The sequence below is a fragment of the Anaerosporobacter faecicola genome (genome assembly GCF_012070565.1).
GTDB lineage: Bacteria > Bacillota > Clostridia > Lachnospirales > Lachnospiraceae > Anaerosporobacter > Anaerosporobacter faecicola.
Window position 1 is genome coordinate 1 of the sequence record NZ_JAAQRO010000002.1, and the last position, 57,671, is coordinate 57,671.

Sequence of the window (57,671 nt, forward strand, 5' to 3'; positions counted from 1 at the left end):
CGCTTACAAAAGTAGCATCTCACTTACAAAGTAGTGTAAAAGTAGCGTTTCGTTTACAAAAAATGATTCTTGATTATAAACATTGCATTTCGTCTTACAAAGTAGCATCTCATTTTACAAGTCACCATAAAGGGACGGAGAAAATGGATAATGTCAATTTGCACAATGCAAAGATCCATTATTATGGTAGTAACTTACATAAATAGTAGAAAAATATTACAAAGGAGTAAAGTATGGAATTCAAATTAAAAACAGAGCGACTGATTATTCAACCGTTTGATTATGAATATTTAGAGCAGTATTACAGAGAGTTTACAGATGAGATAACGAAATATCAATACCCAGATCGCTTTAACAATATTGAAGAGGCAAAAAATCTAGTTTCAGAATTTGTTGAAGAAATGAAACAGGGAAATATGCTTGAGTTAGTAATATTGACATCTGATGGAGAGTTTCTTGGAAGTATGGAGGCCTTTGGTATTAGAGAAGAAACACCAGAAGTAGGGTTGTGGTTAAAACAATCAATACATAAATTGGGATATGGTTATGAAGCCTTAAAGGCTTTAATAGACGACTTGAGTGCAAGAGAAACATATCGATATTTTACATATGAAGCCGATGTAAGAAATGAGCAAAGTATACATTTAGTTGAAAAGTTTGCTCACGAGAAACTAGGCTGTGAAGAGATTGTTACGGAGTCAGGTAAAAAACTTAAGTTACAAACGTATCATATTCTTCCATCTGCGATTAAATAGTCTATTTGTTCAGATGTTTGAGGAATAGTCAAATGAACGTGTTTCTAAGGACTTTTTTAGTGGTTGTGAAAAACTCAACTACCCATTGTTAGACAGAACCAATATATTCCACTATACTATTCATAGGAACAGTCGACAGTTCAATAAAGGAAAGGACTGAGTATATGAATCTTAGTATTTGTAGCAATATCTTAAAATATAGGAAGGAAAATGGGGTAACGCAAGCGGCGTTAGCAGAGTATTTGGGTGTATCACCGCAGGCTGTATCAAAATGGGAACAGGAATTATCCTTACCAGATGTTTATTTGATTCCTAAAATAGCATTGTTTTTTAATATCACAATTGATACACTTTATGGTATGACAGATTTGGACACTAGCGATTTACTTGTTTCAAAGTATTCCATGAATCCTAATGATAAAACCTATAAAGAAGCGAAAGATTCTATCGAAATGCTTCTTGAAAGAAATTCCCAAAATGTAGATGCATTATCTTTTCTTTGCCGTCTTGAATTTCAAAGAGCACAGGAATTCTTACAGAAGAGTAAAGAAGTATGTGAAAAACTGAAAGTGTTAGTTGCTGGAAAAGAAGAAAGTTGGGAAACTAGAGCTACCATACAATTAATGCGAACGAATGCAATGTTAGGAAATTATGATTTCCTCGATGTATATACACAGAAGTTTGAAGACGAAAAAACGATTGATAATTTTAAATACCTAGTAATTGCCTCATCTCTTAATAATAGGAACCAATATGAAGCTGTTCTACATATGGCTAGTAGTTATATGGATACATTTGAAGAGAATGATCAGAAAAAAATATATCCAATTTTGATGGATTTGGCATATTCGTTAGGGGATATCGATTATGTAAAAAAATGCTTTCTTGTTATAGTTGAAGGGGAAAATTCTGTATCACAAGTATTCAATGCTTGGTGGGTATTATGGAAAACGTATTGTAAAATAGGGCAGATAAAAGAAGCGGAAGAGTGCAAAGAAGAGTTACTAAGGCAATTACCAAGTCAGAATTATAACGAATATACATATGAACAAATGAAGTCACATCTCGAAGGACAAGGTGCGAAACCAAAGAATGTTCTTTGAGTGATAATTTGACGATTAATAGATGGCAATGGTAGAAAAAGGGAAACTGGAAAGAAGCAGCGGATGCTATCGTTGAATTCGATGTTACGGTTGATTCATATATACGGAAGTTACAACATACGATTACATACGACACATAAGATTGACGAGTCCCTTTGCAAGGATATATAATGATATGATACAAGGGGCAAAAAGGTCATTTCACGTTGTGCTTGCTAAAGTGAATATGACAGGTTGACCCGCCAAACATGAGCAAGTAGCACATTAGAGTGGATCGTGAGGAACTAAGCAATGGAAGAAAAGGTCTTATATCAAAATAGTTATGAATTAACAAAAAAGAAATACCTTAGTTGGGGAAGAGAGAATGCATTCACTGGAAAAAGACGTAATTTCGCAATCTTTTGGATTGGTATGGCAATAGTCTGTATGGGGTTATGGATTTTTACAAAAATACTAATTGATATTGTGTTAGCGCTGTTCTGTATATATCGAGCATGTCTGCATTGGAGAATGGTAACGAGTAGACAATATGATCTACTGGCAAATCAACATGGGAAAGTGAATTGGACAAGAGATGTATTATTCTATGAAGATCGAATTCAGATTACCGATGTGGAAGTATCCGTTCAATATAAGTATGAAGATGTGGTTGGAATAAAAGAATCAGAGAATTACATACGATTGCTTCTTCGTAACAGAATGATGATTCGGCTATATGAAGATGCTTTTGTTAATTCCAATTGGGAAGAATGTAAAGCATATATTCTTGGAAAAAGTCACATACAATAGGAACGAAGTAGCGCATGAAAGCATCTTTGGAATATTTGGCAGATTATCAACCATTTTATAGAGGTCTCGTAATTATAGTAGAAACCGTAATTACGAGACCTTTTTCTTGACGAAAAACCCTGCAAGGAATACTATGGATAAGAGGTGAAACATATATGAAAACACTAGAAACAGAACATTTAATTTTAAGGAATTTTAAAGATGAGGATGCGAAGGATTGCTTTGCATTTTTATCCGATAAAGATACGTGTTATCTTGATGGCGGTTATGAACCATTTGATTCTATGGATGAAGAATATGACTTGTTAATGAAAAAGTTCAAAGAACAAGAGGAACGATTGATGATCGTATTGAAAAATCAGAATATTGTAATTGGAACCATCCATTTAATGAAAGACACAAGGAGAATGGTTAAAACAACAGAAATCGGTTATGTGATAAGCCCAAATTATCGAAGACAAGGGTATGCAACGGAGGCAATTCGCGAAGTGATTCGTTATGAGTTTGAGGAAGATAATGTAAAAATGCTTGTAGCGGGTGTTATTGAAGATAATGCAGCTTCTCTAGGATTACTAAAGAAATTAGGATTTATTAGGGAAGGCGAGATACATAATGGATTTTATTATCCACCAGTTGGGGTGGTTTCATTAGAAAGTTTCTATCTTGAAAGATAGGGCTGAATAAGAAAAGAACGAGCAACCAGATGAGAGAAGAGCAATGAAATAATGAAGTTAGGGGGAGATGAAATGAATCAGTTAGTACAAGAGGTAGTCGAATTATTAGAAGAACAAGAATTTGAATATGCAGTATGTGGAGGGCAGGCAATCGATCTATTCCTTGGATATGAATCCAGAAAGCATGGGGATATTGATATCCTAGCATATTGGAAGGATCGTAACAACATAATCACCTATATGAATTCCAGAGGGTTTCAAGTATATGAGATGTTAGGCGGTGGATATGCACATAAGATTACGGATATTAAGGAACAGTATCTAGTGAAGCGAAATATCTTCTGCTGTACGGACGATTGCGAATTGGTACATCTTATGCCAACAGAGAAAAAGGATATCTATGGAATCGAATTCGATCATGTGGGAGAGACAAAACTGAATTTTGTAGAATTCTTATTTAACGACAAGGAGGAGGGAAATTTCCTCTATGCGCGGAATAAGGAGATAAAACGAGAGTTAGGAAAGGCAATTCTTTGGGATAAGAAAGTTCCCTATCTTGCACCAGAGATGCTCTTGCTCTATAAATCCACTGACCCAAATCGGGAAGGGTATCAACAGGATTATGATTTGGCATATGGGAAGATGGATCAGGAGCAGAAAGCATGGCTTAACAATGCACTGACAATTCTTTATCCACAAGGACATATTTGGTTATAAATTATTTATATGACTTAAAATTCATTTTATAGAGATGTAAAATGAGAGATATGAATGAATAAATAGAAAAAGTAGCCGTAGAAGATTATGCAAGTTGGAATAGGTCGTATTTACTTGTATATACATGCAGAGAATTCAGTAGCAGAACATTCATATGAGAAATTGGGTATACGACTTTGTGTACGGAATCTTATGGAGTGTTTCGTAGAATAAACAAAAGGGTAAAGGGTACATAGTCATGGATAGAATACTAGTTGCAGATGATAATACGGAAATTACGGATCTGATTGAAAATATATTAGAAAAAGAAGGATATGAGATCATCAAAACATATTCAGGGTTGGAAGCCGTAGATGCATTTGACCATACGATTTCTCTGGTTATCTTAGATGTTATGATGCCAGAGATGGATGGGTTTGAAGTGTGCCAGAAGATTCGGCAGAAGAGCCAGGTTCCTATCTTGTTTTTAAGTGCCAAGGGGACGGATATTGATAAGGTTGTGGGCTTGTCTGCTGGTGGAGATGACTATATGGTTAAGCCATTTAGTGCCATTGAATTGGTTGCTAGAGTACGTGCACTGATTCGGAGGTACCATTATGCAGCAAAGACGCCGCAGAGTGGGAATGTCATTACGGTTAATGAGGTACTTACGGTTGATCTTGATGCAAGAAAAGTTACCAAATACGGGGAAGAGATTACTCTAACAAGAACAGAGTTTGGTATCTTAGAATTGTTAGCAAAGAACAAAGGAAAAGTATTTAGCACAGAGATGATCTTTAAAAGCGTATGGCAGGAGAAATACTACGAAGGCAATAATACAGTGATGGTGCATCTGGCAAGGCTACGGGAGAAGATAGAGGACAACCCGAAAAAGGCGCAGATTATAAAGAATGTATGGGGTGTTGGCTATAAGATTGAAGAGTAAGAGGAGGCAAGAATGAAACATAAATTACAGCTGAAATTCATCTTTTTCATGTTCTTAAGTGTGTTCCTTGGAATCTTTCTTTTGTCTATAAGTGAAGCGATCTATAGCTATCATTATAATTTAACGGCAGAGAAGACACAGGAAATTTTAGAAACAGGTGGAAGCGGAGTTGCATTTGTTATCGGGTTCCTTGTTGTCGTTGTACTTATCTTTCTGTTTTTGTCGAGAAATACGATTAAGCGGATTGAACGGTTAAACAACAGCATAAAGCAGATTTCAAAAGGAAACAGGAAGAATATTGTTCAGGATACCCACAAAGATGAACTGGGCGAACTGTCAAAAAGTATCTGTGAAATGGCAAGGTTGTTAGAGCAGTCCTTGGAGGACGAACGAGCAATGGTATGTAATATCGCCCATGATCTGCGTACACCGGTAACATCCATTCAGGGATATGCCCAACTTCTTAAGCAGAGTGAGGAGTTATCCTTACAAAATCAGGAACATGTAGCAATTATTCAAAGAAAGTCCGAGCATTTATCCAGACAGATTGAGGAATTATTGGAGTATTCGATTCTACAATTTGAAGAAAAAGAATACACCTTTGAGTCTTTATCCCTTAGTAGTTTGGTTGAACAAATCTTTATTGATTTTATACCACAGCTAGATGAACGGGACATGACCTTTGAATTGGTTGGGAATGATAAGCCTCATATGTTTCTATGCAACCAAAATCTGATGATTCGGTTGTTGGAGAATCTGTTAAATAATGCGTTACGGTATGGGAAGAAAGGAAAGAAGATCGAAGCGTATTTGTCGGAGAATGAGACGTGGATTACACTGGAAATCGCAAATTATGGAAGTGTCTTATCCCCTTCCCAGGCGGAACATATCTTCCAACCCTTTTATCAAGGAGAGGATGCGAAAGAGTATGTAACCCAAAGTAAGGGATTAGGTCTTGCAATTGTGTCAAAGATTGTTACTATTCATCATGGAACGATCGAGGTGCAGTGCCAAGAGGAAAGAAAACGAACCGCCTTTGTTTTGACATTTCCTAAAATGTTATAATTACGTATTCGGCTGGGAAACGCTTTTCCTAAAATGCATGCTCCAATTTGCACCAATAGTAATGTTATGGTTGTCCTAAACAGAGGACGATACGATATAAGTAGATTTGTTATAAAGTTGTAAGTTTTTCTTACAACTTTTTTTACGTTTAGCAAGTATCATAATGGCATAAGGAGGGAGCACATTATGTTTACAAAGCAATTTAAAAAAAATAAAGTGATTCATATAACATTACTATTATTCATGATTTTATCAGCATTCTTAATGACCATTGGTTCCTTTGTTATCTTACAGACAACGAGTTCCATGGAGCAAATCTTCTCCGTTGCGAAACCACCACATTTTTTACAGATGCATACGGGAGAGATTGACCAGAATAAGATTCAGGCATTTGCAAACCGTGTTGATTATGTGAAGGCAGTGGAAACAATAGAGATGGTCAATATTGATGGGGCAAATATCTGGTATGAAAAGAAGGGGGAAGAGGCCGTTTCTTTGTCAGAGAGTATGTTAGACAATGGATTTGTAAAACAGACGGAATCCTTTGATTATCTGCTAGACCTGGACAATACGATTATTAAGCAGGAAGCAGGAGCAATCGGAGTTCCCATCTACTATATGGAAGAATACCATATGGCAATCGGAGATTCTATTACGATTACCAAAGGAGATTTTACAAGAACATTTATCATTAAAAACTTTGTACGGGATAGCCAAATGGCTTCTTCGATGGCATCTTCGGTACGTTTCCTATTAAGCGACCAGGATTTTGAAGAGATTAGAGAGAACATGGGAGAAGTGGAATATCTCATTGAATTCCGTTTAACCGATAGTAGCAAAGCAAGTGCCGTTCAAAAGTTATATGAGTCTTCGGATATGCCAGTGAATGGGCAGGGAATTACGTATGTGATGATCAAGTTAGTCAATTCATTAGCCAGTGGATTGCTTGCAGGAGCCATGATCATCATTAGTATCATCTTAATCTTGATTGCAGCATTCAACCTACGGTTTACCATATTGGCAGTACTAGAGGAGGAAATCCGTGAGATTGGTGCCATGAAGGCAATCGGAATCAGCAATAAGGATATTAACAGCATGTATCGGAAGAAATACCGTATGTTAGCTGCGATTGGTTGTGGGATTGGCTATATGATCGGTCTTTTCGCAAACAAAGGGTTTACAAAGAGTATACGAATGATGTTAGGAGAACGGGATCTGGGCGTAAATGCAATCTTGATTTCCATGGTTTCCGTTCTATTTGTCTATTGGTTTATGATGCACCTTTGTAAGAAAATCTTAAAGCGAATCAATACCATTACGGTGGTACAGGCGCTTGTTTATGGAGAAACAGGAAGTAAGAAAAAGAAAACATCGAGACGCAGATATGCAATGGAGAAACATTGCAAGAGCCATGTAAATGCATATCTTAGCATCAAGAATCTGTTAGAAAAGAGGAAAGCATGGTTGTTGATCGTTGTCGTATTCTTCTTAGCAACCAATGTAATGCTGGTACCGATGAATCTGATCCATACCGTTTCCGATGTTCGTTTTGCGAATAATATGGGAAATGCCAATTGTGATCTGTGGATGGAGTTACAGACAAAAGATCACATAGAAGAAAACTGTGAGCAACTGGTAGGAACATTAGAACAGGATGCAAACATTCAAAATTACAGTGTATTCTCCACGAACAAATATGAAACCATCGGAGAAGACGGTAAGGAAACAATTCAAGTACAGTGGGGAGAGTATTCGGATTTCCCGATTAAGTGTATGAAAGGAACCACTCCAAAGCAGGATGGTGAAATCGCGCTATCGTATCTCAATCAAGAAAAATTGGGAAAGACAGTAGGGGATGTGCTATTGATTACCATTGATGGCAAACAGGAAGAATACAAAGTTACTGGCATCTATCAGGATATGACCAGTGGAGGTTACACGGCGAAAGCATTTGGTACGTTAAAAGGGAATATGGTTCAAAACTATACCATCTATGCCAATTGCGAGAAGGGAACGACGGCGCAAGAAGTTGCAAAACAGTACAGCCAGAAGTTTTCCTTCATGAAAGTGTTGCCGATGGAGAAAATGACGACACAGACATTTGGAAGCATTCTTGCTTCTTTTGATAAAGCAGCATATGTATCCATAGTCGTGGCATTATGTATTGGTGCTTTGATCACGGTTTTATTCTTAAAGTTACAAAGTGCCAAAGAATATGCGGAAATGGCGACGTTACGAGTTTTAGGTTTTTCCTTACAGGATATTAGAAAGCAATATTTGATCAAAGGTTTACTCGCTTCTCTTATTGGAATAGGTCTTGGTATCCTATGGTGTAATACAGGATGCGAATATTTGGTCAGTGGCATATTATCCATTGCAGATGTGGGACTTGCGGAGTTTGAATTCATCGTAAATCCAATCTATAATTTTGTAATCTGTCCAGTGATCCTGCTTGTTGTTGCATTAGGGGTGACAGATTGTTGCGCAAGAGAAGGAAAGAAATACGAAGTAATCAAGATGTTACAGGAGTAAAGAGGAGGAAGAAACGTGAGCAAAATCTTAGAAGCAAAGCAAATCTATAAGGAATTCGGTCAGGAGAATAAAGTTACGGTACTAAAAGGCATTGACATGGAAGTTGAACAAGGCGAGTATGTAGTAATTATGGGGCAATCAGGGTCGGGAAAATCGACTTTACTCTATAATATTAGTGGAATGGATAAGATGACATCAGGAAAAGTGATTTTCGATGGAGAGGATATCTCTGCTCTTGATGATGAGAAGATGAGCCAGTTGCGGTTAAGAAAGATGGGATTTATATTTCAACATTCCTATCTTTTGAAGAATATGTCCTTAAAGGATAACATCATGCTTCCTGCGATGAAAGCAAAGAAATGCAACAAAGGAGAGATACGTGAGAAAGTGGATACTTTGATGAAAGATTTGCACATTGATGAGGTAGCGGATCATGAAATCAACCAGGTATCAGGAGGGCAGATGCAGCGTACAGCCATTGGTCGTGCACTGATTAATGAACCGAAGATCTTATATGGAGATGAGCCAACAGGAGCGTTGAATGCTTCCACAACAAAAGAAGTAATGGACATCCTGAATTCTATCAATCAAAAAGGAATGACGATTGTTCTAGTTACCCATGATGCCAAGGTAGCAGCGAGAGCAGATCGAATCATTTACTTACAAGATGGGGAGATTGTGTCTAGTCAACATTTGGGAAAGTATCGTAAAGAAGAGGAGAAAAACAGAGAGGATATGACCAGTGCGTGGTTACAAAAGCTTGGTTTTTAATACATCGTCCTAGTTGTACGGCATATAGAAATATGATATAATAATGCAATACTTTACGTTAGAGAAAGGAACAATAGAAGGTTCCTTTCTCTTTTTCACATTGGTTCTCTGTGTAAGGGTAAGGAAAGGGGAACATAGAATGGAAGGGGAGGTTTTTGGAATGAATTATCAAGAGGCAGTAAATGAGATACTAGAATTAAAAGAAGAAATCCGTGTTATGGAGTACAAAGCGCAGGAAGCTACGAAATCCTATGAGGAACGTGTTAAGGAATTGAATCGATATAAAGCAGAGCTCAATGAAGAAAAAATGGATGTCGAGCAATTAGAAAACGTAAGTTTCTCAAAGATCTTATATAAGATAGCTGGAAAATACGAGGAGAAATACCAGAAAGAGTATCAGGAATATCTTACAGCGAAGAGAAAGTATGATGAGTATGCCATTGATATACAACAAGTAAAAGAAGCGCTGGAACATTATAGAAGAGAAATCAATGCCAAACAGTTGGAATTACAGGAGAAACAGGCAAACTTGCGAACAATTTATAAAGAAGGACAGGAACTTGCGCAGAAAGAAGAGGAGGAAAGAAAACGTCTATATCGTCAGAAGAAAGAACTAGATGAGGCAATTCAGGCAACAAATCGTGTGCTTAATTTGGCGAAGCAAGCCATGGATGAATACAGTAGTGCGAAGTCCTGGGCAACCTATGATACCTTTTTTAACGGAGGGTTGATTGCAGATATGGTCAAATACTCGAAAGTGGACCATGCAGCAGAAATCTCCAACCAACTGAAATCCGCTAGTACGATGATGAAGAAAGAATTATCGGATGTGAAGATGGCCTTCACCTGTGAACTAGACAATATGAAAGACGGAACACGTTTTTGGGATATTGCTTTTGATAATGTATTCACAGATTGGAATGTAAGGAATCGTCTGGGAGAGAATATTGATCAGTTAGCCTCCTATATTGGGAAAGTGGGACAAATCTCTTCTGAGTTGCAAAAGGAACGTTCCACAGTTGAGCAGAAACTGAATATGTTACCTCGATATTAAAAGTAAGGACTGTTAACAGGAATGCAACGATTGTTGGGGCTCCGCTCCTATACAAGATGAAGTATAATAGAATGGAGAATAAAGACTTCATTGAATGAACAAATTTCAATAACTAGTATCAATTCTTAGATTCAATAACTAGACTTAATAACTAGACAGGAAAAAATGAGGAAAAGGAAGAAGTTATGAATATATTTACAGATGATTTGGATTATGAAGACATCGATTTTTCTTTTTTTTACAATGAAGATGGAGAACCAGAAGAAATTGATGAGATGGAAGAAGAACAACTATGCAATATCATTGCTACGTTGGAACGACAGATCCGCATGTTACCAGAACATTACAACATTGAAATCTGGGAGGAGTATCTTCGGGTTTGCAAGGATGTTTTAAATCAAATTCGGTTGGATTAAGGGGAGAAGAAACCAATGAGTAAAGAATTATTTGATGAATTTCCAAGATTAATTTCGGATGAAATTACGATTCGAAAAATGGAATTGACGGATGTAGAGGCACTGGAGGAGATTTGTAGCAACGAGGCAATATTTCAATATGCACCACAGTTCCTATATAAGAATAGTAAGAAGTTGTTAGAAACGGCAATTAAGAACCTAGGTGGTCGAGATTTTGAGAAGAAGCGTTGTATTATCGGGGGAATTTATTTGACTACGGATCCAGACCGTTTGGTGGGAATGGCGGAGATGTTTGATTATGACAAGAACCTGAATATGCTGACAATCGGGTACAAGATCAATGAAGCCTACTGGAATCAAGGAATTGCAACAAAAGCGGTATCCTTGATGGTACACTATCTGTTGAAAGAGGTGGGGGTAAATCGTCTGCAAGCATTTGTGATGCCTGAAAATGTGGCTTCCACCAAAGTACTTCTTAAGAATGGTTTCACGAAAGAAGGCGTACTTAGACAAGCGAATATATGGAAGGGACAGGGGATTGTGGATCTACAGGTATTTTCCATTTTACAATCCGATATGCAAGAGGCATAGGTATGAGGAGAAGAAAACTTTTTTATGGAGTACTTTTATTCCTAGGATTGTTGCTTGTTGTTGGTATGGTTTGGCAAAGAATCATGGTACAGACCGAGATAGAAAAATACTCGCCCGTTGGTGATTTTGTTGATGTGGGAGGGTATCAAGCACATTACGTTACGAAAGGTACAGGAGATACTACATTTGTATTCATTACAGGTTCGGGAACTCCTTGTGCATATACCGATTTTTATCTACTTCAGAATGAACTTGCACATAGCGGGCAGACGATCACGTTCGATCATGCAGGAAGTGGCTGGAGTGGAAAAGCGAAAACAGAACGAAGTATCGGGAATTTAGTAAAAGAACTTTCAATCCTAATCGATACAGTGGCGCCGGAAAAGCCTGTCGTTTTCTTATGTCATTCTCTTGGCTCTTTGGAAGCAATAGCTTATGCACAGCAGTATCCAAAACAGGTAAAGGGGATTATTTTTCTTGATTCCGGTAGTCCAGAATTCTATCATACAGATTCGGAGCGGAAAGCAAAATTAATGAATCGAGGTTTTGCTTTCCTTCGTTCCACTGGTTTGAATCGTTTTATGGGCAATTGTGGTTTGCTCCTACCTTTATATGGAGAAAACGTAAGAAATGGTCTGTTGTCAGGTCCAATCAAGAAACTAGACCAAGTGATGTATTATCGGTTTGCAGGTAATAAAGACTCCCTTCAAACAATTAATAAGATGAATGAGAATGCAGGTGAAATTCTTGAAGGACCTTCTTTAGGAAACCTTCCGATCCTTGTTCTTTCTTCTGATAGCGGGAAGGCGTGGGAAAAGGTGCAGAGGCAATTAGCAACGTGGTCAAGTAATAGCAAACAGGTTACCATAGAACAGGGACAACATTATATATACTGGTCAAATTATGAGGATGTATTGCAGTACATAAAGGAGTTTTTGGAGGAAGAGCTCTGAAGAATATAGGAGGAAACGTACCAATGAAAAATTGTGAGATTCGTTATGCTCGAAAAGAAGATTATGAAATGGTTTCTACCATTATGAGACAGGTGCAGCAGTTGCATGTTGATTGGCGACCGGATATCTATAAACCAAACGATATCGTATTGTCGCAAAACGAATATGAAGAGGCAATCGAAGCAAAAACCTTTGTGGTAGCGGTTTGTGATGGTCAGGTCGTAGGTTTGCTTTGGTATCTGTTGCGTCATATAGAAAATCCGAATCAAGTAACAAGAGATATTCTGTTTGTTGATTCTATGGCTGTAGAGGAAGAATACCGCGGACAAGGAATTGGCCGCCAGCTTTTTGACTTTATCAAACAAGTTGCAGAAAAGCAGCATTTGGATGGAATTGAATTGCAGGTTAATGCAAGGAACAAACAAGCGAAAGCCATGTATGAAAGCTATGGGTTTACGGAAAAATCCATTAACATGGAGTTGCTATAGGCACAGAAGAAACCGGGAAATCGATATTGAGGATTTGTTAGGGAGGAATACATCGGATGGATCAGAAGTGTCAGGATGAGTATGTTCGAAGAATACATACCGTACAGGATTATATGGAACAGCACCTCGGACAGCCCATGTCAATAGAAGAACTTTCTCTTGTAGCAGGGTTTTCTAAATACCATTTTAGTCGGATCTTTCAGGGAATCGTACAGGAACCGTTGGCACATTATGTGAATCGAATCAAAATGGAAAATGGATTATTTCTGTTGGCGCATCGGGAGGATAAGAATATGACAGACATTGCATATGAGTTAGGATATACCGATTCCGCTGTGTTTTCACGAGCATTTAAGAATTATTTTGGGATTAGTCCACGAGAATACCGAAAGGAATACCAGAAGAATTGTGACGGTACAATCCTGTTATCCGATTACAAGAATGGTACAAAAGGGGAAAGAAAAGGGGAGCAATTCCCTGTGAAAGGGCAGATCACCATTGAGAACATGGAGGAGAAGAATGTTGTCTACATAAGACATACGGGGACCTATGAGGAGTTAGCAAATGTATGCCAAGAACTTGCACAAAACTTGTTCTCCCATGCAGCAAAGCAAAACTTGTTGGTGGGAGAACAGAACTGGGTGCTCTCCATCTATCATGATAATCCAGAATTCACGGCTGAGAATCAGTTTCGAACGAGTCTTTGCATGACCGTACCAGACCAGATTCCGATTCAAGAGGATGGCGTGCTTGGTTGTATGAAGCTGGAAGGTGGTCTCTATGCAGTCGGTCATTTTCGAATAAAACAGGAACAGTATCGGGATGCTTGGAACTATATGTATCAGGAATGGATAACAGGGAGTGGCTATGTTCCACGGAATAGTTATCCATTCGAGGTGTATTGTAACGACCCGCAGGATAATGAAGAGCATCTACATGAAGTGGAGATTTATGTTCCGATTGAGCCATTTAAATTCTAATTTGTAGGGGGGATAAGTGATTTATATTAATTATGTTTTGCGCAATTAGTTCATAGTTTTATTCATTCAATTCCTATAACAGAAGAGAGGGAGAACAACATGCATTTAGGAAGTATCTATATAATAGCAAAGGATTTTCAGAAATCCGTAACATTTTATGAAAACTTACTAGAACAAAAAGTAACGCATCAAAATATGGATCGATTTGCAATGTTTGAATTTGAAGGACATTGCATCGCAATCATGAATGGATATTTTGATTCTAGGAATCCCGAGAAAGTAGTGCATCGAGGAAAAATGGATACCTACTTTGATGATTTGGTGCAGATTGCAGAATTACCCAATTCAAGAAAAGTGGTACTTAATTTTTGGGATGAAGATTTGAGAAAAGAGTATGAACGCGTAAAGCAATTGAAGCTAGTCGATCATATTACGCCAGTCAAATACGTATGCAATGCAAGTCCCTATTATTATTTCCAATTGACAGATCCCGATGGGAATGTGATTGAAGTAACGGGCGATTATGAGCCAGAAGAAGGAGAGTTAGAGGACTTTGTGTAATTGGTTAATGGAGAAGGGAAAAAGATGAAAATGGAATTACAAGAAAACGTACTAATTATTATTCGTGGTAATTCGGGGAGTGGAAAATCAACGGTTGCTAAAGCGTTGCAACGACGAATTGGAAGGAATACCTTGCTGATTCCACAGGATGTTGTACGTCGAGAAATGTTATGGGTAAAAGATGGAGTGGGGAATGAAGCCCTTCCCCTACTTCAGAATATGGTGCAGTATGGAATGGAGCATTGCAAAGCAGTAATACTAGAAGGAATCCTGAATGTGGAGTATTATGAGGAATTATTTTCATACATCAAACGTGAATTTGGTGAGCAAGTCTATGCGTATTACTATGATATCTCCTTTGAAGAAACCGTGAATCGACATAAAACAAAACCGAATAAGGATGAGTTTGGAGAAGAAGAGATGCATCGGTGGTGGAGAGATAAGGACTACATTGGTTTCCTGCCAGAGAGAACGCTGACAAAGGATATGAGTGTTGAAGAGGTTGTAGAATTGATATATCGGGAAGCATTTATAGAGTGATTGGAAAGAAAAATACAATCGTTTTGTACGAACGAAGAAAGTAAGAATGAAAAAGGAGGTAATGGTTGTGCCAGTAGACAACCATATAGATCATATGCAATTAGAAAAATTAAAGGAAAAACAGATAAATCGGGAACTTTTTGCAAATTTTAATCGGCATCAGGTTGTAAAGGAATGCTATAGAAAAGTTGATGGAAAATGGTGCATCAAAGAGGATCCCTTCATTGATGATTGGTCAGAAGAGGAATATGAAGTGCTTATACAGTGTCTGCGAAATACCATCGCAACAGGTGGATTTGTACTAGGTGCTTTTGAGGAGGACAAACTTAAGGGATTTGTTTCAGTAGAATCAGGATTCTTAGGAACCAATAAAGAATACATGGATCTTTCTAGCATCCATATCTCAGAGGAGCTTCGTGGACAGGGAATCGGTCGGAAACTTTTTGGGGAAGCAAAGAAATGGGCAAAAGAACAGGGAGCAAAGAAACTTTACATATCATCACATTCTGCAGTAGAGTCTCAGGCCTTCTATCATGCAATGGGTTGTGTGGAAGCATTAGAATATAACAAAGAACATGTAGAGAAAGAACCTTGTGATTGTCAGCTGGAATGCGTATTATAAAAGTAACACAAAAAAATCTTCCATTAAGCGGAAGATTTTTTGTGTTCTGGGATAATAACTAATTAGGGTATCAAAACATGTCTATATCGGAATACTAGATAAGCAAAGATACTCTTTTATCTGGTAGTAAATTCTGGTGCCAGTAACCCGAATTCTTTCACCGCTCGTTCCATGAATTGTTCAGGAATATGTGGCCAGACACATTCTCCGGTTTCTTCACGACAGAGATTCATCGCCTTTTTTAGGACTTGTGTATGGTTAACATTAGCACCGCGTAAGATAGCACTGGTGATGATTGTCCAATAGGGTGCATGTTGATCTAAGGCTGCTTCTTTCAAAGCGCGAATGGTTTGTTCATAATCATAAGGAAGACTGATGAATTCTTCTTCCCAAGTGTTCCCACAGTCATGTAGGATTAAAAATTGTGTCTTGCAATTACTAAAGAAAGGAAGCCCGACGGAACCAGGATTGAGGATTCGTTTGTCACGATAGGTAATCTTACCTTGTAAATGCGTATGTCCACATAAAATCAAGGAATCCTCTGCATTTTTAAGTAATTCAATAGTATTCAAATCTGCAGGAAGAAGTTTTTCACTTATATGATTGGGTGACCCATGACAAATTGTCATAGTTGGAAGGGTACCAAACGTTAATCGCATAACAGCTGGTAAGGACTGGTAGAATGCAAAATCTTGTTCTTTTAAAGATTGATAGGTATAGAGAAGCGATCCCGTGATGGAATCAAAATCTTTCCAGTTGTTTTCCCGGTCTTGTTGATGGTTTAGCCAATATTCTTCTTTATTTCCCTTAATAAAATAACAAGTTTCTTGTTCCTGTAAATCATAGAGAAGCTTCATGGTTTTCTGTGCATTTGCCATTTCAGCTACATAATCGCCTAAGAAGAGATACGTATGAATGTTTTTGGCACGAACATAAGCAAGACATTCTTCAAAAGCAACATAATTACCATGTAAATCGGCGAATACAGCGATGTCCATTAATCTTCCCTCCCCACTCATAAGTGCTTTTTACTCCAATAATTCCTTTCATTATAATACATAAATGATACAAGCGTCAAAAGATATTTATACTAGAATCAAAGGGAATGTTAAGTAGAAGGAATGTCTTACAGGAATGGAAGAAAGAGAAATGGGCAGGATATCTTGCAGAAATGGCTGGAGAGGAGTACAATATGTGCAGAATTGGTACAACGACCATTTGGATAAGCTATTCATCTCAGATGTGCATGTACTGATGGTAAATGATAGAAAAAGAAGAACGCAGAAAAGAAAATCATAGAGAAAGATAAAGGAGAAGAATAATGTTAGAATTTCGTTATGATACGCAACTACTTATAGAAGGAACAAATCTTGATGAGGATGCCATCAATGAATATATAACAAACAATCTTAAAGGAGATTGTCTACTTGCAGTTGGAGATGAGGAACTGATCAAGATTCATTTCCATACCAATGAACCATGGGATTTATTGAAATATGCGTCATCATTAGGTGAAATCTATGATATTGTTATAGAAGATATGGATCGCCAAGCTAGAGGTCTTCAAGGATAATTGGAGATCTACTGACTACTTTTTTATATTAAAAGGTAAAGTTTGAAATTCATGCTTGACTGCCCCCTTGGGGATGGGCTTACCATTGCTATTGAGGTGATGAATATGTTAATACATGAAACAAGTAAGGAAACCGGGTTGACGAAGAAAGCCATTGAATACTATGCAGAACAAGGGCTTGTCATTCCAACAATACTAGAAAATGGGTATCGTGATTTTGCGAAAAATGAAATTGATAAACTGAAGAGAATTGCAGTACTGCGAAAACTTCATCTTAGTACAATGGAGATTAGAGAGGTACTAGAGGAAGGAAACAACGATGCACTTAAGAGAGTTGTAATTCAAAAAGAGTTAGAAGCGCAAAGAGAGAAAAGACGATACGCAATATTGGATAAGTTAAGCTGTGGAATCTCGTATGAGGAGATCAAACTAGATCTGGAATCGCTAGATAAGAATGCTACAGTTACAGAGAAAATCTTGGAAGCATTTCCAGGATACTATGGACGATTCATCTGTTTGCATTTTGCTAGGTTCCTCAATGAACCAATCGAAACAAAGCAGCAGGAAGAAGCATATGAAACCATTATGGAATTTTTAGATAATGTGCCTGCGATGGAATTCCCGGAGGATTTGTGTGAATACTTAGTCGAGAGTACGAAAGATATTAGTACAGCTCAGATTATGGAGATGAATGAGAAGACAAAACAATCCATGGAAGAACCAGATGCATTCTTAGAGGATAATAAAGAAGTATTGGAGCAATATCTTGCATTCATGCAATCAGAGGAATATACCCAGTCTCCAATGTATCGGATTCAAACGATCATGAAGGATTTTAATAAGAATAGTGGATACTATGATATATTTATTCCAGCAATGAAGCGGTTAAGTCAACAATATTTGGTATATACCGAACAAATGAAAGTTGCGAATGATAAATTATTAGAAAAGTATCCAGAAGTCCGCAATATAGATAATGGATATATGGCTGAATAAATGTAAGAGCAATGGATTTTTCAACACATAAAATTGCCCTTGTAATTATGTTCTAGCTTTGCTAATATCTAATTAACTCAATTATGTGTTCTAGGGAGGTTTGCGTATGGCTGTAAGCTGTAATCATAACGATATAGCAAATATTTACCTATCAGGGTTGAGTGTTCAAATTAGATAGGAGTGAAGTATATGCCATTTATCAATTCAAAAGTTACAGTAAAGTTAGACAAGAGTACAGAAGATTTACTGAAAGAAAAGTTAGGGAAAGCAATTGAAGTCATTCCTGGCAAAAGCGAAGCATGGCTTATGGTAGGGTTTGAAGATGAGTACTCCTTATATTTTAAAGGAAAAAGATGTGAAAAAGCAGCATTTGTGGAAATTAAGATTTTCGGAAGTGCACCTGCAGCATCATATGATAGTATGACAGAACAGGTATGTAAGATTTACGAAGAAGTTTTGGGTATACCAGGGAATCAGATCTACGTGAAATACGAAGAAGTACTGAACTGGGGTTATGATGGCCATAATTTTTAAAGGTTTCTATGCTCGAACATCTTCATAAATAAAGCAAAACACAGTGGTCACACATTAATTAGTCATTGAAACAAATAGATTACGAAGCAAATCGCTTTCGGCAAGAATGAATAGAATCCTTATTCTGGGTTCATCTTGCTGAAAGCTTTTTTCTATAATAGGGTTTTGGTGTCAAAAGCCCTTTTTTATTTTGAGGTCCGTCAATTTGCACAATTTAAGTTTGGCTAATATGTAATACAGGATATAGTTTACTCTGGGCACGCTCTCGCCCCGCTGAAGTTCGTAGTGGTACATAAGGCTATAAATCTATTATAGTATCTGTAAAAATGTGAGAAGAACGAAGACAGTGGCTACGGTTGCAAATCCAAAGGTTTTCCAGTAGCGATAGTAACATGCTTCTATCCATGCATAGAGAGCAAATCCAAGAGCGGATAGGAAGAGGAAGCTACCACAATAGGTATGTAGATAGAAGGAGGTACATCCGGCAATAAGAAATACGAAACCACTGCACATCATACAGATTACTTTCATTCGTATATTGTGTGGAGTAGCGGTTGGGGGAAGTTCGCCATGTTGCTTCCTTGCTTTTGCTAATCCTTGTTGCGTTGTCAAATAGTATAGATTAATAAAGAATTCAAAAGCACCGAATGCAACAAAAAAACATCGTAGAATTTCTTCTGTCCAAGTCATAGACATTCACCTCCTAGATTGTGAAAGATTCGTCTTAAGTACTGATTAAGTTGTTGAAGTTCGCTCTTCGTAAAACCAGCAGTGGCTTGCTCATTGCATGATTTTGCAGCAGCTGTCATTGCTTCAATTGAATTCTGAGCGAGATCCGTTACTTGAATGTGGTAAGAACGCCGATCACCTGGTGTAGAAATCCGTTCAACAAAACCATTGCGCTCTAAACGATCGATTACGGAGCCACAGGTTGCTTTGTCACTACCAAGGCGTGAAGCAATTTCCACCTGTGTCAGAGGACCTTCTTCAGAAAGTACTTTAAGAACCGACCAGTGAGATGGTGTTACCTGATAAGGGGTTAGTTTTTCTGTGAGTTGTCTTTTTAATAATTTGGCATTTTGATTAATCAGATAGCCAAGGGAATCTTCAAGTTTCATAAGAACCTCCTTTATACTTTAGTTATCGTATGTAATTCTTTTATATTGTTTGTATACATATAGTAAGTACACTTACTATATGCAGTATAGTAGATTTTGATAAAAAAGTCAATCGTATTATGTTGAATTGCTTTTCTTTCGATGATATAGTAATATAAATTATACAGGAAATATGTACTAGAAGTATCTCGAAAGATTCATTTGGGAGATACGCATTGGAATGACAGAACAATACATAGGATAAATTGATTTAGAATACAATTGGAGGAATGAATATGAAATTTTTGATGCCAATAAAATGTCCAAAATGTAAGGCAGATTGTCGAGAGGATGATAGCCAGACATATGTATGCCCAAGTTGTGGACATGAAGAACCAACAGATTATGGAAAAGTACGTACCTTCCTAGAGGCGGAGGGGAATTCATCAGCAATGATCATCTCAAGAGCAACAGGGGTTTCTATAGGAAAAATCAATAGTTTTTTAAGAAATGGTCGGTTGGAGATACCAGAAGAATCGGACGTGTTCATTGGTTGTCGAAGATGTGGAATTAATATTCGATATGGACAATATTGCCCAGAATGTGCAAATACATTAAAAAAAGAATTACAAGGTGAATTTGATCTTAGTACAGTAGGTGCTGTTCCAAAGAAGTCATCCGGTAGAATGCAGTTTATGACGAAAGAAAAGATGATGGATAAAGCATAGTAGATTGATTCAGAGAAGTCATAAAATGAGGAGCATATGAGAAGACAAGATCGAGAAGTGAAAGACTTACAAGAGATGGAAGAAATCATTACGATGTGTAAAACCTGTCATATCGGTATGGTAGACGAAGAAAGACCGTATGTTGTACCTTTGAATTTTGGATATGAGAGAGTGGAAGAACATTTCATTTTCTATTTTCATTGTGCTAAAGAAGGAAGAAAATTGTCAATTCTACATAAAAATCCTCAAGTTGCATTGGAATTATCTGTCGAAGGAGAACCGGTACATCCAGAGACTCCATGTAATTCTGGATATTATTATTCAAGTTTTATGGGGGAAGGATCGGTTGAATTCGTAGAAGATTCCGAAGAAAAATGTAAAGCGTTATCTCTATTAATGATGCAACAGATTGGTAAGAAGGTAACCTTTGAAAAGAAACAAGCGGATACAGTATGTGTATTCAAAGTTGATCTGGTTGAGTACTCTGCAAAGAGAAAACCTAGACCAGTTCAGTAAGGGGCAAAATCTACTATTGATACTTATATCATTCCTATATAGAACCACGAATGCAATGGTCATACAAACTTAATTAAATATTATCACATGATATAAATATTAGATATGACAAACATTACTAATATGAATTTTACTTATACTAACAACCGTGCTATACTCAGTTCATAAATCAAGTTAGTAATCACACTTTGAATGTAAGAGGAATTAATGAAACATGAATTCATGAAAGAAGAAAGAGTTAAGGAAAAGGATTAGGAGGGGATATAGTATGGATAATATAATGTGGGATTCAAAGAACTATGGGGAGAATTTTAACTTTGTTCATGAATATGGCAAAGAGGTTATGAATCTGTTGGAGATAACAGAGGGAATGACAGTGGTTGATCTTGGGTGTGGGAATGGACAATTGACGAAACAGTTAGCGGATCAGAAGGTTGATGTGTATGGCATAGATTCTTCGGAAGCGATGTTAAGGACAGCAAGAGAAGCATATCCACAGATTCCATTTCTTTGTGAAGATGCTACGAAGTTTAACATAGGAAAGAAAGTGGACGCAATATTTTCCAATGCAGTGATACACTGGATTGATGATCAGGAAGGTTTAATCACTAATATTGCTAACCAGTTAAAAGTAGGTGGACAGTTTGTCTGTGAGTTTGGTGGAAAAGGAAATGTAGAATCCATTCATGCTGCTTTGGAAAGAGAGTTTCGTAAAAGGGGATACGTCTACAAACGGGGATTTTATTTTCCAACCATAGGTGAATATACGGCTAAGCTTGAAGCACATGGATTACAAGTTCGATTTGCTACCTTGTTTGATCGTCCAACCAAACAAGAAGGAGAAGATGGTTTAGCAAATTGGATTCGGATGTTTAATCTGTTGCCATTCCAAGTACAGGGAATTACCCAAGAGGAACAAGAAGAAATCATTCGGATTGTGGTAGAAGAATTACGACCAACCTGCTATACCAATGGAACTTGGTATGCAGATTATGTTCGTATTCGGATTAAGGCCATAAAACAATAAACTGCAAATCGTGTATAGCAAAAAAAATACAGGGAAACCTAATTGCAATGTGCAAGCTGTTTTACTGTGGCACATTAACTCATATTGGAAGATAGGAGCAGTATTATGTCAGAATGTGAAAAAAAGAATGAGGAATTTGTGCCTCCTAGTGAATGTATTTGTACTCGTACCAAATGCGTACGTCATGGAAAATGTGAAGAATGTATCAAGCATCATACGGAAGTAGAGACAAGATGGGCACCACAATGCATGAGAAAGAAAAAAAGAAAAGTGGTTGACAGACAAAAAAAAGAGCATATAATATAAACTAACATAAGAAAAGCAAAGACGGAAACAGTAGTCTGCTTGGACACAGACAGAGAGAAGAACGTTTGGTGAGAGTTCTTTCTGATGGAAAACAGACGAATACCATTCCTGAGCTGTATTGTTGAACTGCATATAGGCACAATAAACAATACCGTATGCCTGCGTTAAAGGATAGGATTTGATAGAATCTGAAGTGAAAAGTTAAGGTGGAACCGTGCGGTAGTATACTAGCACCCTTACAATTGTGGAACACATCCATAGTTGTAGGGGTGTTTTCTTATGTTAACAAAAAGGAGAGCAAGGTGGTTTGCTTTCTGTTGTAACAAAAAAGACTGTATGAAAGGAGAAATCATATGAAAGTGAGTAGAAAAGACGGTTCCATCGTGGAACGCAGATTTGAAGAAGAAGAAGGAAGAGAGGCGTTTCGTCATACAACAGCACATATTTTGGCACAGGCAGTGAAACGTTTGTATCCAGATACGCAATGTGCAATTGGACCAGCAATTGAGAATGGATTTTATTATGACTTTGCATTCTCTTTTCCACTCCTTCCAGAACACCTACAGGCATTGGAAAGTGAAATGAAGAAGATCGTGAAAGAATCCTTACCATTGCAGCGTGTAGAAGTGAGTCGTAAGGAAGCACTGGAGTTAATGGAACAAAAGGGAGAATCCTATAAGATCGAATTGATTGAGGAATTGCCTGAGGATGCAATAATCTCCTTATACCGCCAAGGAGAATATGTTGATCTGTGTGCAGGTCCTCATGTATCCAATACTTGTATGATCAAAGCATTTAAGTTGACTTCCATTGCAGGAGCGTACTGGCGTGGAAATGAAAAGAATAAGATGCTGACTCGAATCTATGGAACATCATTTCCGAAACAAAACGATCTAAATGAATACTTACAACAGGTAGAGGAAGCCAAATTACGGGATCATCGAAAACTGGGGAAGGAACTGGGGTTATTTGCTTTACTGGAAGAAGGACCAGGTTTTCCATTCTTTTTACCGAAAGGTATGGTGTTAAAGAATCTGTTAATTGACTATTGGAGAAAACTTCATACAAGAGAAGGCTATGTGGAAATCTCTTCGCCAATGATGCTTAATCGGGAACTTTGGGAAACTTCAGGACATTGGGATCATTATCGGGAGAACATGTATACAACGGTGATCGATGAGACTGATTTTGCAATTAAACCAATGAATTGTCCAGGTGGAATGTTGGTTTATAAAATGCAACCCCATTCTTACCGTGAGCTACCAATTCGTATGGGAGAGTTAGGGCTTGTCCATCGTCATGAAAAATCAGGACAATTGCATGGTTTGATGCGTGTTCGCTGTTTTACACAGGATGATGCCCATATCTTCATGACGAAAGAACAGATTACAAAAGAAATCAAGGGCGTTGTTCGTTTGATTGATGAAGTGTATACAAAGTTTGGATTCAAATACCATGTGGAATTGTCTACACGTCCAGAAAACAGCATCGGTAGTGATGAGGATTGGGAATTGGCAACAAGAGGATTACAGGAAGCACTTGATGAGATGCAGATGTCCTATGTAGTGAATGAGGGAGATGGTGCCTTCTATGGTCCAAAGATTGACTTCCATCTGGAGGATTCCATCGGTAGAACATGGCAGTGCGGAACCATTCAACTAGATTTTCAATTACCACAACGGTTCCAAGCAGAATACATTGGAGCAGATGGAGAAAAACATCAACCAATCATGATCCATCGTGTGGTATTCGGTTCAATTGAACGATTTATAGGTATCTTGATTGAGCATTATGCAGGAAAATTCCCTGTCTGGTTAGCACCAGTTCAAGCCAAGATCCTTCTTGTTTCCGATCAATATGAAGAATATGCAAAACAAGTAATCAAGAAACTACAACAGGCAGGAATTCGTGCAGAACTTGATAATCGAAATGAAAAACTCGGTTACAAGATACGAGAAGCACAGATGGATAAAGTTCCTTATATGCTGATAATTGGACAAAAAGAAAGGGAAGAAGGAAAAGTATCTCTTCGTAGTCGGGACGAAGGAGATCTTGGAATCCTTGATCTGGAAACATTTATTAAGAAGATTGAGGGCGAGAATGGGTAAGGAAAGTCTGATTAAGGGATTATATTCAAATTAATAATGAAGTAGAGAAAAACAAAAGGTTATGTTATCTCATGATTGTATGAGATGCATGACCTTTTGTTTTTCTCTACTTCATGGAAATGTATTGATATATCGTAAAGGTAATCGGTTATAGGAAGGAATCGACGATAAATAAATATCACATAAAACCTATTGACAAAGTATGGAATGAACGATACAATACCATCTAAGTATACTAAGAAACTAGGAAAACTAAAGTATATTACAAGTACGAATATGGGAGGATTGATTCATGAAGAAAGAGCATGCACATGGAGAAGTAGAACCACATAACCATCGCGCTATAATTGGCTTTGATGAAAATGGGGTTCCGAAAGTATTGGTCCCTGTAAAAGGCCACACACATACGCATATCGATGATCAAGGAAAAGAATACGAACATAGCCATGAAGACGTGTTTACAGAGGATTATATGAAAGCAGTGGCTGCATACCGAAAAACATTTCCTTCAAAACAGGATGTGTTGGAACAAGTGCCAGATCCTGCGGTAAAAGAAATGTTATTACATATGGAGCAGATTGGCATGGATACTGCTTTTGACCGCTTTGACAAACAACAACCACAATGTAGTTTTGGTCTGTCAGGAACCTGTTGTAAGATCTGTAATATGGGACCATGTAAGATAACAGCCAAAAGTCCAAGAGGAGTATGTGGTGCAGATGCCGATCTGATTGTAGCAAGAAATCTTCTACGAGGTGCAGCAGCTGGTGTTGCCCAACATGGTATGCATGCAAGAGAAGTAATCTTAATGTTAAAGTGGGCAGCCCAAGGAAAACTAGATATTCCAATTGTAGGAAGATATAAGGTCTTAGGAATGGCGAAGGCCTTTGGAATTGAGACAAAACATCGAAAGTTTAATAACATTGCGATTGATCTTGCGAATGTATTACTGGAAGATTTGTCTCAGACCGAGCCAGATTCAACTTATAAGACCATAGAAGCTTGTGCGCCAGAAGAACGAAAAAAGGTATGGAAAGAGATGGATATCCTTCCAATCAGTGCGTACCATGAAGTTTTTGAAGCATACCATAAGACCGGATGTGCAACGGATGGAGATGTGGATAGTGTGATGAAGCAGTTCCTTCGTTGTGGATTAGCATTTACATTTAGCGGTGTAGTAGGAACGTCTATTGCTACGGATGCCCTTCTTGGCGTAGGAGACCGAGTAACATCGAAGATTAATGTGGGAGCTTTGAAAAAAGGATACGTGAACATTGCTGTTCATGGCCATCTTCCCGTTCTGGTTCGGGAGATTGTAAGAGTAGGTTATAGTGAGAAATTCCAACAATTAGCCAGAGAGAAGGGAGCCAAAGGCATTCAGTTCTATGGAATCTGCTGTTCTGGATTGTCTGCAATGTATCGATATGCAGGTGTCATTCCGCTATCCAATGCAGTAAGTGCAGAGTTGGTACTGGGAACAGGGGCTCTTGATCTATGGGTAGCAGATGTTCAGGAAGTGTACCCTGCAATTATGGATGTGGCACGTTGCTATAAAACAACCGTGGTGACAACAAGTGATTCTGCCAGATTACCTGGAGCAGAGCACATCGGTTATGATCATCATCATTCCAATGTGGAAGAGACCACACAGATTGCAGAGAAGATTGTTACCAGAGCAATTGAAAGTTTCGAACAGAGACAGGGAATGCCCGTCTATATTCCACCTTACGAAGTGGAAGCAGAAGTAGGATTTTCTGTAGAATACATACATAAACAATATGGCAGTATGAAGCCATTAGCAGAGGCACTGATAGAAGGAAAGATTCTTGGAATCGTCAATATGGTGGGATGTAACAATCCAAAAGTCATGTATGAAAAAGCCATATTAGATGTTGCCGATGAGTTATTGAAGAATAACGTATTAATTATCATCAATGGTTGTGCCTCGTTCCCATTGATGAAGATGGGATATTGCCAATGTTCCGAACTTGCCTATAGTAAGACAGGAGAATCCCTGCGGGAATTCTTAGCCCCTGCTATGCCACCAGTATGGCATGTGGGTGAGTGCATCGATAATACAAGATCCTCAGGAATCTTCGCAGGAATTGCAGGAGAAATAGGGAAAAACCTATACGAATTACCATATGCATTTACTTCACCAGAATGGTCCAATGAAAAGGGAATTGATGCAGCACTTGGATTCCGACTGATGGGAATCACCTCGTATCATTGTGTGGAAGCTCCCATTCATGGATCTTCTAAGGTAATTGAATTCTTAAAAGAAACGACCAAAGAAACGTTGCATTCGTCCATGTATGTGGATGTGAATCCTGTTGCTCTAGGACAAAAGATTGTGGAAGATATGAAAGAAAAGAGAAAAGCTTTGGGTTGGAAGATTCAACCATAAACTAAGTATAGAAAGAAAGGTGATTTAGATGGGTGTTCTGATTGAAGAGAATAGAAATTATGAAAATTATAGAAACAACAGAAATAGTAAAAGGGGTATTACTGATCAGCAAGAGGGTGATGCTTCCAAGAGAGTATTGTGGAAGACAATAACAAAACGTTCGAAAGTTCTTCAAGTATTGTTAATTGGATTAATAAGTGCAATGGTAGTAACAGGTTGTGGAAGTAAGAAAAAGGAGGAGTCAAAGCCGACGGTTACCATCGGATATCTTCCCATAACTCACGCACTTGCAGTTTTTGAAGAAAAGGAATTACTGGAGCAGGAGAATGCAGAGTATGCAATAAAACTGCAGAAGTTCAGCTCCTGGACGGATCTTACGGATGCCTTGCAGGCAGGAAAAATCGATGGAGCGTCCATGTTAATTGAACTTGCAATGAATGCAGTTAGTCAGGGAATTGACTTGAAAGCAGTAGCACTTGGACACAAAGATGGTAACGTGATTATTGCTTCTAATGAGATACAGACGGTAGAAGACTTGAAAGGAAAGACATTTGCCATTCCTTCCAACCAGTCTTCTCATAATATATTGCTACAAGATATGTTAGCAACAGCAGGAATGACGACCTCGGATCTTACGCTAACCCAGTTAGCTCCCTCGGAGATGCCATCTTCCTTAGCAAGTGGAGCCATTGATGGATACTGTGTCGCAGAACCTTTTGGCGCACAGGCAGTTGTGCAGAAGTTTGGTCATGTTCTTTTCCAATCAGAGGAACTATGGGAAGATTCCCAGTGTTGCGCCTTGGTACTTCGGAATGCATTCATTCAAGATAACCAAACGATTGCAGATCAATTGATCAATACATACATGGGAGCAGGAAAACAGTTGGATACCGAGACGGCACAGAAAATTGCAAAGGATTATCTAGGTCAGGATGAAGAGACCTTGAAGGAGTCTTTACAGTGGATTCGATATGACGACTTGGAATTAACGAAAGAAGCCTATGACGTATTGGTAGAGAAGACAAAAGTATATGGAATTAATGAAGCACCACCCACTTATGAGGATTTTGTCTACCAGCCTAAATAAAGGAGGAATGGAGCAATGAAGTCCATAAAAACAGTAAAACATGTGATTCTTTCATTTGGTGTACTGATAGTAATCTGGCAGTTGGGGGTGAAAGCATTTCAGGTAAATGAAACCCTTTTCCCTACACCAGGAAAAGTCTTGCAAGCATTTGGAGTGCTAGTGAAGGATGGATTACCAGGAAGTACATCGAATGCAACGTTGGTGGAACATATCGGTGTCAGCCTTGGAAGATTTTTCACAGGGTATATTCTTTCCACGGTTACAGCCGTGTGCTTTGGATTGGTACTTGGCTGGTTTCCCAAAGTATTCGCCTATGTGAATCCGATTATTCAAATCATTCGACCGATTGCACCAGTAGCTTGGCTGCCTTTCATTGTATTATGGTTTGGAATTGGCGATACCCCTGCTATTGTAATCATATTCCTTGCTGGCTTTTTCCCTGTATTGCTTTCTACGGTTACAGCAGTTGTGAATATCAATCCAATCTATCTTAAGGTAGCGCAGAATTTTGGTATATCAAAAGTGAGAACCTTACTAACCATCGTATTCCCAGCAGTTTTCTCGCAGATTGCAACCAGTCTGCATATTGCCTTGGGTACTTCTTGGATTTTCCTTGTTTCAGGAGAAATGGTTGGAGCACAATCAGGGCTTGGATTCCTTGTGATGGATGCAAAAAACTGTTTACGTTCCGATGCATTGCTTGCAACAATGATCACGATTGGCGTTCTTGGGTTATTGTTTGATCAAGGAATCCGCTTAGGAGAGCGGCAACTGAATAAGAGATACGGCTTGGGAATTGGAAATGTAGCTTGATCATGTGGAAAAGAGGGAGGAATGGAAGAAGATGTACATCGATGTAACAGAAGTAGCAGTTCGATTCAAACAAGGCAATTCAGAGTATCAGGCATTGGATCGTGTAACTCTGGAAATTGAAAAGGGAGAATTCATTTGCCTGCTTGGTCCTTCTGGCTGTGGAAAATCCACCCTACTGAATGTTATGGCAGGATTTATTCCACCAAGTGAGGGAACGGTTAAGATTGCGGGAACAAAAGTAGAGCACCCTGATATCCAGTATCAAACCATATTCCAAAATTATGGACTGCTTCCTTGGAGAACGGTAGAAAAGAATGTGGAACTTGGATTAGAGACAAAACATGTAAAAAAAGAGGAAAGAAAACAGATTGTAAAACAGTATTTAGCAATGGTTGGATTGGAAGGTGCACAGAAGAAGCGTCCTGCACAGTTATCAGGTGGAATGCAGCAAAGAGTGGCAATTGCACGAGCACTTGCAGTGGAATCAGAGGTTCTGTTCATGGATGAACCATTTGGTGCACTAGATGCCATAACACGTATGAGATTACAGGATGACATTCATCGAATCTGTAAGGAAACGAAGAAAACCATTATATTCGTTACACATGATATCGAAGAAGCTGTATTCCTAGCAGACCGTATCGTCGTAATGTCAGCAAATCCAGGAAGAATCAAGGAAATCGTGAATCTTCAGAAACTAAAAAATCGTGAACGTACCTCTGATGATTTTATCGTAGCAAGAGATCGCATCTTTTCCCTTCTGCAGATGAAGAAGGAGGATACAGTAGAGTATTATTTGTAAGAATGAGAATAACCGTTATGTCCTATGATATAGGTGTTGAATTAACTGAGATGGCTACTATCGATAAAGAGACTGTTTGACGCCGTTAATACTTAGCTTGTGACAATGTAATCTGTCACAAGCTAAGTTTGGTTACGCTTGGTAACCAAATACGAACATGTCCCTGTTGATAGTAGCCGTCTGTATATCAGGATTGAGAGAGAATATAAACAGACAATATAGAAAAGAAGATAAGTCTAAAAGGAGAAAATAGATAAAAGAAAGGGGGGAGAAAAAAATACTGATAGTAAAAGTGTATAAATCTTTAAAAGAAGTAAAGGAATATATGTTAAATATATACATAAACTATTGACAAAGTTGGTAGTAATAGGTAATATATAGGTATGCAATCGGTTTCAAGTTACTTATAGTTAAGAGAATGGAAAGGATGGTCATCGAAATGAGAAGGAAAAAAGTTGTTGCGATTCTGCAAGCGATCGTATTTTTTATTACGTCAATTGCAACCGGTTTCAAATTTGACGTTGGTGGATATCATACGGTAAAAGCAGAAGTAGTAAAGGACAACACGGTTACGATCAACCCACAACTGGCATACCAGACATGGCAGGGTTTTGGTACGTCTTTATGTTGGTGGGCAAATGCAGTTGGTGGTTTTACAGACATTGCACCTACAACAGAAGGTGCAGCAAAAGGTTATACCAATCGATATGAAGAAATCATGGATCTTGTATTTGGGGTAGAGAATGGATTGGGACTGAATATCGTGCGGTACAACATTGGTGGGGGGGATGATGAAAGTCTAGATTTCATTAATCGTTCCGGTGCCAAGATTCCAGGATATATGGACGAAAGTGGTACCTATAACTGGGAGGCAGACAAGAACCAGGTCACAGTACTAAAGGATGCCTATGAGATGATTAAAGAATCTGGTCAAACATTCTATAACCAGATGTTCGCTAATTCACCTCCATACTTTATGACGTATTCGGGAAGTTCAACAGGCGGTTCCCCTTCTACAAAAGATCAATTGATGTGGGATAAGTACGATGATTTTGTAGAGTACTTGCTAAATGTATCAAATTATATACAAACTGATCAAGGTGTACCAATTACAGATATTGATCCAATTAATGAGCCAAATTCAGGATATTGGACATATGGCTCACAAAAACAAGAGGGTGCACAATTTAATGCAGACCCACAACCTGCGACGCATGTTGATAATTATGATGCCAGTACCGATCCTTATGATCCAACAGAGTATTCTGCTATGAATAAGATCTATGAGATCTTAGGAGATAAGTTAACAGAGAGACAAGCAGCTGGACAACTGGAAGGAGTACAAATTACGGGTACAGATGAAACCAGTATCGATGTACAGAAACAATCGTTTGGTAAGTTAACAGATAAAGCCAAGAATTATATTGCAAAGATTAGTACACATGAATATAGTGGTTCTGATCGAGTTGGCTTATATAATATTGCAGCTTCTTATGATAAAGAGTTATGGCAAGATGAAGTATCGTTTGGTGGTGGTACTCGTAATGCAACAGCGATGGACAGCGGAGCATTTGCAGTAAGTAATGCTATTAATAAAGATATGAATGATATGCGTGCAACAGCATGGGTTGGTTGGCAGGCTGTAGAAAGCATGGGAGAGAATATCTACTGGAATTCCAACTGGGGCTTCATTCATGCCGTATATGAAGAACCAACATGGAAAACAGGAACAACAACCGATTGGGCTGGGAATGCAGTTGATGAAGCAGATACCGATCCACTTGGTATTAGTCAGAAGCAATATAGCAAGAGTACCAGTGGATATTCCACTTTAGTAACGCCTGAATTATATGAGAGTATGGGGCTTAGTAGAGGGGATTACTATACAACGAAACAATACTATGTATTAGGACAATATTCAAGATACATAAAAGAAGGATATCAGATTATTGATGTATCCGATTCCAATTACGTAGCAGCCTTATCTCCAGATAAGAAGAAATTAGTTTTTGTTGTAACGAATGATACAACGGATGATCAAAATTATTCGGTACAACTTGATAATATGACGAACTTTGGAACAGTAACTGCTGTTCGTACCAGTGATACCGAAGCGTGGAGTGCCGTTACGAATCCAGGCAATGTCGTTGATGGTACATTGGAAATCACGGCAAAAGCTAGTTCTGTTACGACATATGTAGTCAATGCAACAACAGGTAATGAATTGAAAACCGATGATGTGAATGGTCATTATGTTAGTGCAGCAATCAAATACGTTACATTGAGCAAAGATAGCATCGACAAGTTCGATTACACAGGATCATGGACAGATTTGACGGATGCAGCGTATTACCAGAATTATGCTTGTAAGTCAGAAACAGTTGGAGATACCGTTACATATGTATTTGATGGTAGAATAGCGACTATTTATGGAAGTACCTCTTCTGATGGTGGTATGATGGCGGTATCCGTTGATGGAGCCAAAGAAACATTCGTTGATACCTATACAACATCGACGAAGACGAATGCTACATTATTTACAACAGGACTTTTAGAAGAAGGAACACATACCATTACAATTCGTAATGCAGCGAATAAGAATGTGCTTTCCCAAGGAAATAATGTGATTATTAGTTATGCTTTAAGTGCTAATGGCTTACTTGCTGAGAAAGATGAACTGAAGATTACGGCATATTCCGCATTACAAGGAAAGATTGGTATCGAGTTCAATGAATTAACAGGTGTGGATACCTACGCTATCAAATATGGATTAAAATCAGGTGAGTACACATTTTGTGATACAAATGTGGAAGGAAGCCCATATTATCTAACAAACTTAGCTTCTGGTGCTACCTATTATGTGGTTGTTACAACCGTAAAGGATGGCACGGAAATTGTAAGTAATGAAATCTGTGCAACACCAAAAGAAGAGAATGGAAGTGTCCTGTACTATGTAAACTGTGGAGCACCATCATCGAGTGATACAGGAGATGATGCAGAGGTGTTTGGTATCTATAATTCCGTTGCCGATCAAGCTTATGGAAAAGATGCGGTTACCAACATGGCATGGGGCTATGATACTGCGAATGGAACCTGGGCAAGGGAAACTGCTTCCGATAAATGGGACAGCTTACGATGTGATACCAGTGATGCAGCAGGAGGAACGATCAAATACAGTTTTGAAATTCCAAATGATACTTATGAAGTCAGTGTTGGTATCTTTGACCCATGGAACAATGAAAACAGAAAGACAGATCTGATCATTAATGAGGAAGTTAAGAAAGAAGCATTTGTTGTTGGTAAAACGAAGACAACAGAAACAAATAATGTTACCGTAACAAATGGTCGAATTGATGTAAGCCTAAAGAGAAGTGAAGGAGTAACTGGTGGCGGAGAAGATCCACAGATATCTTGGATCAAGATTCGTAAAGTAGTTGTGGAGTATATCAAATCGGTAGAGACATTTGCTACTGCGACGGTACGGCTTGGAGAGATTCCAGTATTACCAACGAGTGCCAATGTAGTCTATGAAGATGATTCAACAGGAACGGAACCAATAACCTGGGAAACCGTATCTTCTGATATGTTCACAGTTGGATTTAAACCAGTTACGATTACGGGAAGCATTCCAGGTTCATCTAAGACCGTGTCTTATGTTGTTACACCAATGCCTTCGCGTTACGTATACATAATGGACCTTGCAAGCAATGCTGATGGAAGTACGAACAGTGATTTTATCGATCGTCTTGTAGCAGATACCTCTTCTGTCTTATTAAATACGGTTCGCGAGCAAAAATCGGACGGAACGACGTGGGGGTGGTTACCAAATGGAGATGATAGTTCCGATTTAGGACCAAACAATGCAGATGGGGAATATACAAGTCTTCGTTATGCAAATGATAGCAATCGAACGATCGACACCATTTTCCCAATTGATAATGGTACCTATGATGTAGCAATTGGAACGTCAAATCCATGGGGATCTTGGTCAAGAGGAAACAACGATTTTTATGCAGAGGGAACAAAATACTTTACAGAAGAAGTTCCAGCAGCGAATACCATACATGTTATGAATGGTATAGAAGTATCCGATGGGGTGTTAAATGTATCCGTTCAAGCGTCAAGTGGGAACAACAATGGTATTACCATATACCGTAACGCCTGCAGCAACACCTATAACATTTGTAAGCAGTAATGAAGAAGTTGCTAGTGTAGCTGCTGATGGTACGGTTACAGCCAATGGCTATGGCAATGCAACCATCACGGCTGTAGCAGGAGATGCGATGGCAAAATGCGTCATCATTGTTCCAGAAGGAGCCGATGGTATTCTTGGTGAAGATACAGCAACAGTTGGTTATGATAAGACAAGTATCTTAATGTATCAGGTTGAACCAGCCACAGCATCCAATAAGAACCTGAATATTATAAGCTCAGATTCCGATCAGATTCGAATCAAGTCCACACAGCGTGTGGGAGAAACAACGTATGTAACCGTTGAAGCAGTGGGAACTGTTGGAGGAACAGCAACGATCAAAGCTAGCTTAGAAAGTGATGCAACCATTTATAAAGAAACGCAAGTTCAAATTGTGGATCTAGCTGTAAGTGGAATTGTGTTAGATAAGACGAATTTGGCATTAACAGCAAATGGAGCAGACTCCATTGCAAGTGGAGCTGCAATCGGGACAGAGTTCATACGCGAAGGAAGTGTACAGGCAGAATTCTTAGTGGATGGCGAATTATGTCCATTGGATCGTGAAGTAGAATGGCAGATTGATACGGGTAGTGACTGTGTGGATATTATACCGAGTGGCAATACGGTTACCATTCAGTCGAAACAAGTAGGAGAGGCAGATGTTACCGCGAAGATTTCAACCATACCTGGAGCAGTTACCTATGTATATCAGACGGTTCATGTAAACATAACAGCTGAGCCACTTGTTATTGATACGGTAGATGCATTGGAGGGTGTAACAACAGTAGTTGGAGAACAGCCAGTGTTACCTTCTGCTGTAAGAGTATATTATACCAATGGTTCCTATGGAGATGTATCCATTAATTGGGATAGTATCGACCAAAATCTACTGTATACAGTAGGGAATTTTGATGCAACTGGTACGATAGCAGGAACTACAAGAACAGTCTCTGCATCCGTAACGGTTAATCCAAAATCAATTACAGCTACCGATATTAGAGGAATCTCAGGTCAAATCTACACAGGAGGAACTGTAACATTACCAATTCGAATCTATAATGGTTCAAGAATGCTTGTAGAAGGTACGGATTATTCTCTTGTATATCAGAACAATGATAAGATTGGAGACGCCACTGTTATCATTACTGGATTGAATAACTATATAGATTCTATCCAATATGATTTCTCCATCTATAATCGACCAGTGGAAGAGGTGGTAACCGTTACTTCTGTTGAGATATCCAAGTTACCAAGTCATCTATCGTATACGGAAGGGGAAACACTGGATTCAACGGGACTTGTCTTAACGGTTCATTATAGTAATGGAACGACAGCAGATGTTACCACTGGATTCCAAATTAACACAACCCAATTAACTTCAACGGGTACGAATGTAATCACGGTATCCTACCAGGGATATAAACTTACCTATTCGGTTTATGTACGGGAAAAACAAGTAATTCGAGTAGAGAAAGTTACGAATCCGAACAAGTTACAATACCGTGTAGGTGATACAATCGATTTAACGGGATTGACCATCAAAGTTGTGTATGATAACAAAGAGGAAAAATTGATTGATACGGGATTTACAGCAGATACAACGAAGTTAAGTAAGGCAGGTAAGAAGATCATCAAAGTTACATACGAGAACAAGAATGTATACTTTACGGTAATTGTTACTCCGAAAAAAATTACGGGAGTAAAGATAAAAGCACGTAAGAACAAATCCTCTCTTCTCGTTTGGAAAAAGCAGGATAATGTATCTGGTTACCAGATCTATGTAGCAACTAGCAAAAATGGTAAATACAAAAAACTTGCTACAGTATCCAAAAAGAAATACGAATATGCATTAAGCAAACTGGATGATTCCAAGACATACTATCTGAAAGTTCGTGCATATAAAACAATTGATGGAGTGAAGAAATATGGTGCATTTTCTTCAGTTGTGTGTAAAAAGGCAAAGAAGTAAGTAGAAAACTAAGCAATAAACCTGACACCTAAGTTCAATGTCGTTTGTCCCCCAATATCTTAATATAAAAAGATACGAAACAAAGTCCAAAACTTGTGAATATGTTATGCTTCCATGAATTAGACAAGGTAATAAACCAAAATCTATTTAGTGGAATCTTAGCGCATGAAGCAAGTGATTTTGGGCTTTGTTTTTTATTGATCCTAATATTTGCATTTACAGAGGTGTAACTTAGAATTGCAAAAACGCAACTTGGTAAAAATCGATAGAAAAAAGTGCTCCTGTTATGTAATATGATTTTAGTAATAGAGGAAAATCTAACCATGCTATATAACAACCATACAGGTTTAGCAGATGAATTCCAAACAAGTAAATGAAAATCGAATGAGCAAATAGTCAAGGAGGAGCATAACATGAGTCAAGACCAGGAGAATAGCAAGAAGGATAAAAGATGGGGTAGAGAGAATGTGAATGTAGGAAATCCAAGCAAGAAGAGACACAACAAAAAGAAAATCATAGGAATAACATTGGGGAGCATATTTGCAGTACTCGTGGCAGCAGTACTAGGTGCTAGTTATTACTTTGGTTATCAGGTAGCACAGGGACTTTTGTATCAGAATGAAGGAAATGATACAAAAAATAATAGTGTAGAGCAGCTGAATCTATGGGGGTATGACCAAAACGAATATGTACAAGAAACATTTGAACAGAATAACCATGGTACACAATTTACAGCAAAGGCAAAAGATGGTAATATAGTATATGGAACACATTTTATTGGAGAAAATACGGTAGATAACAATACGGTAATCCTTGTGCATGGTGCAGGTGGGGATCGTGTTTGTATGGAACCGTTAGCAAAGATGTATCTGGAACATGGTTGGAATGTCATTACAATGGACCAAAGAGCTTCTGGTGAATCAACGAATAAGAAAGTAAGTTTTGGGTATTTTGAAAAATACGATATTCAAGCACTCGTTGACTATGTAGAAGAGTGTACCACAGATAAGCAAATTGTGGTGCATGGACAGTCCATGGGTGCTGTAACGACTGGATTGTATGCTTCAACAAAACATGCAAAGGAACATGTAGATGCAGTCATTATGGATTCCCCATTTGATTCTATGCGAAGCATGTTCTTAGGAGTATGGCATGAGATGGAGGATTCTAAGGGTGTACCAGATGACTATATTATTTGGTGCGGTGATTGGTATCTTCGTTGGAACGAGAAATTTGGATTTGCGGATGCGGATCTTGTAAAACAATCCAAGAAGAATACGGTTAAGTCGCTTGTGATTGAATCCCTTCAAGATGATGTGGCTACACCAGCGATGTGTGAAGCTGTGTATGAGGCAATTGGCACCAACGAAAAATCCCTGTGGAAAGTAGATGCAAAGCATGTAGAAGGTTTTGTCGATTATCCAGAGGAATATACGAAAGCAGTAATGGAGTTTTTGGAAAACTAGGATAGGTGATGGCTTAAGTGAAGATTAATCTTTATGAGAATAAGGAACTGACAGAGGATTATGTAGATGTACATTACCACGAGATGACAGAGGAACTACGACACCTTTGTTCTCTATTTGGAACAAAGAAGCTAGAGTTATATGGAACGGATCAGGAAGAAAAGCAACTTTTGCGAATTTCAGATATCTTTTATTTTGAGTCGGTTGAGAAAAGAACGTATGCGTACCTAGCGAAAAAAGTATACCAGGTTTCCTATCGTCTTGGGGAGTTGGAAGAAGCTTTAAAAGACCAAGGGTTTATTCGAATTAACAAATCGGTAGTGGTGAATATCTATAAAATTAAGAAGATTCGTTCCGAAATCAATATGCGAGTACAAGCACAATTGCAAAATCAAGAAGAGATTGTAATCAGTCGTCACTATAAGTCAAGTTTTGAAAAGTATTTGGTACGGATGCGAGGTGTGATTCATGAGGAGCATTAAAGGAAAAGAATTAATCTATACAATATGCATTTCCTATTCGGTCATTAATATTGGTGCATCTATCGTGGAGGCAATCACACAACGTGATGTTTCATTATGTAGTAATAATGTCATGATGTTGTTATGGACGGGTATTGCGGTATTTGTACTTAGCATCCATCCGTTATTCGAGCAAGTATCACCACTTACGATGATCCTTGTACAATATGCCATTGCCATGGGATTAGTTATGCTTACCGTTGCCATAGGAAGCTTGTTTTCGCCTGTTTCAAAGGGAGGATATCATGATATCTTTCTGTCATTTACCATTCCTTATATAATTGGTGCCGTCATCTATTATGTAGAAGTGTTCCGAAGTGTTCATCGACAAAATCGATTATTAGATGAGATACAGATGCAAAGGAAAGAAGAAAAGAATAGGAGGGCGTAATGGAAAGAGGACGAAAAAGTGGTAATTTTGTAGTGCGGTTAATCGGAATCATATTCTTATTAATAGGGCTTGGCTTATGCGCAGGAGGAATCATCGCTGGTGTATTTACAGCGAAGTTTATTAATAATGCAGATTCTGTCATAGCAACAATTACAGATATTGATTCATATCGAGATAGCGATGGGGATCGAAATCACGATGTGTTCGTTACATATGAGGTAGATGGGCAAACGTATGATGCGGAACTGAATTCATATAGTTCCAGTTGGCATATAGGAAAAGAGATCAAGTTGTATTATGATCCAGAGAATCCATATGATGTGCGGTCAAAGAGTATGGCATACCTTGTTACGATTATTTTATGTATTATAGGAGGAAGCTTTACAGCTGTTGCATGTGGATTGCTGTTCTATACGAAGATCCAGAGTGGTAAAGCAAAACGTTTGAAAGCAAGTGGGCGAAAAGTGTATGCGACAGTAACTGACACCGTGTTAAATTATCGTGTACAGGTTAATCGAAGAAATCCATATCGTTTGGATTGTAGTTATCAGGATCTCGCTACCGGAGAAACCTTCCTTTATCGAAGCGGGAACATCTGGGAAGATCCAGGTCGTTACATTGGTTGTCAAGTTCCTGTATACGTGAATCCGACTAAGCCAAAGGAATATTATGTTGCAGTTGAGGAAATTGCAATTGATAACAATCTGAATCATGTTCGTGATTATCGGTAAATATTGTATTAATGCTTATTTAATGAAGAGAGTAAATCTAGAATATATCTGGGTTTGCTCTTTTTATATAGGAGAGGAAAGTCCTCCAAGTTTTCTTGATTATATAAAATCGCCGGGGGATGCACAGTAGCAGATAAGGTAGATGAGTAGAATGTTGGAATATAATTTACAATTAAGTAAAAATATGGTAGTATAGAGACGAAATGCATCGATTGGTGGATTGCGTATAGTATTCACCAAGGAAATTTATTTGATGAGATGCAGATGAAAAAGAAACCAGTAATGTATTAATTCATGTTTTGCAGGAGGAAGAATGGGAAGAAAATGTAAGAACGAAGGTCTAAGGTTAGTTGGAATTATATTAGTGATTGTTGGGGTTGGGCTATGTGTAGCGGGAGTAAGATATGGAAAATATATAGCAGAATCGAATAAAAATGAAAGTAGCGTGGTAGCTACGATTACAAATATTACTTCATATGAGAATAGTAAGGGAAAAGAGGAGACAGATGTATATGTTACTTATGAAATTGATGGACAGACTTATGAAACGCAACTGTATGGATACTCATTTACCTGGTATAAAGGAAAGAAATTAACGTTATCCTATAATCCAAATGATCCCTATGATGTAAGTGCACAAGAACTTGAGTATATGTCAGTAATTATGATATGTACAGTTGGGCTAGTTAGCTTGGTTATTGCTTGCAAATTGTTGTTGGGTAATAAGATACAAGTTTACAGAGCTAAACGGAAAAAAGCAAAAGTTAGCAACCAACTACACTAAGTGAAGTTTCAAAAGTGAGAAATTTGATCGAATAAGATACAATGTTGTAAAATAGAAAAACAACAAGGGAAATAATAGTACTCAAGCATAGCAAATTTAATCCAGTTACATATCATAGTAAAAAAGGTATATCTAGGAGAAAATATGAAACACATATATCGTTGGATCTGTATTATCTTTGCTTTTGTGTGTGTCGGAATGGGATTAATTGGTGTGTTCTTGCCAATCTTACCTACAACACCTTTTTTGATACTGGCTACTGTACTGTTTGCGCGAGGTTCAAAACGATTTCACCATTGGTTTCTTTCTACAAAATTGTATCGTAACCATGTGGATCGAATTGTGAACCAAAAGGCAATGACTAGACGAGGTAAATGTTTGATATTAAGTACAGTTACGGTTTTACTTACAGTAGCTTGTGTATGGGTGGAGATTCTTTGGATTCGAGGAGTTTTGATTCTAGTTGGGCTTTTTCATTACTATTACTTCTTGTTTCGACTGCGTACTTGTAGAATTTAGAAGAGTGTAAGAAAGAGTTCTATCATTTGTATTCATAAGAATAAATTATATATAATACAATTGGAATAATTTGCTAATTCTGTTATAATACATTCGTAATGATTTATTGTTCATTACTAATTTTCATTACTACCAGATAACATAGGTTTAGAAATCGATAAAGATGTCCGATATAGATGATATACGGTAGTGGAATGAGACATGGTGAGGTATTAAGGGATGAAGAGAAGAGCAAGAGCAAGTTACGGTATGGTCATTTTCTTGATTATGATTTTTGGAGTAGATTTTTTAGTGCTGAATAAAGCAGATACAGTTATTTGGTCAGCAGATCATTTGTTATACGGAAACCAATGGGGATACTTGACACAGTATGGACGTTTACTTAATGTAAGGGCAATGAATCCTGAGTGGTGGAGATTGCTCACTTGTCAATTCTTACATAGTGGTGTTTTACATCTATTCGTAAATGGTATCGGTTTGATCTGTATTGGATCAATTGTTGAAAAAAGGGTAGGAGCAAAGCGTTTTCTCTTATGTTATCTACTTAGTGGAATCGGATCTGCATTAATAACGATGTTTTTCACGTATGGAAGTGTTGGAGCAAGTGGTGCTATCTTTGGTTTGGCAGGTATGTTACTTGTCTTTATGATTCGGGAACGAAAACAAGTGTGGTCAAGGGAACCAATATTCAAACGCCTTTTGATCTTGGCATATCTGATTTTACCAAATCTAAGTGGAATCAATTCCATCGTGTCACATGAAGCAGGATTGATCTGTGGTATTGTGGCGGGACTACTTCTAGTGGGAAAGCAAGAGAACGAAGAAAAGTTAGAATTAAACTAATTATTGCAAATGTACATATAATATAAAAAAGTTGTTGACAGAAGAGTAGAATTCATGTATCATATTCTTGTGTTCAACAACAGAATATGCGCGAGTGGCTCAGTGGTGGAGTATCGCCTTGCCAAGGCGAGGGTCGCGGGTTCGAATCCCGTCTCGCGCTTACTTTTATAGTCTGCAACCTTAGATAAAATCTTTGGTTGCAGACTTTTTGCATTTATAGGATTATGATTACAGTGATTACACGTACTCAAAATAGTAGATTTTATGAGTTATTCCGTGTAGATAAGAATTCGATTTGATTAATAATAGAAATGATTACATATTAGAATTTTAATGCTTTCTCAAACTGTTCTTCCGTTTGTTCCTGAGAATAACGATTGTAGCAGTAGTTACCGTAAGTAGTTTTAGTACTTTCGTGACCAACCGTCTGACAAATCTTATTAATGTTGATACCTGAATCAATTAAGGTAGAAATATAAGTCTTTCGAACCTTATGAGTTGACTTATGTGAGATGTTGATATGATCACAGTATTTACGGATTCTTGAATCTACAGCTCTCGAAGAAATTCTTCCACGAATATCTTGAAACAAATAATCTTCGTCACTATACCCATTTTGTTTTATTTCGCTTATTGCAGCATCGATGATTGCTATTGCTTCATCTGTGAGATATATTTTACGTTTTCCTGCCTTTGATTTTGTTCGTTCAACAACAGTTCTAGATGCTGGTAGCCATTTTCCATTATAATCTTGCTTCTGTTCTTTAATCTCCATACGTTGAATGTGAAGATATCGACCACGAATATCAGAACACTTAATAGCTACAAGTTCACCAAGTCGTACACCAGTCTGAAATGCGAAAGGAATCGCTAATGCCGCAAGATTACCTGTGTCTATAAAATCTGCCCGAGCTTCATTAATGATTGGCTTTACTTCATCTACAAGATAGACTTGAGTTTCATCTTCCTTTTCTGGAGGAGTATGAAACATATCCGGTTCAATCTTGATATCAGCAAAAGGATTAAATGATATTAGTTTTTTATCTACTGCATACTGAAGTGACTGTCGAAAAATCAAAGACATATTGTAATAACACACCTTGGTCATTTCATGTTGTTGTATGAGTGCATGAATCCATGTATCAAGAGTCAACTTATCAAGATTACTAAGTGGTATTTTGATAATGGAATCATTGATATAAAATCGTCTCCAGTCATCATCGATTCTGCGTATTGAGTTCGTTGATTTTGTATGAAGCGATTTATATTGTAGCCATTCAGGATAAAGAGTTTCAAGTGTAATTGCAACTTGTTCTTGTTCCTCATGATAGAAGGTATAGATTTCATTAACTAAGCTTTCATGACTGCTTTTTGCGATTAAGCGTCGATTCTTTGACTTGGTCTCATCAGGAAGGTAAGTGTACCAACGATTATTACTACCTTTCCATATTTTGTACGTATGTACCTCACGTACGAATTCTACTTTTTGTTTAAAGAAATGATGAAGTAAACGGCGAGTTCAGAAAAATTGAATATCAGAAGGATATTTCACGACATTGACTTTAGTCATTGGGGCAGTCGTAAAAAGCTCTTTATTACTTAACAGCTATACAATTACATAAATTGAAAGAAAAGATGATATAGAAGGTGAATCAATCACTGCTTAATATGTTGTATATACGTAAGTTGCGTCATAAGGCAAAAGGAAATAAATGAGTGTGAGAAAAATTGTTATGTGCATAGGTATAGGATTGAGAAGATATTAGTGAACTATAGACAAGTTAGTGGACATAATTATTAAAGAAAACTTTCTGGAAACAGATGATAAGCATGATTCCAGAAGAGTTCTTCTTTATCGTTTGGTGTTAGCATTCCAAGAGAACTATGAGGCGTTTTCGAGTTATAGAAGCCTTCAATGTATGCAAAGATAGATAGTTGCAGTTTTTGTAAAGAGTGATAGGTTCTTCGGTTGTTTCCTTCTTTTTTTGAGGTATATGAAGCAACATTTACAACAGGCATTATCCAATGGGTAACCTTTCTTGGAAAATGATTGCACGACATTAAGAGTATTCAATAGCTACCTGAATGAAAAGGCAGTATAATGAAATCCTCAATCAGAATGGAACATGAGCATTACAGGGTAGTTCCTCTTATCATAAGATTTTTCGTACGTAGTCATTACCAGGTCAACAGCGGGTTTGCTTGAGATATTCCAAGCGATGACTTTGTGTGAGAATAAATCTATTACAATACAGAGGTAATACCACTTGCCGACAGCTTTAAGATATGTAAAAGCGCTAACCCACACTATGTTTGGAGGTCTCTGATTGAACTCCTGATGAAGAGGATTGGAACAATCACCGTTATTTTTGTGTTCGTAATTATAATAAGGTTTTCAGTTGACATTCTTGGTAACTGAAAGGTTTTCATTAGTGGGTACACTCATCCGACACTAATGTTAATGCCATAATCACGCTGAAGAACATAGCAAATCTTATAGGCAACAAGTCGCTTATTACAATCAGCATAAATATGGAGAATAAGTTTTGCTTTGTTGTGGTCAGCTGGAACTGAATTGTAATGCTTGCAATAAGTACTTCTGTGGACACCTAAGACTTTACAGAGAATCTTGATGTCGTGTTGAAAACGTAGCTTATGAACAGCATCTAATCGTTGTTTGAGTGTGATGTGAAGATGGCAATCGCTTTTTTAGTATGAGGAGTTCTTCTTCAAGCAGAGCATTACGCTCTTGAAGTCCCTTGACTTGTTTAGCGGTCAAGACTTCGCCATTATCCGTTTCAACGGTTGAGTACTGTTTAATCCAACGGCCAAGAGTAGTAATAGATACACCATACTTTTTACAGAGAGCAGCTTGTGATTTGTCGCCGGATTGATAAAGGTTAACGAGGGTACGTTTAAGGTCCTCGTCATATCGAGTTCCAGTTTCGCTTTTGGACATGAGTGTTTATAAAGAAAAAAATATTAATAAAGATAAAAGTATGTTATTATATAATAATGATAATTAATGTAATGTAATGTACATTATGGTTGTTATGAAATGGACTTTATAAAGTTAGTGACAAATGAGATACTAATTAAATATTGTTTTATCTATAATAGGAGGTAGAGGAGAAAGCTATGGAAAGCATGAATAATGAAGAAAGTGACAAACTCTCTAAATTTGATGAATTAAAGGAAATACTGTTAACTTCCACTCCAATTTTATTTTTAGGAGCAGGATTTTCGGTAGGAGCAGAAAACCTTATATCAACAATGGATGGTACTGGACTGAAGCAATACATATTTGATAGTTTAGTTAGAGATAAGATACCCAAAGAAGATATAGAGGAAGTACAAGGGTATGATTTAAGAAGATTATGTGATGAAGTATATAGTATATATGATGGTAAAGATGAATTAAAAAAATTGTTATTATTGTGTTTTAAGAATACAAAACCTGGAGAGGAAAAGTTTCATTACAAGTTAACAGATTATCCTTGGAAGAAAATCTATACAGTTAATATAGATGATTTAGTAGAGTACATATATAAAAAAAACGATATAGATATTGAGGTTCAAAATAAAAAAGAATTAAAGATATCAAATTGTGATGTTCAATTATATAAATTACATGGATGTGTAAATAATCCAGATGATGGATTTATATTTTCGGAAAGTGAATATACAGATCTAATTACAGATGCACTTGATGCTAAGTTGAACAGTTTTTCAATAGAGATGCAAAAAAACAATATTATTTTTGTTGGAGCTAGTATGGATGAACCTGATATAAAGTATTACTTAAAAAAATATGCTGATGCAGGCTGTAAATATAGAGACAATAAACTTTTCTTTATTGATTATAATCCTTCTAGATATGTAAGAAAAACAGTTAAAGAACTAGGAGGAAAACTTATACAGTGTAGTGCTGCAGAATTTCTGAAATTTGTTTCAGGACTTCATTATGATCCAAGTACATATGAGAAAGCTAAAATTGAATTGAACTATAGTGGGATATATAGACTTGAAGATATTTCAAAAACATACAAAACTCCATATGAGAGCAAATTATACACAGGATATTTTTGTGAATGGCAGGATGTTTATGATGGTTGGACGTTTGAAGAAACGAATTACAAATTAGCAAAAGCAAAGCTAGATGAATTGATTAATACTAACGATAATATAAAATGTTTTAGTATATATGGTACTATTTCATCTGGGAAGAGTTGTCTTTTAAGACAGTTAGGATATTATTTAAGTAGCCAAGGATATGAAGTGTTAGAGTACAGAGGACGATATCTCAATAGGAAAATAATTTTTGATTTTATACGAAAGAGCCCTAAAAAAAGTTTTGCTTTATTAATAGATGGTGGAAGTTACTATTATGAGTCCATAGAAAAAATGTTCTTTTCTAACATTGGGGATAAGGAACTTGTAATACTAACATCGTCCAGAGAGTATTATCATAATAGAAAAAAATATTATCTAGATGGTAATAATTATGTTGCATATAAACAAAAAGATATTTTTACTAAGGATGATGCCATAAGTATTGAAGGTACATTAGAATCAAAAAGTTATTTATCCTATATGGCATCCTTAAGCAAAGAAAAAAGAATAGCTGAGATAAAAAAGAAGTCTAGTATGATAAATTTAGTGGTTGCATTAACATATGGTGTGGCAATGAAAACATCAAAACACTATTGGGAAAATTGCTTAAAAAAACTTTCTTTTGAAGAAAATAAATTATTAATAGAACTTGCTTTATTCGATGTTGCAGATGTTGAGTTTTATCCACGCGAATTATTTTCGGAAAGGTATGGTACAAGAGTTACAGTTGATAGAGATATAGATATTCATAATATGAGAATTGTGGACTTTGCAAGAATGGATAATAATGGATTAACATTACGAAATGTTATTCTCACCGACTATATTATTAAGCATAATGTTAAACAAATACCGGATATACTTATAGGTATGCTTATACACATATCAAAGTATGTTACAGAAAAAGGAAATGATACTTGGTATATTATTTTTCAATGTTTATTAAAGGAAGATATATTGACCAATAAGTTTATGCTTGATAAGAAAAGTATAAAAAGAGTTTTTTTGTCAATAAAGGAATATTATAAGAACATCAGCTATTATTGGTTGCAACTAGGAATGTTTGAACAAGAATTAGGTGATTATGCAGGGGCATATAATCATTTTGAAATATCAGCAAGTATTAGACCTAAGTCATATAAAATTGAACATGCTATTGCTAGAAATTTTATGAGATATGCTAATAATACAAACGATAAGCTTCAAGCTATGCAATTATTTGAAGAAGGCGAGCGGCGAATGAAAGAGTTAATAAATAGTAAACAATATTATAAAGAAAAGGCGAAACCTTTCTCTGTAAATTGTTACGTAATAGAGAAGGTGAAGTTTATAAAGAGATTTGATATTATTCCATCTAATAAAGAGTTGGAGTATATCATTAGTATTTTGGATAGTATAAAAAGTATAGATGATCCATATTATGAAAATGTAATATATAAATTTTATAAATTGTTAGAAAAAATAAATAGAGTATCTATTTTGCGATTGGACCCTAGAAGTCCATATATGAATTTTATTGGTAAACATCAATATGAGGATACTAGTTTAGATGATATAGATCCTGTGATGGATATGTAACGTGATTTACCAGTAAGAAATTAGTAGACTATATGCTTACCCCCATGATTACACCAGCCAGATGATGTGCGGCATCCCCCTTTCTTGCTGGTGTTGATCATTAGGTTACGAATTCGAATCCCGTCTCGCGCTTTCAAAAACCAAAAGAGGATATCCAAGAGGATATCCTCTTTTAGTTTTTTCGAGTCCAATTCTGGACTCGAAGGTTCGAATGTCTACACTCCGTTACAGTCCGCGCTGGGCCGAGGTCCACAGGACCTTGTGCGGTCTACACTCCGTTACGGTCCGCCCAGGACTGAGGTCCACAGGACCTCATGGGCCGTCTCGCGCGTGGCTGCTCACTACTAAAATTCTGTTTTGGTTTTCAATTTTAGGCTTTGAGTTATTAGTGAGTACATAAGATTTTTCATTTTTATTGATAGATTGCTAGAATTTCCAATGTTCTATAGTTACTATCAGCATACAATTCAATTAATCCATCAGGTCTATCACCCATACTTCTTCTCACAGTCCTATTTAAAATCATGAAATACTTAAGAGGATCATAATAAGGTTTAGTAGTATCCATTGTGTTATTGGATGTAATTTATAATTGATACTTCTGTTTCTTCATATTCTTCTAATTCTTCGTAATTTAACTATATTCATCTAATTTTTTTGGTTTTACACGAAAGAAAGTTTACACTATTTTATGAAGAGTAGGAGATACACATTGATAAAAGGGGTACGCAAATTGTTGGAGAATATTATATTTAATTTATTCAATATGGTATTATGATATAATAATTTACATATGAATTGAATTTGTGGAGGTAATAAATTATGGATTTTAGAAAAACATTTGATAAAATTCCGGAAGAGTTTGAAATGTATCGCCCGAGATATTGTGAAGAACTTTTTGATAAATTGAGTTCAGCTTGTTGCTTAGATTCTGGTAAGATGGTACTAGAAATTGGTCCAGGAACAGGACAAGCAACAGAACCTATTTTACTAACTGGTTGTAATTATACAGCAATAGAACTTGGAGAAAATTTCACATCTTTTATGAAAAGAAAATTTGGTACATATAGTAATTTTAAAATTATTAATGATGATTTTGAAACTTACAATTTTCCCGATAATATGTATGATTTAGTTTTTTCAGCGGCAACTATTCAATGGATTCCTGAAAAGATAGCCTTCACAAAGATATTTCAAATGTTAAAACCTGGGGGTTACTTGGCAATGTTTATGACTCGTTCTGATGAAAAAAGTGCAAATGGAGATTTACACGAAAAAATTCAAGAAGTTTATACGAAGCATTTTCATGTTAAACAGGAGTATAGTTGTAAATTAAATTATGAAAATGTGATTAATTATGGATTTCAAAACTTTAGCTTCTATGAGTGGAAAAAAGAAAGAACACTTACAGCAGATGAGTATATTTCATATATAGGTACTCATTGTGAACACATAACTTTGGAAGAACCTTATAAATCTGCATTTTATTCGGGAATAAAGGATGTTATTATGTCAAACAACAATCAAATCAAGATTATAGATACAATACCTTTGTACTTAGTTCAAAAGCCACTATAGATTCCAATTTTCGCAGTGACTTTGAAAAAACCATTTGAAATCCGTACATAAAAATATGTGCACTATTATGTGAACATAAATCAGAAGTGGATGGAACCCCTTTCTTTTCCGTATTTGTAGGATAGGATTATGGTTCGAAGTTCTACATTCCATTACGGTCCGCGCAAGACCAAGGTCCACAGGACCTTGTGCGGTCTACACTCCGTTTCGGTCCGCCCAGGACTGAGGTCCACTGGACCTCATGGGGGCTACATTCCATTACGGTCCGCGCAAGACCAAGGTCCACAGGACCTTGTGCGGTCTACACTCCGTTTCGGTCCGCCCAGGACTGAGGTCCACTGGACCTCATGGGGGCTACATTCCATTACGGTCCGTGCAAGACCAAGGTCCACAGGACCTTGTGCACCGTCTCGGCTCTCAGTCCAATCCTGGACTTGAAGAGATATTACACTTTATCTTGACTCAATAGTATTAGCGAGGTAGTATTTATTTTAGTCTTATATGGGTTATTGTGGAGGAAGACAGTTTATATTATGCAAATGGTAATCGAGTGAAACAATAGGATAAAATGAGATTGAAACAGACGAAAGAACGATACAGAAAGAAGGAAATACAACTATGAATTTACGGTTTATTAATCCAGGAATAGATTATATGCTTGAAAGTATTATGGCTTTTCAAAGTGATGATGAGACTGCATTTTGGTCAGACTCGCTTTATTATTTCTATCCACAGTTAGACAAACATAAGGCACAAAAAATGGGGTATTTAGACAGAAGGAGGTATATAGAACGTGTTATTCGTACACTATATGTAGACTTAGAGAAAAGCATAAATACGAAAGTGGCTAGTTATTCAAAGCATTGGGAAGATAATAAAGAGCAGATCACAAATGCTTTATCAGAAGCATTTGAAATCAATTGCTCGGATCTTTTTGAGGATATCGCGTGCAATATTTCTATGAATCCTGTATCGCCAAGATTTCTTGAAGAAAAATATTTTGAGGTATTTTATCTTAATAGTGAACGAGGAGCTTTGGGAGTTGCTCTACATGAAATAATACATATTATATGGTTTTATGTCTGGAACCAAGTTTTTGGGGATAATTATGATGAATATGAACGACCATCAATAAAATGGATTTTAAGTGAAATGGTAGTTGAATCAATAATGAAAGATAAGAGATTACGTTCAATTAATCCATATTTTCCAAGAGAGAATGGTGGCTGTATCTATCCTTACTTTTTTGATATGAAGGTAAATAATTGCTTGGTGTTAGATACAATTGATGAGATGTATCAAACGCAGGATATAAAATCTTTTATGAAAAATAGTTATAATTTTTGTTTGAAATATGAAGACGAAATTAGGGCTCATATTGAAGAATCAGAGAACAGCAATCGTTAAATAGGATATCCTTTTGGATATCCTATTTCTTTTTGAGTCCTATCCTGTACGGTTGTTTGTTGAATATTATATATAAAAATAGTATCAAATAAACCTAAAAGCTTGTAAAAAATTATGGATTGTTTTATAATTAGTACATACACTTAAGAGTTACTAAATTAAGGAAATTTACAATTGTTAAGTGAATGCTTGTATATCTTAAGCACCTATGTTTTTAAACAGATAGTAAAATTAAAGAGTTATGGGGAAGAGATTCGATGGAATGTTTTTCTTAATCTTATGGAATATATGTGTTTTATATAGGACAAGGGATTTAACAATACTCTAAAAATTTAATAATGTTGATATAATGTATACTTCAACATTATCTACAGATAGCGAATCTTTGATAAAGGTAAAGTGGTAAGAATGGTGCTATATCAAGTCAAAGGATTCCAAATGATCTGCGGGGGAGAGTTAAGGTATACGGTAAGGAGGATGATATAGTGTCTGCACGAAAATTGAAAGAAGTTGTTCTTGAAACACGAAGACCAGTTATTAATAATGCTCCTATAGAAAAATTTCGATTGGAAGATTCTTGAATGAATACATTAGAAGTAGTTGAGGTCTAATTTAGGAGATAGTTGTTATTGCTAACGCTACATTCGATTTATCTCTATGGGTTAATCTTTAAAAATACCCATTCAAGAAGAACATGTTGTATTTATAATCGTTATAGTTAAATTATTTTACATAAGAGTGTTATTTAATATGTTTTTACTAAGGAGGAAAATATGAAAAAATTAAAATTTCGATATTGGTTTGTGGGTAGTTTCGCATTTTTAATAATATTAATGAATCTATTCATTTTTTTATTTAAATCGCAGTTTGTCGTACTAGCAGGATCAATTCTTTTACTTGTATATGGTGCTGTAGTATCAGTAATGGTATCAAAAAACTTAAATACAATAAGAAGAAAAATAGATTTAATAAAAAGTAATGGCTTTAACAGGGAGAGCAATACGAGATTGAAACACATTGCTTGTAAGGAAATTTCGGATATATTAGACCAGCTTGAAGAAGATTCGATTGCTATACAAGGGGATAATAGTACGACAGGAGTATACGATAAGTTAACAGAACTTTATAATTCCACCATTGTACTAAAAGACTGTGGAACAAGAATAACAGATACCTTAAAAAGTGTTTATGAATCGAATTGTGAAATCTCTTCAGCAGTAGAAAGTCAATCGCAAGATACGCAACAATGTAATAAAGCAATTATTAATATTGGGGATGAAATTAATGATACAAAAGAATTGACAGAGAGTTTGTCAACTTCTACAGAAAGTATGGTTGAAAAAAATATATCTGCACTTGAAAATATTGATAGAGTAAATGAAATCAATAAGAAGACAAATTCCAATATCAATGTTATTGAAGCAACCATATCCAATATTTACAATTCAGTAAAAGAAATAACAAAGGTTTTACAGATTTTGAATGGAATATCATCCCAAACAAACCTTTTATCTTTAAATGCATCGATTGAAGCAGCAAGAGCTGGTGAACTTGGAAAAGGATTTGCAGTTGTTGCATCGGAGATTAGAAATTTAGCAGAACAAAGTAAAGATTCAACAAAAGAAATAGAAACAATCATACTTAACTTACAATCCCAAGCAGATGAAAGTGAAGAGGACATAAAAAAGATTAAAGATACGTTGTTAACGCAAAATGATTTGATCGATACAACACATAAGGATATGTATGCTACAAAAGCTTCGATCGAAGAATTAAGGGAGATTGTAATCCTATTAACAGACAATCTTAGTGATTTGAATGAGGAAAAGGATTGTATCGTTGAGAATATTGAGAATCTAGTTGCTTTATCAGAAGAAAACTGCGCATTACTTGAGCAAAATAATCAGAAATTGTCTACTGTAGGTGATGTTGTAAAATCATTAGGAGAAGAATGTAGTAATCTTACAGATAAGAGTGCTGCTTTAACTAAAAATCTAGTAAGTTTATAGGGGGAGTTTTCGTTGGATTGTATATATTAATTGAAGAAACTTCGTACACACGTATTAAGTATGTGCACGTATTCTTATAATATTTACAAATGTTTTTTAAGACACACTACGAACGAATCATTCTGTGGCAAAAGTAAAATCGTAGTGTAACAGAAATGCTTGACTATAACATCTTAGGTAGGTGATTATTCCAAAGAAGAAAAATGTATCAACAAGGTTGAAGTAATAATATAAGGAGGATATTGATATGGGAGAGTTGAAATCGGATATTAAAGTTAGTTGTGATAAAACGAATAAGGTGGTAACCCTGATATTTGAAGGTAGAATGGAAGATTATGCAGATCCAGAAGGATTTTTCAAAAAGTATGGCGAGTGTAAGGCTATATGTAAAGACGGAACAATACATATCGATTTGTTCAAGTTGCTTCCATTTTTCTCAGCGACGTTGCCAGCATTAAGTGATCAAATGGCAGACTATGCAACAAATTTTAGTAAAGTACTACTTATCTTACCTGAGAATGTTGTTGCGAAAGGCCAAATGAAGAGAATGTTGAAAGAAAGAAATATTACTGACCGATTTACGTTTGTTGATCATTTTTAAATGGATTATACAAAGAATTTTAGTACGATATTTGTTATATTACCGGACAATATCGTAGCAAAAGGCCAGATGAAGAGAATGTGGAAAGAGAATAATATACTAGTTCGGTTTACTTGTGTAACACATTTTTAGATCGTTTTGAATAATTTATTATGTTTTCAATGGAGCTGTCGTTCTTAATTAAAGCGACAGCTCTATTCTTATTTACGTGAGCAACGAGCCAAAGTCAAGTTTACTTAAGACCTTGGCGACTGCCGCGATAACTTGATAAACACTGAAAGCATACTACGATGATTGACTTGCTTTCATTGATTCGTTATACTCTAAACAACCTGTGGTTCTGATTGTCATGGTGAATTTGAAAAACAGAAATTGGTGAGATGTGTATATCGCTTAAAGATTTAAAACTTGAACTTGTATATTTTTATCAATATGGTACGATATTTGGTAACGATGATTTTGAATATACATGGGGGGAATGAACTTGAAAAAGCTATCGATGGATTATTTTATAAGATTGAGAAAACTGGTTTATCGCAATGCTAGACCACTTGACTATACTATGTGGAACTATCTTTTTGAGAACGGAAATTGTGAGGATTTTCTTTCGGTTTTGTCCAGTTATCAAAATGAGGATGGAGGTTTTGGTTACAACATTGAGTGCAATAATTGGAACCCTAATTCTTCTCCATATACGATATGCATAGCATTAGATTATTTGGACAAGGCAAGCGATTATGTTAGCAGTACAAAAGATATGATTATTATGGGGATAATCAAATACCTTGCTTCAGGTACATACTTGTTAGAAAGCGGTTGGGTGGGAATGCAAGGAATCCTAAGCAACAATGATTACGCACATATGCCATGGTTTCATTTTGACCCAAAGAAAGCCATGGAAGCGGATATTGGAGTAACCAAGCGCCTTTCAGATTTTATACTTAAATATGCAGACGAAGACAGTGAGATTTACCACAAGGCAGAGGTTTTAAAAGAAACGTATAAGTTGAGTGGACAAGTTTTCGTTAATGGCTTCCCTGATTATGACCCTGTATCATTGAATATAAAATCCTTTGACCCTGCAACATGGCCTTCTTGGTTGCCATTGCCTGTGTATTTTGTTGGTTCACAAAATAGCAAACATTATCCAGAGCTTAAACATGTCGTTGATCTAAATCTGGATTCGATTATTAATACACTACAAAACACAAAGGAGATTTAATTAACACCAGAGGAAGATTTAAATGCATTCGAACAAAACAACCCGCATCCAGATGGAAAACGATGGTGTGTCACTGAACAAGCAATCGGAAATTATTATTGGGGTACTCATAATATTACAATTGATTTGGATATATTGAGGAAGTTTGATCGATTGGATTTTAAGCTACCTGTTCATACAAAATGAGCATAGTATGAAGCTTACGTATACCGATTCGTTGATAAGAATATAGTTGGATTTGGAGGTGTAATATGCTGAAAACAAAAAGACTTGAACTGGTTGGATTTGATGTTAAATATGCAAACGATCTCTTTGAACTATGGAGTGACTTTGAAGTAATAAAATTTACATTTACACCATTAATGACCACCATTGATGAATGTATTAATTACATTGAACATCAGATAAGTCGGACAAATAAAGATTTCATAGATCGTTTCGTTATTCTGCTAAATAATAAAGCGATTGGTATGGTTGGTTGTATTTGCATGGATAAAGAAAATTATGTTTTTGGGCTTTATTATCAAATATCTCGGGTCTACTGGGGGTGTGGTTATGCAAGTGAAGCAGCGAGTGCAATACTACAGTATGTTTTGGATGCATACCCAAATGCCATTTTTAGAGCAGAAGCAGTATCTGAAAATTCGGCAAGTGCAGCTGTACTGAAGAAAATTGGATTAAAGCAAACCCATATAGAAAAAAATGGATTTATGCGAAACGATTTTGAACTTGATTTGATTCATTATACTAATGCTTAACCTAAAAAATGAGTATAGTTTTAATTTTTTTTGATAGCTAACATGCAAGGAGGATGATGAGATAATGAGAACAGAAAAGGATATATATGAGCTTATTTTAGATATAGCACGAAAAGACGATAGAATTGTTGCTGTGTATATGAATGGTTCTCGGACGAATCCCAATGCACCAAGGGATATCTTTCAAGATTATGATATTGTATATGTGGTTGGTGAGACTGGAAGTTTTGTAAAAGATAAAGATTGGATCAATCAATTTGGAGATATTATGTATATGCAATATCCGGATGAAAGTCCGTTTTATCCAAGTGATAAAGAACATAGGTATGGTTGGCTCATGCAGTTTAAGGATGGTAATCGGATTGATTTAACGGTTCAAACTTTGGAGTATGCAAAAAAGCACATTTCAGATGATAAATTATGTAACGTTCTTTTGGATAAAGAGAATGTTCTCCCGATTATCGAAGAATCTACAGACAGTGATTATCATGTGAAAAGACCAACGCAAGAACAATTTTCTGCTTGTTGCAATGAATTTTGGTGGTGTAGTAATAATCTTGCGAAAGGGCTATGGAGAGAAGAAATTACCTATGTGCAGGATATGACTAATTTTGTAGTACGGAAACAATTGGAGAGGATACTTGCGTGGAAAGTTGGTATCGTTACAGATTTTTCTGTTAGCGTTGGAAAGTCAGCAAAGTATATGAATAGATGGCTTGAAAAAGAGATATATGAGAACTATTTGAGAACTTATTTTATTGCAGATGTAGAGGCGGCATGGAAGTCTATATTTATAATGTGTGATCTGTTTGACAAGATGGCTATTGAGGTGGCTAATGATTTGGAATATAGTTATAATCATGAAGAAGCAAAAATGGCAAGAACGTTTCTTGAAGATGTCAATCGATTACCAAAAGATGCAGTAGAGATATACTGAAAAAAGTGAATACAGAAGGTTGATTTATGGATGCAAAAAAGTCTTGAGATTTCAAGACTTTTTTGCGTGATGGAACATGTTGGATGTGATGAGCCCTATCATTATATATATTAGCATGGTAAAATTATCAAATATGATGTAAGATGAATATAAGAAAGTAATTCACAATTATTTGTAAATGTGAATTATCGATATACGATCATTTGAAAGACCTAAAGGAAGCAGATTTTGATGAGGTGAATGAATGAAAGATTTGAAAGTAGTTTTTATGGGTACACCAGATTTTAGTGTGAATGTGTTGCATCACTTAATTGCCCAGACGAATGTAATAGGAGTAGTAACAAAACCAGATAAATTAGTCGGAAGAAAGCAAGTACTGACGCAGTCCCCTGTAAAAAAAGTGGCACTTGAAAATGGTATTCAAGTAATACAGCCAATTAAAATTAGAGAAGAATATCAAAATATCTTGGATTTGAATCCGGATGTTATTATAACCTGTGCATATGGTCAATTTTTGCCCAAAGAGATTTTAGATTATCCGAAATACGGTTGTATCAATGTGCATGCCTCCCTCCTTCCCAAATTAAGAGGAGGAGCACCAATTCATAAAGCGATTATTTATGGATATCCCACAACAGGTATCACCATCATGTATATGGGGCAGAAGATGGATAATGGTGATATAATTAGCCAGAAGAGCATTGCGATTGAAGAGACAGATAATGTGGGGACGTTACATGATAAGCTTAGCATATTAGGTGCGGATTTGTTAATGGAAACACTACCTGCTATTATAAGTGGACAAAGTAATCAAATTGTTCAAAATGAAGAAGAAGTAACATTTGCTTACAATATATCCAGGGAAGAAGAGCATATAGATTTTAACAAAACAAAAATAGAAGTTTTTAACCAGATCAGAGGACTTAACCCATGGCCTGTGGCGAATACAATTCTTGATGAGGAAGAGATTAAGATCTATGAAGCGGTTATAGGTGAGGATTTATATGCAGAGCAAGCAAATGGGGAAATTGTGAAATTATATAAAGATGGAATCGGCGTTAAAGTATCCGATGGAGAAATTATTCTTAAGACAATAAAACCAGCAGGTAAGAAGAAAATGAGTGCGAAAGATTATGTGAATGGCTGGAAAGAGAAGAACAATTTAATTGGTAAGGTATTTCGTTAAGAAAAAAATAGATTTGAGTCGTTTATAGGAGATTATCTAGCAATTGCTATTAATGATGTATCAATTTATAATACAAGAGAAGAAACAGATCATTTTGTGGGAGTACATGCTGGTATGACTGAAAATGAAAGGATGGTTCCACTCGTTGTTATTGAAAAAGCAAACAAAAATAAAAGATTGGATTAAGCGAATCCTAAGAAAAAGGAAAAACTACGTGAACTTTACAATGCAACGTAAAGTTAGAATAGCAACTAATATCAAGAAATTCATTTCAAATTACGTTATACTTAATCAAGGTGATTGAATCGAGGTGAATAAAAGTATGTATGAGTGGTACAAGCAGATCCAGGAAATCGTTGATGAAATTGATCAGTGTATCAGGAATCATCAAGATGAGGCATTAACGTTACGGTTTCTTTCTGACAAACTAGGCTATTCAGCATATCATACTACCAGGAAATTCAAAGAAATAGCAGGCATGCAGTTTCGAGAATATTTACGACTTAGAAAGCTTGCTTTTGCATTAAAAGAAGTGCGGGATAGTGAAAAAAGTTTCTTAGATATTGCGTTTGATTATGGATTTTCTTCACATGAAGCATTTACGAGAGCCTTTAAAAAGTTATATGGGGTAACTCCAAAAGATTATCGAAAAACCCCTAAACCAGTCGTTCTTCGTACAAAAATCCATCCTTTTGACCGCTACTTGTTTGGTTTGAATGAAATTGGTATGATGAAATCGGACGATGCGATTAAGATTTATTTCGTAACCATTCCTGCACACAAATTCTTACATATAAAAAATTATGAGAGCAATGGGTATTGGGACTTCTGGCAGAAACAAAGTCTAATTCCTGGACAAGACTGTGATACGATCTGTGGCTTGTTGGATAGTATAAAAGGAAAATTAGATGATGATGGTGGAAGCGAATCTAACGGCAGCAGTGGTCAGATTATGGCATATATGAATGATCCAAACGGCAGACTTTGTGATTGGGGATTTCTTCGAACAGAGTGCTATGGTGTACGTCTTCCGTACAATTATTGTGGGGCTTTACCTTCTCAGATGCTTTTGGCTGATATTCCCGATGCAAAGTATATCGTTTTTGAACATGGACCATTCGATTACGAACAAGAAAATCGAAGCGTGGAGAAAATGATTGAACATGCAATGGCGACCTTTGATTATACTGGTACTGGTTACTGTTTTGATTCTTCACCTGGCAGATTGACGTACTTTTATTTTAATCCGAAACAATGTTTTAAATATGTTAGACCAGTACGAAAAATATAAACTTTTGGACGATGCACAACGAACGAAGAAAATTGGTTTTGTTGG

General features: G+C 36.7%; 57 protein-coding genes, 1 tRNA gene and 1 other annotated feature. Of the genes, 52 read left to right on the forward strand and 6 right to left on the reverse strand.

Features of this window, described 5'->3' with window-relative positions; all coding sequences use genetic code 11:
• The 19 genes from HBB17_RS20320 to HBB17_RS00615 form a co-directional block, all read left to right on the forward strand.
• Positions 1-206 (forward strand): hypothetical protein (locus HBB17_RS20320; protein WP_207717308.1); only part of this gene is annotated, 206 nt, incomplete at its 5' end.
• Between the two features lie 27 nt (positions 207-233).
• Positions 234-755, forward strand: a complete 522-nt coding sequence (locus HBB17_RS00530) for a GNAT family N-acetyltransferase (RefSeq protein ID WP_167954782.1) — start codon at positions 234-236, stop codon at positions 753-755.
• Between the two features lie 164 nt (positions 756-919).
• A complete protein-coding gene (locus HBB17_RS00535; protein WP_167954784.1) occupies positions 920-1,858 on the forward strand; it encodes a helix-turn-helix transcriptional regulator in 939 nt (312 codons plus the stop codon).
• Positions 1,859-2,149: 291 nt separating this feature from the next.
• Positions 2,150-2,647, forward strand: a complete 498-nt coding sequence (locus HBB17_RS00540; protein ID WP_167954786.1) for a hypothetical protein — start codon at positions 2,150-2,152, stop codon at positions 2,645-2,647.
• Between the two features lie 155 nt (positions 2,648-2,802).
• A complete protein-coding gene (locus HBB17_RS00545) occupies positions 2,803-3,321 on the forward strand; it encodes a GNAT family N-acetyltransferase (protein WP_167954788.1) in 519 nt (172 codons plus the stop codon).
• 72 nt (positions 3,322-3,393) lie between these two features.
• On the forward strand, positions 3,394-4,038 hold the full coding sequence (locus HBB17_RS00550) for a nucleotidyltransferase domain-containing protein (RefSeq protein WP_167954790.1): 645 nt from the start codon (positions 3,394-3,396) through the stop codon (positions 4,036-4,038).
• Between the two features lie 238 nt (positions 4,039-4,276).
• Entirely contained in the window at positions 4,277-4,963 is a 687-nt protein-coding gene (locus HBB17_RS00555; RefSeq protein WP_167954792.1) for a response regulator transcription factor, read from the forward strand.
• A 12-nt stretch (positions 4,964-4,975) separates the two neighbouring features.
• Positions 4,976-6,028, forward strand: coding sequence for a HAMP domain-containing sensor histidine kinase (locus HBB17_RS00560; protein WP_167954794.1), 1,053 nt, complete (start codon positions 4,976-4,978; stop codon positions 6,026-6,028).
• A 186-nt stretch (positions 6,029-6,214) separates the two neighbouring features.
• On the forward strand, positions 6,215-8,560 hold the full coding sequence (locus tag HBB17_RS00565) for an ABC transporter permease (RefSeq protein ID WP_167954796.1): 2,346 nt from the start codon (positions 6,215-6,217) through the stop codon (positions 8,558-8,560).
• Positions 8,561-8,575: 15 nt separating this feature from the next.
• Positions 8,576-9,331, forward strand: a complete 756-nt coding sequence (locus HBB17_RS00570; RefSeq protein WP_207717309.1) for an ABC transporter ATP-binding protein — start codon at positions 8,576-8,578, stop codon at positions 9,329-9,331.
• Between the two features lie 160 nt (positions 9,332-9,491).
• On the forward strand, positions 9,492-10,385 hold the full coding sequence (locus tag HBB17_RS00575) for a hypothetical protein (protein ID WP_167954798.1): 894 nt from the start codon (positions 9,492-9,494) through the stop codon (positions 10,383-10,385).
• A gap of 185 nt (positions 10,386-10,570) precedes the next feature.
• Entirely contained in the window at positions 10,571-10,801 is a 231-nt protein-coding gene (locus HBB17_RS00580; protein WP_167954800.1) for a hypothetical protein, read from the forward strand.
• 15 nt (positions 10,802-10,816) lie between these two features.
• The gene (locus HBB17_RS00585; RefSeq protein WP_167954802.1) at positions 10,817-11,392 is read left to right on the forward strand and encodes a GNAT family N-acetyltransferase; all 576 of its coding nucleotides are present in this window, start codon (positions 10,817-10,819) and stop codon (positions 11,390-11,392) included.
• 2 nt (positions 11,393-11,394) lie between these two features.
• Positions 11,395-12,345: an alpha/beta hydrolase gene (locus HBB17_RS00590; RefSeq protein WP_167954804.1), complete on the forward strand. Its 951-nt coding sequence runs from the start codon at positions 11,395-11,397 to the stop codon at positions 12,343-12,345.
• 23 nt (positions 12,346-12,368) lie between these two features.
• Positions 12,369-12,833, forward strand: coding sequence for a GNAT family N-acetyltransferase (locus HBB17_RS00595; protein WP_167954806.1), 465 nt, complete (start codon positions 12,369-12,371; stop codon positions 12,831-12,833).
• A 56-nt stretch (positions 12,834-12,889) separates the two neighbouring features.
• Complete coding sequence (locus HBB17_RS00600) at positions 12,890-13,813, forward strand: AraC family transcriptional regulator (protein WP_167954808.1); 924 nt, start codon at positions 12,890-12,892, stop codon at positions 13,811-13,813.
• Between the two features lie 99 nt (positions 13,814-13,912).
• Positions 13,913-14,374: a VOC family protein gene (locus tag HBB17_RS00605; RefSeq protein WP_167954809.1), complete on the forward strand. Its 462-nt coding sequence runs from the start codon at positions 13,913-13,915 to the stop codon at positions 14,372-14,374.
• A gap of 24 nt (positions 14,375-14,398) precedes the next feature.
• Complete coding sequence (locus HBB17_RS00610; RefSeq protein WP_238483641.1) at positions 14,399-14,914, forward strand: kinase; 516 nt, start codon at positions 14,399-14,401, stop codon at positions 14,912-14,914.
• A 67-nt stretch (positions 14,915-14,981) separates the two neighbouring features.
• Positions 14,982-15,536 (forward strand): GNAT family N-acetyltransferase, encoded by a 555-nt coding sequence (locus tag HBB17_RS00615; protein WP_330588095.1) that lies wholly within the window; start codon positions 14,982-14,984, stop codon positions 15,534-15,536.
• A gap of 116 nt (positions 15,537-15,652) precedes the next feature.
• Here HBB17_RS00615 and HBB17_RS00620 read toward each other — a convergent pair whose 3' ends face one another.
• Positions 15,653-16,534: a metallophosphoesterase family protein gene (locus HBB17_RS00620; protein ID WP_167954811.1), complete on the reverse strand. Its 882-nt coding sequence runs from the start codon at positions 16,532-16,534 to the stop codon at positions 15,653-15,655.
• A 107-nt stretch (positions 16,535-16,641) separates the two neighbouring features.
• On the opposite strand from HBB17_RS00620, the gene HBB17_RS00625 reads away from it, so the two are divergent.
• The 4 genes from HBB17_RS00625 (at position 16,642) to HBB17_RS00640 (ending at position 18,639) form a co-directional block, all read left to right on the forward strand.
• Positions 16,642-16,791: a hypothetical protein gene (locus HBB17_RS00625; protein ID WP_167954813.1), complete on the forward strand. Its 150-nt coding sequence runs from the start codon at positions 16,642-16,644 to the stop codon at positions 16,789-16,791.
• Positions 16,792-16,857: 66 nt separating this feature from the next.
• Complete coding sequence (locus HBB17_RS00630; RefSeq protein ID WP_167954815.1) at positions 16,858-17,109, forward strand: kinase to dihydroxyacetone kinase; 252 nt, start codon at positions 16,858-16,860, stop codon at positions 17,107-17,109.
• Between the two features lie 105 nt (positions 17,110-17,214).
• Complete coding sequence (locus HBB17_RS00635; protein ID WP_167954817.1) at positions 17,215-18,105, forward strand: MerR family transcriptional regulator; 891 nt, start codon at positions 17,215-17,217, stop codon at positions 18,103-18,105.
• Positions 18,106-18,294: 189 nt separating this feature from the next.
• Positions 18,295-18,639, forward strand: a complete 345-nt coding sequence (locus HBB17_RS00640; RefSeq protein WP_167954819.1) for a phenylpyruvate tautomerase MIF-related protein — start codon at positions 18,295-18,297, stop codon at positions 18,637-18,639.
• A 309-nt stretch (positions 18,640-18,948) separates the two neighbouring features.
• On the opposite strand, the gene HBB17_RS00645 is transcribed toward HBB17_RS00640, so the two are convergent.
• Both HBB17_RS00645 and HBB17_RS00650 read right to left on the reverse strand, forming a co-directional pair.
• Positions 18,949-19,329 (reverse strand): hypothetical protein, encoded by a 381-nt coding sequence (locus tag HBB17_RS00645; RefSeq protein WP_167954821.1) that lies wholly within the window; start codon positions 19,327-19,329, stop codon positions 18,949-18,951.
• Positions 19,326-19,757 (reverse strand): MarR family winged helix-turn-helix transcriptional regulator, encoded by a 432-nt coding sequence (locus HBB17_RS00650; protein ID WP_167954823.1) that lies wholly within the window; start codon positions 19,755-19,757, stop codon positions 19,326-19,328. Before HBB17_RS00650 ends, HBB17_RS00645 begins: the two co-directional genes overlap by 4 nt.
• A 275-nt stretch (positions 19,758-20,032) precedes the next feature.
• Here HBB17_RS00650 and HBB17_RS00655 point away from each other — a divergent pair, with 275 nt between their 5' ends.
• The 19 genes from HBB17_RS00655 to HBB17_RS00745 all read left to right on the forward strand — a co-directional run bounded on the left by HBB17_RS00655 (position 20,033) and on the right by HBB17_RS00745 (position 41,106).
• The gene (locus HBB17_RS00655; protein ID WP_167954825.1) at positions 20,033-20,464 is read left to right on the forward strand and encodes a hypothetical protein; all 432 of its coding nucleotides are present in this window, start codon (positions 20,033-20,035) and stop codon (positions 20,462-20,464) included.
• Positions 20,465-20,500: 36 nt separating this feature from the next.
• The gene (locus HBB17_RS00660) at positions 20,501-20,980 is read left to right on the forward strand and encodes a pyridoxamine 5'-phosphate oxidase family protein (RefSeq protein WP_167954827.1); all 480 of its coding nucleotides are present in this window, start codon (positions 20,501-20,503) and stop codon (positions 20,978-20,980) included.
• 268 nt (positions 20,981-21,248) lie between these two features.
• Complete coding sequence (locus HBB17_RS00665; protein ID WP_167954829.1) at positions 21,249-22,007, forward strand: class I SAM-dependent methyltransferase; 759 nt, start codon at positions 21,249-21,251, stop codon at positions 22,005-22,007.
• A 105-nt stretch (positions 22,008-22,112) separates the two neighbouring features.
• Positions 22,113-22,313: a hypothetical protein gene (locus HBB17_RS00670; protein WP_167954831.1), complete on the forward strand. Its 201-nt coding sequence runs from the start codon at positions 22,113-22,115 to the stop codon at positions 22,311-22,313.
• 9 nt (positions 22,314-22,322) lie between these two features.
• Positions 22,323-22,554 (forward strand) — a binding site (T-box leader).
• A gap of 112 nt (positions 22,555-22,666) precedes the next feature.
• Positions 22,667-24,421 carry a threonine--tRNA ligase gene (gene thrS, locus HBB17_RS00675; protein ID WP_167954833.1) on the forward strand — a complete coding sequence of 585 codons (1,755 nt, stop codon included), beginning with the start codon at positions 22,667-22,669 and terminating at the stop codon, positions 24,419-24,421.
• A gap of 292 nt (positions 24,422-24,713) precedes the next feature.
• Positions 24,714-26,828 (forward strand): anaerobic carbon-monoxide dehydrogenase catalytic subunit, encoded by a 2,115-nt coding sequence (locus HBB17_RS00680; protein ID WP_167954835.1) that lies wholly within the window; start codon positions 24,714-24,716, stop codon positions 26,826-26,828.
• Positions 26,829-26,856: 28 nt separating this feature from the next.
• Entirely contained in the window at positions 26,857-27,915 is a 1,059-nt protein-coding gene (locus tag HBB17_RS00685) for an ABC transporter substrate-binding protein (RefSeq protein WP_238483642.1), read from the forward strand.
• Between the two features lie 15 nt (positions 27,916-27,930).
• Entirely contained in the window at positions 27,931-28,728 is a 798-nt protein-coding gene (locus tag HBB17_RS00690) for an ABC transporter permease (protein ID WP_207717310.1), read from the forward strand.
• A 4-nt stretch (positions 28,729-28,732) separates the two neighbouring features.
• Positions 28,733-29,530 carry an ABC transporter ATP-binding protein gene (locus tag HBB17_RS00695; protein ID WP_274380737.1) on the forward strand — a complete coding sequence of 266 codons (798 nt, stop codon included), beginning with the start codon at positions 28,733-28,735 and terminating at the stop codon, positions 29,528-29,530.
• Positions 29,531-29,969: 439 nt separating this feature from the next.
• Positions 29,970-33,725: an Ig-like domain-containing protein gene (locus HBB17_RS00700; protein ID WP_167954837.1), complete on the forward strand. Its 3,756-nt coding sequence runs from the start codon at positions 29,970-29,972 to the stop codon at positions 33,723-33,725.
• The gene (locus tag HBB17_RS00705) at positions 33,634-35,691 is read left to right on the forward strand and encodes an Ig-like domain-containing protein (protein WP_167954839.1); all 2,058 of its coding nucleotides are present in this window, start codon (positions 33,634-33,636) and stop codon (positions 35,689-35,691) included. The genes HBB17_RS00700 and HBB17_RS00705 overlap by 92 nt, the downstream gene beginning before the upstream one ends.
• A 413-nt stretch (positions 35,692-36,104) precedes the next feature.
• On the forward strand, positions 36,105-37,157 hold the full coding sequence (locus HBB17_RS00710; protein WP_167954841.1) for an alpha/beta hydrolase: 1,053 nt from the start codon (positions 36,105-36,107) through the stop codon (positions 37,155-37,157).
• Between the two features lie 17 nt (positions 37,158-37,174).
• Positions 37,175-37,639, forward strand: a complete 465-nt coding sequence (locus HBB17_RS00715) for a LytTR family DNA-binding domain-containing protein (protein WP_167954843.1) — start codon at positions 37,175-37,177, stop codon at positions 37,637-37,639.
• Complete coding sequence (locus HBB17_RS00720) at positions 37,626-38,069, forward strand: DUF6608 family protein (protein ID WP_167954845.1); 444 nt, start codon at positions 37,626-37,628, stop codon at positions 38,067-38,069. Before HBB17_RS00715 ends, HBB17_RS00720 begins: the two co-directional genes overlap by 14 nt.
• Positions 38,069-38,800, forward strand: a complete 732-nt coding sequence (locus HBB17_RS00725) for a DUF3592 domain-containing protein (protein WP_167954847.1) — start codon at positions 38,069-38,071, stop codon at positions 38,798-38,800. The genes HBB17_RS00720 and HBB17_RS00725 overlap by 1 nt, the downstream gene beginning before the upstream one ends.
• Before the next feature lie 313 nt (positions 38,801-39,113).
• Positions 39,114-39,584, forward strand: a complete 471-nt coding sequence (locus HBB17_RS00730; protein ID WP_167954849.1) for a DUF3592 domain-containing protein — start codon at positions 39,114-39,116, stop codon at positions 39,582-39,584.
• Positions 39,585-39,728: 144 nt separating this feature from the next.
• Complete coding sequence (locus HBB17_RS00735; RefSeq protein WP_167954850.1) at positions 39,729-40,103, forward strand: YbaN family protein; 375 nt, start codon at positions 39,729-39,731, stop codon at positions 40,101-40,103.
• Positions 40,104-40,370: 267 nt separating this feature from the next.
• A complete protein-coding gene (locus HBB17_RS00740) occupies positions 40,371-40,946 on the forward strand; it encodes a rhomboid family intramembrane serine protease (RefSeq protein ID WP_167954852.1) in 576 nt (191 codons plus the stop codon).
• A gap of 88 nt (positions 40,947-41,034) precedes the next feature.
• Positions 41,035-41,106: transfer RNA gene (locus HBB17_RS00745), tRNA-Gly, on the forward strand.
• Between the two features lie 162 nt (positions 41,107-41,268).
• Here HBB17_RS00745 and HBB17_RS00750 read toward each other — a convergent pair.
• The 3 genes from HBB17_RS00750 to HBB17_RS20725 all read right to left on the reverse strand — a co-directional run bounded on the left by HBB17_RS00750 (position 41,269) and on the right by HBB17_RS20725 (position 43,905).
• The gene (locus HBB17_RS00750) at positions 41,269-42,030 is read right to left on the reverse strand and encodes a site-specific integrase (protein WP_167954854.1); all 762 of its coding nucleotides are present in this window, start codon (positions 42,028-42,030) and stop codon (positions 41,269-41,271) included.
• Positions 42,031-43,056: 1,026 nt separating this feature from the next.
• Positions 43,057-43,254, reverse strand: coding sequence for a DDE-type integrase/transposase/recombinase (locus HBB17_RS20720; RefSeq protein WP_238483643.1), 198 nt, complete (start codon positions 43,252-43,254; stop codon positions 43,057-43,059).
• A 345-nt stretch (positions 43,255-43,599) separates the two neighbouring features.
• Positions 43,600-43,905: a transposase gene (locus HBB17_RS20725; RefSeq protein ID WP_238483644.1), complete on the reverse strand. Its 306-nt coding sequence runs from the start codon at positions 43,903-43,905 to the stop codon at positions 43,600-43,602.
• Between the two features lie 179 nt (positions 43,906-44,084).
• Between HBB17_RS20725 and HBB17_RS00760 the strand changes: the two genes are divergently transcribed.
• The 10 genes from HBB17_RS00760 (at position 44,085) to HBB17_RS00805 (ending at position 57,626) form a co-directional block, all read left to right on the forward strand.
• The gene (locus HBB17_RS00760; protein WP_167954856.1) at positions 44,085-46,637 is read left to right on the forward strand and encodes an SIR2 family protein; all 2,553 of its coding nucleotides are present in this window, start codon (positions 44,085-44,087) and stop codon (positions 46,635-46,637) included.
• A gap of 822 nt (positions 46,638-47,459) precedes the next feature.
• Positions 47,460-48,215, forward strand: coding sequence for a class I SAM-dependent methyltransferase (locus tag HBB17_RS00765; protein ID WP_167954857.1), 756 nt, complete (start codon positions 47,460-47,462; stop codon positions 48,213-48,215).
• A gap of 618 nt (positions 48,216-48,833) precedes the next feature.
• Positions 48,834-49,622 carry a hypothetical protein gene (locus HBB17_RS00770; protein WP_167954858.1) on the forward strand — a complete coding sequence of 263 codons (789 nt, stop codon included), beginning with the start codon at positions 48,834-48,836 and terminating at the stop codon, positions 49,620-49,622.
• A 773-nt stretch (positions 49,623-50,395) separates the two neighbouring features.
• A complete protein-coding gene (locus HBB17_RS00775; protein ID WP_167954859.1) occupies positions 50,396-51,631 on the forward strand; it encodes a methyl-accepting chemotaxis protein in 1,236 nt (411 codons plus the stop codon).
• 247 nt (positions 51,632-51,878) lie between these two features.
• Entirely contained in the window at positions 51,879-52,232 is a 354-nt protein-coding gene (locus tag HBB17_RS00780) for a hypothetical protein (RefSeq protein WP_167954860.1), read from the forward strand.
• Between the two features lie 499 nt (positions 52,233-52,731).
• A complete protein-coding gene (locus HBB17_RS00785; protein ID WP_167954861.1) occupies positions 52,732-53,454 on the forward strand; it encodes a hypothetical protein in 723 nt (240 codons plus the stop codon).
• Positions 53,455-53,705: 251 nt separating this feature from the next.
• On the forward strand, positions 53,706-54,212 hold the full coding sequence (locus HBB17_RS00790; protein WP_167954862.1) for a GNAT family N-acetyltransferase: 507 nt from the start codon (positions 53,706-53,708) through the stop codon (positions 54,210-54,212).
• A gap of 64 nt (positions 54,213-54,276) precedes the next feature.
• Complete coding sequence (locus HBB17_RS00795) at positions 54,277-55,149, forward strand: aminoglycoside 6-adenylyltransferase (protein WP_167954863.1); 873 nt, start codon at positions 54,277-54,279, stop codon at positions 55,147-55,149.
• A 244-nt stretch (positions 55,150-55,393) separates the two neighbouring features.
• Positions 55,394-56,335: a methionyl-tRNA formyltransferase gene (gene fmt, locus HBB17_RS00800; protein ID WP_167954864.1), complete on the forward strand. Its 942-nt coding sequence runs from the start codon at positions 55,394-55,396 to the stop codon at positions 56,333-56,335.
• Positions 56,336-56,657: 322 nt separating this feature from the next.
• The gene (locus HBB17_RS00805; RefSeq protein WP_167955051.1) at positions 56,658-57,626 is read left to right on the forward strand and encodes a helix-turn-helix transcriptional regulator; all 969 of its coding nucleotides are present in this window, start codon (positions 56,658-56,660) and stop codon (positions 57,624-57,626) included.
• Positions 57,627-57,671 lie beyond the last annotated feature (45 nt).

Excerpts from the sequence above, each read along its gene's own strand:
- HBB17_RS00705 (WP_167954839.1), top strand. The coding sequence starts at position 33,634 with ATGTATCCGTTCAAGCGTCAAGTGGGAACAACAATGGTATTACCATAT.
- HBB17_RS00710 (WP_167954841.1), top strand. The coding sequence starts at position 36,105 with ATGAGTCAAGACCAGGAGAATAGCAAGAAGGATAAAAGATGGGGTAGA.
- HBB17_RS00730 (WP_167954849.1), top strand. The coding sequence starts at position 39,114 with ATGGGAAGAAAATGTAAGAACGAAGGTCTAAGGTTAGTTGGAATTATA.
- HBB17_RS00550 (WP_167954790.1), top strand. The coding sequence starts at position 3,394 with ATGAATCAGTTAGTACAAGAGGTAGTCGAATTATTAGAAGAACAAGAA.
- HBB17_RS00530 (WP_167954782.1), top strand. The coding sequence starts at position 234 with ATGGAATTCAAATTAAAAACAGAGCGACTGATTATTCAACCGTTTGAT.
- HBB17_RS00720 (WP_167954845.1), top strand. The coding sequence starts at position 37,626 with ATGAGGAGCATTAAAGGAAAAGAATTAATCTATACAATATGCATTTCC.
- HBB17_RS00790 (WP_167954862.1), top strand. The coding sequence starts at position 53,706 with ATGCTGAAAACAAAAAGACTTGAACTGGTTGGATTTGATGTTAAATAT.
- HBB17_RS00665 (WP_167954829.1), top strand. The coding sequence starts at position 21,249 with ATGGATAATATAATGTGGGATTCAAAGAACTATGGGGAGAATTTTAAC.
- HBB17_RS00640 (WP_167954819.1), top strand. The coding sequence starts at position 18,295 with ATGCCATTTATCAATTCAAAAGTTACAGTAAAGTTAGACAAGAGTACA.
- HBB17_RS00775 (WP_167954859.1), top strand. The coding sequence starts at position 50,396 with ATGAAAAAATTAAAATTTCGATATTGGTTTGTGGGTAGTTTCGCATTT.
- HBB17_RS00580 (WP_167954800.1), top strand. The coding sequence starts at position 10,571 with ATGAATATATTTACAGATGATTTGGATTATGAAGACATCGATTTTTCT.
- HBB17_RS00585 (WP_167954802.1), top strand. The coding sequence starts at position 10,817 with ATGAGTAAAGAATTATTTGATGAATTTCCAAGATTAATTTCGGATGAA.
- HBB17_RS00750 (WP_167954854.1), bottom strand. The coding sequence starts at position 42,030 with ATGTCTTTGATTTTTCGACAGTCACTTCAGTATGCAGTAGATAAAAAA.
- HBB17_RS00740 (WP_167954852.1), top strand. The coding sequence starts at position 40,371 with ATGATTTTTGGAGTAGATTTTTTAGTGCTGAATAAAGCAGATACAGTT.
- HBB17_RS00565 (WP_167954796.1), top strand. The coding sequence starts at position 6,215 with ATGTTTACAAAGCAATTTAAAAAAAATAAAGTGATTCATATAACATTA.
- HBB17_RS00635 (WP_167954817.1), top strand. The coding sequence starts at position 17,215 with ATGTTAATACATGAAACAAGTAAGGAAACCGGGTTGACGAAGAAAGCC.
- HBB17_RS00690 (WP_207717310.1), top strand. The coding sequence starts at position 27,931 with ATGAAGTCCATAAAAACAGTAAAACATGTGATTCTTTCATTTGGTGTA.
- HBB17_RS00650 (WP_167954823.1), bottom strand. The coding sequence starts at position 19,757 with ATGAAACTTGAAGATTCCCTTGGCTATCTGATTAATCAAAATGCCAAA.
- HBB17_RS00645 (WP_167954821.1), bottom strand. The coding sequence starts at position 19,329 with ATGACTTGGACAGAAGAAATTCTACGATGTTTTTTTGTTGCATTCGGT.
- HBB17_RS00620 (WP_167954811.1), bottom strand. The coding sequence starts at position 16,534 with ATGGACATCGCTGTATTCGCCGATTTACATGGTAATTATGTTGCTTTT.
- HBB17_RS00680 (WP_167954835.1), top strand. The coding sequence starts at position 24,714 with ATGAAGAAAGAGCATGCACATGGAGAAGTAGAACCACATAACCATCGC.
- HBB17_RS00590 (WP_167954804.1), top strand. The coding sequence starts at position 11,395 with ATGAGGAGAAGAAAACTTTTTTATGGAGTACTTTTATTCCTAGGATTG.
- HBB17_RS00610 (WP_238483641.1), top strand. The coding sequence starts at position 14,399 with ATGAAAATGGAATTACAAGAAAACGTACTAATTATTATTCGTGGTAAT.
- HBB17_RS00630 (WP_167954815.1), top strand. The coding sequence starts at position 16,858 with ATGTTAGAATTTCGTTATGATACGCAACTACTTATAGAAGGAACAAAT.
- HBB17_RS00605 (WP_167954809.1), top strand. The coding sequence starts at position 13,913 with ATGCATTTAGGAAGTATCTATATAATAGCAAAGGATTTTCAGAAATCC.
- HBB17_RS00535 (WP_167954784.1), top strand. The coding sequence starts at position 920 with ATGAATCTTAGTATTTGTAGCAATATCTTAAAATATAGGAAGGAAAAT.
- HBB17_RS00545 (WP_167954788.1), top strand. The coding sequence starts at position 2,803 with ATGAAAACACTAGAAACAGAACATTTAATTTTAAGGAATTTTAAAGAT.
- HBB17_RS00770 (WP_167954858.1), top strand. The coding sequence starts at position 48,834 with ATGAATTTACGGTTTATTAATCCAGGAATAGATTATATGCTTGAAAGT.
- HBB17_RS00760 (WP_167954856.1), top strand. The coding sequence starts at position 44,085 with ATGGAAAGCATGAATAATGAAGAAAGTGACAAACTCTCTAAATTTGAT.
- HBB17_RS00725 (WP_167954847.1), top strand. The coding sequence starts at position 38,069 with ATGGAAAGAGGACGAAAAAGTGGTAATTTTGTAGTGCGGTTAATCGGA.
- HBB17_RS00780 (WP_167954860.1), top strand. The coding sequence starts at position 51,879 with ATGGGAGAGTTGAAATCGGATATTAAAGTTAGTTGTGATAAAACGAAT.
- HBB17_RS00600 (WP_167954808.1), top strand. The coding sequence starts at position 12,890 with ATGGATCAGAAGTGTCAGGATGAGTATGTTCGAAGAATACATACCGTA.
- HBB17_RS00700 (WP_167954837.1), top strand. The coding sequence starts at position 29,970 with ATGAGAAGGAAAAAAGTTGTTGCGATTCTGCAAGCGATCGTATTTTTT.
- HBB17_RS00685 (WP_238483642.1), top strand. The coding sequence starts at position 26,857 with ATGGGTGTTCTGATTGAAGAGAATAGAAATTATGAAAATTATAGAAAC.
- HBB17_RS00735 (WP_167954850.1), top strand. The coding sequence starts at position 39,729 with ATGAAACACATATATCGTTGGATCTGTATTATCTTTGCTTTTGTGTGT.
- HBB17_RS00805 (WP_167955051.1), top strand. The coding sequence starts at position 56,658 with ATGTATGAGTGGTACAAGCAGATCCAGGAAATCGTTGATGAAATTGAT.
- HBB17_RS00575 (WP_167954798.1), top strand. The coding sequence starts at position 9,492 with ATGAATTATCAAGAGGCAGTAAATGAGATACTAGAATTAAAAGAAGAA.
- thrS (WP_167954833.1), top strand. The coding sequence starts at position 22,667 with ATGAAAGTGAGTAGAAAAGACGGTTCCATCGTGGAACGCAGATTTGAA.
- fmt (WP_167954864.1), top strand. The coding sequence starts at position 55,394 with ATGAAAGATTTGAAAGTAGTTTTTATGGGTACACCAGATTTTAGTGTG.
- HBB17_RS00555 (WP_167954792.1), top strand. The coding sequence starts at position 4,277 with ATGGATAGAATACTAGTTGCAGATGATAATACGGAAATTACGGATCTG.
- HBB17_RS00670 (WP_167954831.1), top strand. The coding sequence starts at position 22,113 with ATGTCAGAATGTGAAAAAAAGAATGAGGAATTTGTGCCTCCTAGTGAA.
- HBB17_RS20725 (WP_238483644.1), bottom strand. The coding sequence starts at position 43,905 with ATGTCCAAAAGCGAAACTGGAACTCGATATGACGAGGACCTTAAACGT.
- HBB17_RS00795 (WP_167954863.1), top strand. The coding sequence starts at position 54,277 with ATGAGAACAGAAAAGGATATATATGAGCTTATTTTAGATATAGCACGA.
- HBB17_RS00540 (WP_167954786.1), top strand. The coding sequence starts at position 2,150 with ATGGAAGAAAAGGTCTTATATCAAAATAGTTATGAATTAACAAAAAAG.
- HBB17_RS00625 (WP_167954813.1), top strand. The coding sequence starts at position 16,642 with ATGTTAAGTAGAAGGAATGTCTTACAGGAATGGAAGAAAGAGAAATGG.
- HBB17_RS00765 (WP_167954857.1), top strand. The coding sequence starts at position 47,460 with ATGGATTTTAGAAAAACATTTGATAAAATTCCGGAAGAGTTTGAAATG.
- HBB17_RS00660 (WP_167954827.1), top strand. The coding sequence starts at position 20,501 with ATGAGAAGACAAGATCGAGAAGTGAAAGACTTACAAGAGATGGAAGAA.
- HBB17_RS00655 (WP_167954825.1), top strand. The coding sequence starts at position 20,033 with ATGAAATTTTTGATGCCAATAAAATGTCCAAAATGTAAGGCAGATTGT.
- HBB17_RS00560 (WP_167954794.1), top strand. The coding sequence starts at position 4,976 with ATGAAACATAAATTACAGCTGAAATTCATCTTTTTCATGTTCTTAAGT.
- HBB17_RS00785 (WP_167954861.1), top strand. The coding sequence starts at position 52,732 with ATGGATTATTTTATAAGATTGAGAAAACTGGTTTATCGCAATGCTAGA.
- HBB17_RS00595 (WP_167954806.1), top strand. The coding sequence starts at position 12,369 with ATGAAAAATTGTGAGATTCGTTATGCTCGAAAAGAAGATTATGAAATG.